Here is a 55,488-nt window from a genome sequence, read left to right as displayed (position 1 = left end):
GTCCGTGCAGCGCCGGGCGACCCAGCCGGTGCCCGCGGTCGCCAGCCACCACAGGCCGGCCGCTCGGGACGGCGCGGGCCGCTCGGGCACGAGGTCCGGGGCGGGTCCGCTGGCCACCCCGGCGGCGGCCAGCACGGTGTGCGCGCGGGCGGCGAACAGCCGGTGACCGCGCTCCCCCGGGTGCAGCCGGTCCGCGCTCCACAGGGCGCGGTCGGCGACCCACTCGGCGTCACAGGCATGCAGATGGAGCGCTCCGTGACGCTCGGAGAGGGCGTGGACCACGGAGTTCACCGCGTCCTGGCGGCGCGCCAGCGGGCGGGCCAGGGCGCCGGGGAGCCCCAGCAGGGCGCCGGGGTCGGGCAGGCAGGCGGTGAGCACGGTCGTGCCGCGCGCGCCGAAGGCCCCGTAGACCGCGTCGAGCCGGGCGGCCACGGCGTGGACGTCGAAGGTGCGGCGCAGGGTGTCGTTCACGCCGACGATCACGGAGGCGAGGTCGGGGGCGAGGGCCAGCGCGGCGGGCAGCTGCCGGGTGAGCACGTCGCCGGTCTGGGCGCCACTGGACGCGAAGTTGTGGAATTCCACGGGCTGTCCCCCGGGCGCGAGGCCCCCGGCGAGCAGCGCCGCCCAGCCCCGCCAGGCTCCGTCCACACAGTCGCCGATGCCTTCGGTGAGCGAGTCCCCGAGGGCCGTGTACCGCAGGGCCTTCACGCCGCCCTCCGCTCCGGGACGTCGGCCGGCCTCCGGGCGGGCCTGAGCACCTCGGGCACAGGTCCGGCGGCGGCCACCCGCAGCGGGGCGTCGTGCGCGGCCAGGAACGCGGCCACCGCGGCGTCCCAGCCGAAGGACTCCGCACGCGCGCGTGCCGCCGCCCTGCGCCCCCGCGCGGGGCGTCCCAGCACCTCCCGCACCGCCGCCGCGAACGCGGCCCCGTGATCGGCCGCGACGGCGCCCGCCGGGCCGACCACCTCCGGGAGGGCGGAAGAGGCGCTGACCACGACCGGGGTGCCGCAGGCGAGGGCCTCCAGGGCGGCGAGGCCGAAGGTCTCGGCGGGACCCGGCGCCAGGCAGACGTCGGCGCTCGCCTGGAGCGCGGCGAGGGCGGCCCGGTCGGCGAGGTGCCCGAGGAACGTGACGGGCAGGCGCCCGGCCGCGGCGCGCTGTTCGAGCCGGGCCCGCAGCGGACCGTCGCCCGCGACGACGAGCCGGGCGGGGACCCCGGCGCTCCGCAGGGCGGCCAGCGCGTCGAGCGCGACGCCGGGGCGTTTCTCGACGGAGAGCCGGGTGCACAGCACCAGGAGGGTCTCGTCCTCGCGCGCGTACCGGGCCCGGACCCCGGCGTCGTGCCGCTCGGGCCGGCAGTGGACGAGGTCGACGCCGAGGGGCGCCCGCACGACGTTGCGCGCGCCGATCCGGACGAACTCCCGCTCGGCCCACTCGGTCGTGCACACCACGCGCGCGTAGGCGTGCGCCGTACGGGAGTTGAGCGCGTCGGCGGCGCGGCGTGCGGCGGGTTCGGGCAGGCCCCAGGTGCGCAGCACGCCGTGCGCGGTCTCGTGGGAGACCATGACGGCGGGCACGCGCGCGCGGCGGGCCCACTCACCGGTCCAGCGCAGGGTCATGCGGTCGGACACCTCCAGACGGTCCGGGCGCAGGCCGGCGAGGAGGCGGGCGGTGCGCCGCCGGTCGGTCAGGACGCGGTAGCCGCCGGTGCCGGGCAGCGGGGCGCCGGGCAGGGTGATCACGCGGCCCTGTTCGGTGTCCCGGTCGGTGTGGCGCTCGCCGGGGACGACGAGGACGGGCTCGTGTCCGGCGGCCCGGTATCCGGCGCCCAGTTCCCGCAGCGCGGTGCGCAGGCCGCCCGACGTGGGGGCGACGAAGTTGGCGAGGCGGACGATCCGCAGGGCGCCGCTCATGCCGCCACCGCCGCACGGGCGTGGAGCACTTCGGCGTAGTGCTCGACGAGCTGGTCGCCTACTGCCTCCCAGGTGCGTCCGGCGACGGCGGCGCGGCCCGCGCTCCCGTAGGCGGCGCGCAGGGCGGGGTCGGCGGCGAGGGACCACACGGCGTCGCGCACGGCGTCGGCGTCCCCGGGCGGTACGAGGAGTCCGGTGCGGCCGTGCCGGACGAGGTCGAGGGGCCCGCCGGCGGCCGGGGCGACGACCGGGACGCCGGAGGCCATGGCCTCCTGGACGGTCTGGCAGAAGGTCTCGTAGGGGCCGGTGTGCACGAAGACGTCCAACGAGGCGAAGAGGCGGGCGAGTTCGTCGCCGGTGCGGCGGCCGAGGAAGACGGCGCCGGGCAGCGCGGCGCGCAGCGGGGTCTCGCTGGGTCCGTCGCCCACGACGACGACCCGTACGCCGTCGAGGGCGCAGGTGCGGGCGAGGAGTTCGACCTGCTTCTCGGGGGCGAGCCGGCCCACGTAGCCGACGAGCAGTTCCCCTCCGGGGGCGAGCGCGGCCCGTAGCGCCGGGTCGCGCCGTTCGGGCCGGAAGCGTACGGAGTCGACGCCGCGCGGCCACAGGCGCACGCGGGGCACGCCGTGCGCCTCCAGGTCGCGCCGGGCGGCGCTGGAGGGGGCCAGGGTGCGGTCGGCGGCGGCGTGCACACTGCGCAGGCGCCGCCAGGCGGTGCCCTCCCCCGCCCCCATGTACGTACGGGCGTAGCCGGCGAGGTCGGTCTGGTAGACGGCGACGGCGGGGACGCGGTGCCGGGCGGCGGCGGCCATGCCGCGCACGCCGAGCACGAACGGCCCGGCCAGGTGGACGAGTTCGGCCCGGTGCGCGACCAGGGCCTGGGCGATGCGGCGGCTGGGGAGGGCGACGCGGACCTGCGGGTAGCCGGGCAGCGGGAGGGACGGGACGCGGACGACGGGGCAGGGGGCTCCGGCGTCCGCCTCGGGCCCGGCGGCGGTGGCCGGGGCGACGACGAGGGGATCGTGTCCGCGGGCGGCGAGGTGCCGTGCGGTCTGCAGGGCGCAGTGCGCCACACCGTTGAGGTCGGGAGGGAAGGACTCGGTCACGATGACGACACGCATACGGGTGTTGTCGCCGGGCCGGACGTGGTCGCGTCGACGTGGATCTTTCCTGGCGGGGAACGTCCCGTGAGCGTTGCGCGGCCCGGGGAACGGCCCGGGAAACGCCGGGAGGCGGCCCCCCGACCGGCGGGCCACCTCCCGGGTCTCAGCGGCTCACAGAGCCGGTGCGTCGGGGCCGATGCGGCTGCGTACGGCGGTCTGCACCTCGGCCTCCTCGGCCGGGTCGGCGGCGAGGCGGCGCAGCTGGTCGACGACGCGGGCGTCGCCGGTCTCGGCGTGCCGTGCGGCGATCTCGCGGGTGGACTCCTCGCAGTCCCACAGGCATTCGACGGCGAAGCCGGCGGCGAAGGAGGGGTCGGTGGCGGCGAGGGCGCGGGCGGCGCGGCCGCGCAGATGGGAGGAGGCCGTCTCGCGGTAGACGTGGCGCAGCACGGGGGCGGCGCAGGCGATGCCGAGGCGGCCCGCCCCGTCGACGAGGGGCCAGAGGGTGGGGCCGTCGTAGCCGTCGCCGCGGACGGCCTCGCGCAGGGCCCACAGGACGAGCTCGCCGTCCTGGGCGGCGCCTCTGCAGGCGAGGACGCGGCCGGCGGCGGCGCCGAGGGCGTCGGGCCGGCGGGCCCACTGCCGGGCGCGCTCGACGGCGGCGACGCTGCGCATCCGCTCGAAGGCGTCGAGGGCGGCGTCCACCACCGTGTGGGAGGGGCTCTCCACGGCGGCGGCGACGAGATCGAGCACCTCGGGATCGTGCGCGTCGGCGAGGTAGCGCAGGGCGGTGCAGCGAGCGCCGTCGTGGCCGTGGAGCGCGGCCCGCACGATCTCGGGCCGGTCCTCGGGCCCGGCGACGGCGGTCAGGCAGCGGGCGGCGGGCACATGGAGCAGTGCGCCGCGCTCGAGGCCTTCCTGCGCCCAGTCGAAGACGGCCTGGACGCTCCACCCGGGGCGGGGTCCGGCGGGCCGCATCTGGCGCTGCCAGCGGTCGAAGGAGCCGGCCTCCTGGGCGGCCCGCACGCGGGCGCCCACCTCGGGGCGCGGGTCCTCGGCCCACAGCCGCCAGGGCCGTGGCTCGAAGGCGTCGCGCACGGCGGCCACGAGCTCGGCCTCGGCGTGCTCGGGGAAGCGCGCGAGGACGGGCAGGGCGAGGGCGCGCAGGCCCGCGTCGTCGTCCCGCAGGGCGAGCTCGTCGAGCGCCCACGTCCAGTTCCCGCCGAACGCCGCGTACCTGCGGAGCAGCTCGAGGGCGTCCCGCCTTCCGTACGAGGCGAGGTGGCCGAGGACGGCGAGGGCGAGCCCCGTGCGGGACTCCTCGGTGTCGACGAGGTCCTCGGGGTCGAAGAGGTGCCGCTCGATCTCCTCGAGCTCGCCGTGGAGGTCGAGGTAGAGACGGGCGTAGTACAGCGAGCGGTTCTCCACCTGCCAGTCGTGGCGGGGGTCGCTCAGTACACAGTGATTGAGAGCCGCGAGCGCCTCGTCCCGCGGCGCCGTCAGCGCGTGCAGGGTGCCGTCGCCGCGGCCCCTCTGCAGCAGGCCGAGCAGCGTACCGCTGGGCGCTATGACCGGTTCGAACATGGGAAACAGCCTCACATCAAGCGTCGACGCAACCGGGAACCTGCAACTACCTGGTCACGCGACAACACGTCGGAGCGCCCGCCGTCTCTTGCTTGCTGTAGACCATCTCTCTGCCTCTCGTCCAAGGCCCGGAACCGGGCCGGCTACGGGCCGCGCGGCACGTGGGCACCACCTGCCCCGCCGTCGCGTCCGTAAATCACGCCGTCATCATGACCCAGCGGTTCCACCCACCGCGACCACATTTCCTGCACCCCCGTAGTGCCTGGTCAAAGCCGGTGCGTCAGGACGCTCCGAACAGCTCCAGGAGCTCCGCCTTGCCGAACATCCGGGCCGTGTCGAGCGCCGAGGGAGTGCCCGCGGCGGGGTCGGCTCCGCCGTCCAGGAGAGCCCGGATCACGGCGTCGGCGCCCTTGAAGACGGCGCCCGCGAGCGGGGTCTGGCCCTTGTCGTTGGCGCGGTTCACATCGGCGCCGCGCGCGACGAGGGCCCGTACGGCGTCCTCGTGCCCGTGGTAGGCGGCGAGCATGACGAGCGTGTCGCCCCGGTCGTTCGTCAGGTTGGCCGGAACGCCCGCGTCCACGTACTTCGCGAGCGCGTCGGCGTCACCGCGGCGCGCGAGGTCGAAGATCTTGCCGGCCAGCTCCACGACCTCGGGGTCGGGGGCTTCGCTCATCTGCCGGACCGCCTTTCGTCATTCGTGCCTGGTACGGCCGTGCGGCCGTACGAGTGAATCGCCAGGGTACTGCCCCTCCGGGCACATGACCCGACCCCGTCGAGGCAAAGATCAACCAGTCCCCACACCCCGCCCCCGTCTCACCCCCGCGGGGCATCGAACGGGTGAAATGAATAAATTTCCACCCGTTTGCACCTTTTGTCGTATAGATACATACTGTGAGCCTGGAAGTACTCATGGTGACTGTCCCCACCAACCAGGAGATCCCTCATGATCCTGTCCATCTCGGGCGTCGTGCTGCTCGGCATCATCGTCTTCCTGTTCTTCCGCAAGGACGGACTGAAGGCCTCACACGCGTTCGTCTGCGCCCTCTTCGGCTTCTACCTGGCGGGCACGGCCATCGCCCCGAGCATCAAGGCGGGCGGGCAGAGCCTCGCCAGCCTGCTCGGCGGGATCAAGTTCTGACGGCCCACCCACCCGCACTCACCTTCAGGAGACCGACGTGGCCAGGCGTCCACTCCCCCGCATTCTGAGCACCGGCAGCGCATCCATCGCCCGGAGCCGGGAAATGGCCCGGACGGCCGCCGACGGCGCCACCGACGTCCTCCATCCCCTCATCACGGTCACCCGTGGACTGCGCCGGCTGGCTGCCGCCGGGCGGCGCAAGTGGGTCGAGACCCCCAAGGACAAGCGCGGACCGCTGCTGTTCCTGGTGGGGGCAGTGATCCTGGTCGTGGTGTTCATCCCGTACGGGCCGCTGCTCGCGCTCATCGCGCTCATGGCGGCCGCCGGCTGGAAGGGCCGCGATCCCAAGCCGCCGGTGCAGACCGGCCCCGACGCCTCACAGGTGCAGCGCCTGAGCGCGGTCTACGAGGCACTCGTCCCGTACTTCTCGGTCCCCGAGGACCCGAGCCCCCTGTACGCCCACGGCGGCGCCTGGGAGCAGGCCTTCGAGACGTACGACTTCGACGGGGACGGTCGCTTCGACCGGCTCTCGATCCGCTACCCCGCCTACTTCACCGACGGGGAGGCGGAGTCCCGTGCCCGGATCGAGCAGCTGCTCCACGCGAAGCTGGGCCGGGGCCGTGAGTACCACTTCCAGTGGGACGAGGAGGCCAACCACCTCACGGTGACCGTCCTCGCCCCGCTCACCACCACGATCGCCGCCCAGCGCTTCGTCACGTCCCCCGGCGAGACGGTGCTCGGCTTCACCGACGGGACCGCCGTGCAGCGCACGCTCCCCGTCCTGGACGGCGACGAGCAGCACGACGTGCCGCCCGTCGTCTGGCGCACCGGGCCGCGCTCCACCGAGCCGCACCTGCTGATCGCCGGCCGGCCCGGCAGCGGCACCACCTCCCTGATGCGCTCCGTGGCGCTCCAGGCACTGCGCCACGGCGACGTGCTGGTCGTCGAGGGCGGCGGCACCGGCGACTACGCGTGCCTGGTCGGGCGCTCCGGGGTGCTCGCGGTGGAGTGCGGGCTCGCGGGCGCGCTCGCCAGCCTCGAATGGGCCGCTCACGAGACGGAGCGCCGGCTCATCGCGGCGAACCGGGCGCGGCAGGCCGGGCACCCGGTGCCGGACGACGTGCGGCGCCCGCTGTGGATCCTCCTCGACCGCCCCGGCGCCCTCGGGCACCTCGCGGCCGCCGACGGGCGCACGGACCCGCAGACGCTGCTCCAGGTCCCGCTGCGGCACGGCCGGGCGGCCGGGGTCACGGTGGTCGTCGCGGAGCAGCTCGACAGCCTCGACGCCCTGAGCGAGCCCGTGCGGCAGCACACCCGCGCGCGCGTGCTGCTCGGCCCGGCCTGCGACGAGGAGATGCGCGACGTCCTCGGCACGCTGCCGCGGACCACTCCCGCGGACGACGTCCCGGCCGGCCGCGGGTACGCCCGCCTCGGCACGGGCCCGGTCCACCGCCTCCAGGTGCCGGCCACCTCGGACCCGTACGACGAGGCGACGAGCGAGACGCACCGGCAGGCGGTCCTCGCGCTGCTGCCCGAGCGGGTCACGCCCGGCGACAGCGCCGTCGAGGCGGTGCCGGAGCCGAGCACCGCGGACGAGGCCGAGGCGCTGGCCGAGCGCTAGAGAAAGCCGCTACGCGATCAGGGTGCGCGGCACGTCCCCGCCCGCACCCTGACCGTCGCGGACCAGCCGGGCGGCCGCCGCGAGCCGCAGCGCCGCCTCGTCGGCCACCGCACCGCCGACCGTGAACGGCAGCCGTACGTACCCCTCGAAGGCGCCGTCGACGCCGAACCGCGGCCCCGACGGCACCCGCACCCCGACCCGCTCTCCCAGCGCGGCCAGGCGCGAGCCCGACAGGCCGCCGGCCTTCACCCAGAGCGTGAGACCCCCGTCGGGCACGTCGAACTCCCAGTCGGGCAGCTCCCGGCGCACGGCTGTCACCAGCGCGTCCCGGTTCTCCCGGGCCTGGCCGCGGCGCAGCTCGACGGCCTCCTCCCAGCCCCCGGTGTGCATCAGCCAGTTCACGGCCAGCTGCTCCAGGACCGGGGTGCCCAGGTCCGCGTAGGCGCGCGCGGCGACCAGGCTGCGGATGACGTCCGGGGCGGCCCGCACCCAGCCGATGCGCATGCCCGCCCAGAACGCCTTGCTGGCGGAGCCGACCGTGATCACCGTGGAGCCCGCCGGATCGAAGGCGCACACCCGGCGCGGCATCTCCAGCTCCGGGTCGAAGTACAGCTCGGTCATGGTCTCGTCGACGACGAGCACCGTGCCGGCCGACCGGGCGGCGTCCACCAGGGAGCGGCGCTGCTCCTCGTCGGCGAGCGCTCCGGTGGGGTTGTGGAAGTCGGCCACCACGTAGGCGAGGCGCGGGGCGGCGTCGCGCAGGACCTGCCGCCACCGGTCGAGGTCCCAGCCGCCCAGCCCGTCCGCCATGGCGACGGGCACGAGCCGCAGGCCCGCCTCCTTCATGAGCTGCAGGATGTTCGCGTACGAGGGCGACTCGACGGCGACGCGTTCGCCGCGGCCCGCGAACAGGTGGCAGATCGCGTCCATGGCGCCCATCGCGCCGGTGGTGACCATGATCTGCTCGGGCATGGTCGGGACGCCGTGCGCCGTGTAGCGGTCGGCGATCATCGAGCGGAGCGCGGGCAGCCCGGCCGGGTAGTCGCCGTGCGTGTGCGCGTACGGGGGCAGCTCCTCCAGGGCGCCCTGGACGGCGCGGGTGAGCCACGGTTCGGGCGCCGGCAGGGCCGCGGTGCCCAGGTCGATCATCGAGCCGAGGGACTCGGGCGGCAGCGGCTCCAGGCCGCGCGCGGGCAGCGGGTTGCCCGCGGGCACGGCGGTCCAGCTGCCGGCTCCCCTGCGGGACTCCAGGAATCCTTCGCCGCGCAGCGCCTCGTAGGCGGCGGCCACGGTCGTGCGGCTCACGGAGAGCGCGACGGCGAGCTCGCGCTCGGCGGGCAGCCGGGTGGCCACGGTGACCCGGCCCTCCAGCAGGAGCAGGCGGATGCCGTCGGCGAGGGCGCGGTAGGCGGGCGGGCGCTTGGCGCCGGTGCCGGCCGGCCGCGGCTGTTGCGAGGTGAGCAGGCGGGCGAGCTGGGCCGACCCGATCGCCGAAGTCCACTGGGCCATGACGTCCAGTCCACCTTCCCGGAATTGGCCATGGTTGGCATCCACTTCCGAGCCACAGAGTGTCATGAGTCAGTCCACCACCACTACAGGGGGCACTTCTTGTCCGGCTCTCCCGGCTCTCCCGGCTCTCCCGCTTCTTCGGGCTCCTCCGGTTCTTCGGGTTCTTCGGGTTCTTCCGCGGCGTCCGGCGGCTCGCTGGTCCGCCGGCTCGTCCAGCTCTACGTGGGCCTGGTCCTGTACGGCGTCAGCTCGGCGCTGCTCGTGGAGGCCGGGCTCGGTCTGGAGCCGTGGGGCGTGCTGCACCAGGGGCTGACCGCACTGACCGGTATCTCCATCGGCGTCGTCTCCATCATCGTGGGAGCGATCGTGCTGCTGCTCTGGGTGCCGCTGCGCCAGCGGCCGGGCCTCGGCACGGTCTCGAACGTCTTCGTGGTGGGCCTGGCGATCGACGGCACGCTCACCCTGGTGCCCGACGTGCACGCCCTCGCGCTGCGGATCCCGCTCCTCGTGGCCGCGATCGTGCTGAACGGCGTGGCGACGGGCCTCTACATCGCGGCCCGGTTCGGCCCCGGCCCGCGCGACGGCCTGATGACGGGCCTGCACCACCGCACCGGCCGCTCCATCCGCCTGATGCGCACGGTGATCGAGCTCGCCGTCGTCGCCACCGGCTTCGCCCTGGGCGGCACGATCGGCGTCGGCACGGTCGCCTATGCCCTGGCGATCGGCCCGCTGGCCCAGTTCTTCCTGCGCGTCTTCGCCGGCCCCACGTCCCCGGGCGGTTCCGGAGTGGTCGCCGGCTCGTCATCCGTTCGGGCGATACTGCGCAAGTGACCGCGCCCGTACGCCATCCCTATCTCGACCATCCCGGCCCGCTCGCCCTCGCCCATCGCGGCGGGGCGGCGGACGGCCTGGAGAACACGGTCGCCGCATTCCGCCGCGCCGTCGGCCTCGGCTACCGCTACATCGAGACGGACGTGCACGCCACCGCCGACGGGCGGCTCGTCGCGTTCCACGACGCGACGCTGGACCGGGTGACCGACGGGCAGGGCCGGATCGCCGAGCTGCCGTGGGACGACGTGCGGCACGCGCGCGTGGCGGGCCGCGAGCCGGTGCCGCTCTTCGAGGAACTCCTGGAGACCTTCCCCGGCGTCCGCTGGAACGTGGACGTGAAGGCGGAGCCCGCGCTGGCCCCGCTCCTCGACCTGATCGCGCGCACGCACGCGTGGGACCGCGTCTGCGTCGGCTCCTTCTCCGAGTCCCGCGTCGCCCGCGCCCGCACCCTGGCGGGCCCCCGCCTGGCCACCTCGTACGGCACCGCGGGCATCGCGGGCCTGCGGCTGCGCTCCTACGGGATACCGGCCCCGCTGGACCGCTCGGCGGTGTGCGCGCAGGTGCCGGCCGCGCAGTACGGGGTGCGTCTGGTGGACCGGCGCTTCGTGCGCGCCGCCCACGCGCGCGGGCTTCAGGTGCACGTGTGGACGGTGAACGAGGAGAGCGAGATGCGACGCCTTCTCGCCCTCGGGGTCGATGGCATAGTTTCCGATCACATCGAGACGCTGCGCGACGTCCTCAAGGACCTGGGCACCTGGGCCTGACGCCGGCGGCGCTCCGGGAACACGGGGACTGCGAGGGGGGCACGGGTGGGGACCGAGACCGTGCGGGACATGGGGCCGGGCGTCGAGACGCTCGCCGCACGCCGGCGCGAACAGCGCGGCTGGTACTTCTACGACTGGGCCTGCTCGGTGTACTCCACCAGCGTCCTGACGGTGTTCCTGGGGCCGTACCTCACCGCGGTCGCCAAGTCCGCGGCGGACGCGGACGGCTATGTGCATCCGCTCGGGATCCCCGTCAGCGCGGGCTCGTTCTTCGCCTACTCCGTCTCGCTCTCGGTGCTCCTCTCGGTCTTCGTCATGCCGCTGGCGGGCGCGGCCGCCGACCGTTCGGGCCGCAAGAAGCCGCTGCTCGCGGTCTCCGCGTACACGGGAGCGGCGGCGACGACCGGGATGTTCTTCCTGGACGGCCACCGCTATCTGCTGGGCGGCGCCCTCCTGGTGGTGGCGAACGCCTCGCTCGCCGTCTCGATGGTGCTCTACAACGCCTACCTGCCGCAGATCGCGCCCCCGGAGGAGCGCGACGCGGTCTCCACGCGCGGGTGGGCCTTCGGCTACGCCTCGGGCGCGCTCGTGCTCGTGCTCGACCTGGTGCTGTACCTGAACCACGACGCCTTCGGTGTCTCGGAGTCGGCGGCGGTACGGATCTGTCTGGCCACGGCGGGACTGTGGTGGGGCGCGTTCACCCTGGTCCCGCTGCGCCGTCTGCGTGACCGGAGCGCCGCGGACGCGGCCGCGCGCACGACACCGGGGCTGCGCCAGTTGAAGGCCACCCTGAAGGACATGCGCCGCCATCCTCTGACGCTGTCCTTCCTGCTCGCCTATCTGGTCTACAACGACGGCGTGCAGACGGTGATCTCGCAGGCCTCCGTCTACGGCTCCGAGGAGCTGGAGCTGGAGCAGTCCACGCTCATCGTGGCGGTGCTGCTCGTGCAGGTCCTGGCGGTGGTGGGCGCCCTCGCCATGGGCCGGCTGGCCCGCAGGTACGGCGGCAAGCGCACGATCCTGGGGTCGCTCGTGGCGTGGACGGTGACGATCGGGGCGGGTTACTTCCTCCCGGCGGGCGCGCCCGTGTGGTTCTTCGCACTCGCGGTCGGGATCGGCCTGGTCCTGGGCGGCACGCAGGCCCTGTCGCGCTCCCTGTTCTCGCATCTGGTGCCGGCGGGCAAGGAGGCCGAGTACTTCTCCGCGTACGAGATGAGCGACCGGGGGATGTCCTGGTTGGGGCCCCTGGTGTTCGGGCTCGCCTACCAGCTGACGGGCAGCTACCGGGACGCGATCGTGTCGCTGGTGGCGTTCTTCGCGCTCGGTTTCGTGCTGCTCGCGCGGGTGCCGGTGCGGCAGGCGGTGCGCGACGCGGGCAATCCCGTACCCAGCAGGATTTAGCGCCGGGCGGCAAAGGCCGGTAGTGTACGCGGTTGGCCTGCCAGGCGTACCGTTACTGCACGTCAAGTCTGACAAACGCTAGGTGACATCTGGTGTCAGATGTGACAAACCGGGCGCAGGTGGGTACAACAAGGGGCGGCTACGACGGCGACGCATGACCCGGAACGGGAATCTTTACCGCCGACCGGACGTTGACCGGATGACGACGACAGCGACACCTGTCCTGTGGGCGACAAGCCCGGGAGGCACGATTCATGAGTGAGCGAGCTCTTCGCGGCACACGCCTCGTAGTGACCAGCTACGAGACGGACCGCGGCATCGACCTGGCCCCTCGCCAGGCCGTGGAGTACGCATGCGAGAAGGGGCATCGCTTTGAGATGCCCTTCTCGGTGGAGGCCGAAATTCCGGCGGAGTGGGAGTGCAAGGTCTGCGGGGCCCAGGCACTTCTGGTCGACGGTGACGGCCCTGAGGAGAAGAAGGCGAAGCCCGCCCGCACGCATTGGGACATGCTGATGGAGCGGCGCACCCGCGAGGAGCTCGAAGAGGTCCTCGAGGAGCGCCTGGCGGTGCTGCGCTCGGGCGCGATGAACATCGCGGTTCACCCGAGGGACAGCCGCAAGTCCGCGTGACCCTGCGGGATCCCGCAAGCAGTTCGTTCAACGGCCTGGGGCCGGACACACACCGTGTGTCCGGCCCCAGGCCGTTTCCGCCCCGTATTTCCGCCCTGTCCGGAGGGCGCGTCGTTTCCGCCCTGTCCGCAGGGCGCGTCGGTCGTCAGGACGGCATGATCGGCGGGCGCGGCCCCGAGTCGTCCCGGTGGGATCCCTGGCGCTCGTCCTCGCGGACCACCTCGCCCTGGATCACGGTCGTGCCCGGCTGACGCATCCGCGCCTGCTGGAAGGCGCTGCCCAGTGTGCCCTCGGTCGCCGTGCTCATCCGGCGCTCGACCGCCCGCTCCGTGTACCGGCTCAGGGCGCCGCGCACCGGGGGCACGAGGAGCAGCAGGCCGAGGGCGTCGGTGAGCAGGCCGGGGATCATCAGGAGGAGTCCGGCGAGCATCAGCAGCCCGTTGCCCTGTGAGCGCGGCTCGGCGGGCTCCGCCGCCGGGTTCGTCTGCGCGCGCTGGATCGTCTCGCTCAGGTTCTGGAACGCGCGGCGGCCCGCCGACTTGATCACGACGGCGCCGAGGACGAGACCGGCCACGAGGACCAGGAAGACGGTGAAACCGCCGGCCGCCCCGGCCACCAGCATGAGCAGCCAGACCTCGAGGACCGCCCAGGCGGCGACGCCGAGCGGGAGGAACCTGCGGACCCGGGAGCGCCGGGGCGGAGTGCCAGTGGTCATGTCCCCAGTGTGCCTGGGGCGGCGTCCAAGTGGCGTAAGCGGGGGATCAAGATCGACGAGCGCGAAAAAACACCCAGAAGGCGCTCAGCGGCTCTCCGGGCGCCGGCCGACGACCTTGCCCACACGCTCCCCCAGTCCCCACGCGGTGACCCGCCACAGGGCCTCCACGACGATGTCCTTGCTCATCTTGGAGTCGCCCAGTTCGCGCTCCACGAACGTGATGGGCACCTCGACCACGTGGTAGCCGGCCTTGACCGACCGTCGGGCCAGGTCGACCTGGAAGCAGTAGCCCTGCGAGGCCACGTCGTCGAGGCCGAGGCCTTCGAGGGTCTCGCGGCGGAAGGCGCGGAAGCCTCCGGTGACGTCCCGGATCGGCACGTCGAGCACCAGCCGGGAGTACGTGGAACCGCCACGCGAGAGGAACTCGCGGGACTTCGGCCAGTTCACGACCCGCCCGCCGGGCACCCAGCGCGAGCCGAGCACGAGGTCGGCGCCCTTGAGCGCGGTGAGCAGCCGGGGCAGTTCCTCGGGCTGGTGGGAGCCGTCGGCGTCCATTTCGACCAGGACGCCGTAGTCGTGCTCCATGCCCCAGGCGAAGCCCGCGAGATAGGCGGCGCCGAGGCCCTCCTTGCCGGCGCGGTGCAGGACGTGGACCTGGTCGTCGGCGGCCGCGAGTTCGTCGGCGAGCTTGCCGGTCCCGTCGGGGCTGTTGTCGTCGGCGACGAGCACGTGGGCCGCGGGCACGGCGGCCCTGACGCGGCCCACGACGGTCTTGATGTTCTCCGCCTCGTTGTAGGTCGGAATGATCACCAAGGCCGTGCCCAGAGGGCCGACCGTGCGCCCACCGCCGTCGTTCACAGATTCCCCTTCACTTCGTTCACAAGGGGACCACCATAGCGAGCGCGTCTCACTGCGGATCGGGGCCGGGCGTCCTTCGGGCCGACCTGGGACCCGCTGGCTGCGGATCGACCGAGAGCCGTTGTCTACTGAACGCCCGGGCCCCACCCGGGTCGCACCTGGCCGACCGGCCGGAACGTTCCGGCGCCCCGTGGCGCGGGCGCCGGTCCCGGACCTCGCCGGTGGTGCGCCGGTGGGCGCATCACCCCGTGGTCCAGCTGCGTTCGACGACTGCGCGGAATTCCCCGGTCGTACCTGGAGGTGGTGGACCCGGCAGAACCTACCGGCCGACCTCCGCGTCCTGTCAACAGCCGATTGACCTGCGACTCTTCGTGAACTCGCCTGGTCAGGGCCGAGGATGCGCAGGTCGTGCGGGACGGTGCCGATCCGGAGCGGGTCGCACACCGCCCGCGCACATCACTCTTCCGGCCGTACGAAGACGGTCTGGCCGGAGACCACCGTCCGCAGGCAGACCGGCAGTTGGGCGCCGGGCGTGAGGTCGGGCAGGCCGGGCGTGCCGGAGCGCGGGTCGGTGGACCAGCGGGCCACCCGGTCGTCGGGCGCCTGCACGATCAGCTCGTCGGTGCGCCAGACGGCGTAGTCGGCGGGGGCGCCGGGCACGAGCATGCCCGCGTCGTCGCGGCCGACGGCGCGCCAGCCGCCACGGGTGTGCGCGGTGAAGGCGGCGCGCACGGAGACCCGGTGCTCGGGCGTCCGGTGGAAGGCGGCGGCGCGGATGGTGCCCCACGGATCGAGCGGAGTGACGGGGCTGTCGGACCCGAAGGCGAGCGGCACGCCGGCCCGCAGCAGGGCCGCGTACGGGTTGAGGGCGCGGGCGCGCTCGGCGCCGAGCCGGTCGGCGTACATGCCGTCCGCGCCGCCCCACAGGGCGTCGAAGGCGGGCTGCACGGAGGCGGTGAGGCCGAACTCGGCGAAGGCGGCGACGCTTTCGGGGCTGAGCATCTCGGCGTGCTCGACGCGGTGCCGGGCGGCCCGTACGCGGGCGGGGCCCACCTTGTCGACGGCGGCGCGCACCCCGTCGACGACGGCGGTGACCGCGGCGTCGCCGATGGCGTGGAAGCCGGCCTGGAGTCCGGCCTCGGTGCAGGCGACGACGTGGGCGGCCACGTCCTCGGCGCTCAGGTAGGCGGTGCCGGTGTGCGCGGCGTCGGCATACGGCTCGTGCAGGCACGCGGTGTGCGAGCCGAGGGCGCCGTCCACGAAGAGGTCTCCGGCGGCGCCGAGCGCGCCGAGGCCGCGGGCGCGCTCGATGTCGCGGTCGGCCCAGTAGCCGACGACGCGCGGGCCCGGCTCGGAGCGGGCGAGGTCGAGGAGTCCGGTGAAGTCGTCCTCGGAGGAGATGTCGGGGCCGCCGCACTCGTGGACGGAGCCGATGCCGAGGGAGGCGGCCCGGCGCAGGGCGGCGCGCTGGGCCTCGGTGCGCTGCCGGGAGCCGACCGCGCCGAGAGCGGCGGCCCGGACGGCGTGGTGGGCGTCGCGGGTGAGCGGCCCGTCGGGGCTGAAGCCGGGGCGGTCCGCGACGCCGGGCACCAGGTCGAGCAGGGCGGTGGTGACGACGGCGGAGTGCACGTCGATGCGGGACAGGTACAGGGGGCGGCCGCCGGTGGCCTCGTCGAGCTCGCCGCGCGACGGCGGACGGTCCTCGGGCCAGCGCGCGGCGTCCCAGCCGTGACCGAGCAGCACCCGGTCCTCGGGGTGGTCGTCGGCGTGCCGCCGTACGAGGGCGAGGGCCTCGGCGCGGGAACGGGCGCCGGTCAGGTCGAGACCGGTCAGGGCCAGTCCGGTCGAGGTCATGTGCACATGGGCGTCGGTGAACGCCGGGGTGACGAGCGCCCCGTCGAGGTCGACCACCTCGTCGACCCCGTCCGCGAACGCGTCCGCCGCGCCTTCCGAGCCGACCCAGGCGACGTGCCCGGCCTCCACGACCATGGCGGTGGCGAAGGGGTCGGCGGGACTGTGGACCTCGCCGCGGCGCAGGAGGACGGTACGGGTGCTGGGGGGCGTGCTCATGGGGACAGTCTCCCGCGCGGGGTGTCCCGGTCCGGTGCCGGGGTCCCAAATGTCGCGCTGCGGGGGAGCCGCCGCGGGCGTCTCGGGGTCAGATGCGGGGCGGGCGGGCCTCGTAGGGGGTGGAGAGGACGACCGTGGTGCGGGTGGAGACGCCGGCGAGGGAGCGGACCCGGGTGAGCAGGTTCTCCAGCTCGAGGGGGGTCTCGACGCGGACCTTGAGGATGTAGTTCTCGTCTCCGGCGACGCTGTGGCAGGCCTCGATCTCGGGGACGCCGGCGAGGCGCTCCGCGATGTCGTCCGGGGCGCTCGGGTCGAACGGCTTCACCGAGATGAACGCGGTGAGCGGCAGCCCGACCGCCTCGGGGTCCACGACCGCCCCGTAGCCCCGGATCACGCCCCGCTGTTCGAGCCGGCGCACGCGCTGGTGCACCGCCGAGGTGGACAGGCCCGTGGCCTTGCCCAGGTCGGTGTAGCTCATCCGCCCGTCCTTGACGAGCAGCTGCACAATCTGTCGGTCGAGCTCCTCCATGGCGACGAACCTACCGGTCACTTGATCCCGCCGGATACCGGAGCGACGCGGCGGGACGCCCGGAAAGGGGTGAAGCGGGCCTCTCGCCTACCTCGCATCCGGCACACCCACACGGCATGTGACCAAGGCCACACGTCTGGAGCCGTGTCCGCGGGCGTGGCGCGATTACCACGGGTACCGGGCGGGAAGTGCTTGCTGTGGCCGAGGCCCGCGACTCAAGGACATCCGCGGCCGGCCCACCCGAGGGGGAGATTCCCATGCAGAGTGTGAAGCGTCCTGGACGCACTGCCGCACGCGGCCGCAAGCAGGCGGTCGTCGAGCCCCAGCCGGAGGGCGTCGAACCCGACGCCTTCGACGGGGACGACCTCGACGCGTACGACACCTTCGAGATGTACCGGGTCGTGTGCCCGGACTGCTCGCAGCCCATCGCCCTTCTGGCCGACGAGGACGTGCTGCCCGAGCACGCGCACGTGACCTCGGCGTGGAACCCGTTCGGGCTCACCGTGTGCGCGGGCACCGGTCGCTCGGCGGCGGACACGGCTCCGGCGGACGAGCTGACCGGCGCTCAGGAGCAGGACACCGCACTGCTGTTGACGCTCCCTCAGGGGCTCGACTGGCGCACGCAGCCGTTCTCGCACGTGGGCGGTCCCGGCTCGCGCCCGATCCAGGTACCCCGGCAGCGGGACCGCCGCGCGGCCTGACGCGCGCTCAGTCCCGCCCGTTCCAGTAACTGCCCTGCACCATGGCCCGCAGACTGTCGTGGTGCAGGATCAGTGTGTCCGGATCCGCGGGCACGGCGGCCTCGCCGAAGTGCACCTGCCGGTAGGCGACGCGGAGCATGACGACGGCGTGCCGCAGGGCCGCGTAGAGCGTGTAGAAGTCCATGTCGCGCGGCGTGTGCCCGGTCAGGCGCGCATAGCGGGCCTCGACGCGGTCGCGCCGCAGGAAGCCGGGCAGTCCGGGCTGGCCGAAGCTCTCGGTGAGGTCCTGGAAGAAGCGGTGCAGATAGACGGTCCAGCCGAGGTCGACCTCGCGCGGGGCGAGCGCCGCCATCTCCCAGTCGAGGACCGCGGCCGGGGTGAAGCCGTCGTAGATGACGTTGCCGATGCGGGCGTCGCCCCAGTTGAGCACCGCCTCGCCCTCCTCGTCCGGCCACAGTTCCGCGAGCCGGTCGAAGGCGCTCTCGATCAGCGGTGAGCGGGGCCGGCCGTCCACCACCCAGGCGTAGTAGGCCCGTTGGGCGTCGACGTGGCGGCGCAGCGGGCTGCCCTCTCCCGGCAGTTCGAGGAAGTCGGCCTCCTTGGCGGGGACGCCGTCGTGCAGCCGGGCGAGCAGCCGAACGCTGGCGTCCTCCAGTTCCTCGCGCTCGGCGTCGGTGGCGGCGTGCAGCCAGTTCCCCTCGTACGTGTAGGGCATGACGTCGGGCGGTACGCGGCCGGCGACGCGTTCCATGACGAAGAAGGGCGCGCCGAGCGGCTCGGGGTCCTCCTCCAGCCAGAGCACGCCGGGCACGGGCAGCCCTGTGCGGGCGGCGAGGCGCATGGTGCGGTACTGCCGCGGCATGTCGTACTCGGGGAAGATCGTGTACGCCGAGGGGTCCGCGGCGAGTCGGAGGGCGCAGGCCCGCACGGGCTCGCGCGGCTGCTCGATGTCGAAGAGGAGGGTCTCGCTCGACATGCCGTTGGACTCGGGGACGGCGACGTTCACCGGGCGGGCGCCGGGGAGCCGCCGGTCCAGCCAGGCGCCGAGCCTGCGGGCGAGCTCCTCGGGGTCGCGGGTGGAGGTGCGGGGGCGCGGTGCCGTGGCCATGGCCGGACTCCCTCTGTGTGTACCGGTGTTCAGATGTCGGTGCGGCCCGGTCCGGGGCTCAGGGACGGGCGGGGGCCGTCGAGTCGAAACCGGTGAAGCCGCTGGGGTCGTGCCGTCCGAAGCTGCCGTGCTCGAAGATGCCGTGGCCGACCTGGCCGTCGAGGGTGAAGCGGGCCGCGTGGTCGATGACGCCGTAGGCCGCGAGCGGGTGCGCGGCGGGGTCGGCGAGGTCGTAGGCGCGGCGGTCGGTCCAGTCGCGGCCCTGCCAGGTGCCGTGCTGCCAGTCGTCGGCCGGCGGGTAGCCCGCGCCGACGGCGAGCGGCGAGGAGGCGAGGATCTCGACGCCGAGCTCCAGGGGTTTGCGGCCATCGGGGTCGGTGAGGTGGACGACCGCGCGCTCGGGGTGGCGGGTGCCGGGGCGGTAGGTGATGTCGGCCTGGGGCCAGCCGAGTTGGCGGTCGCGATGGCCGGGACGCACGAGGGTGGCGTCGTTGAGGGTGCGGAAGCCGTCGGCGTCCTCCTGGAGGACGACCATGAGGAAGCGGTCGGCGAAGCGGACGGGGGCCCAGATCCAGTGGAAGCCCTCGGCGGGGTTCTCCTGCGCGAGCCGGCCGCCTTCCTCGCCGGGGATCGGCCGCACGCCCCAGCTGCGGTCGCGCGTTCCGGTCCAGCTCCGTACGTCGATGTCGCGGCCCCCGATGCGCAGCCGGCCGTCGCAGTGGCCGGCCTGTACGAAGCGCCGCCCCTCCAGGGTGAGGCGGCCGCCGCGGCGCTGGAGGTGGTGCGGTTCCCACAGGGCGGGGAAGTCGGCGCTCCAGTTGATCTCGTACGAGAGCCCGTCGGGGTCGTCCGGGTCGGCGGCGCAGGTCAGGACGAAGTCGTGGAGGGGCCGTTCGACGTGGATCCACAGCGGGCCGACGCCGAGCTCCATCCGGGTCCCGTCGCCGAGCGCGTCCGAGGCGCGGACGGCGTGCAGGGTGTCGCCGACCCGCAGGGTGGCGTAGGCGTCGATGACACCCAGGTTGGGGTAGACGCCGAGCCCGAGGATGAGCAGGAACTCGCCCGTGGGGTCCACGAGGTGGAAGATGCAGCGGTCGTAGGCGTTGCGGTCGCTCGTGGCGACGTGCTTCATCGACAGCGGCACCTGATGGATCGGGTACTCGTCGAGAGCCACGGGACGGTCGTCTTCGGCCACGGCAATTCTCCTCCGGCGCACGGCAGTTGACGTCGCCCGGAGGGGTACGGCCTGCCCGGCGGCGGAGTTGACGGTACGTCAGATTGGAGGTGGGCACCAGATGCGGACCGGCCGCACACCGGCGCGGCCCCGCGCCCCTGAAGGCGCGCACCGCGCGCATGCCCCCACCCTCGGGCCGGGCACGCGCACGGTTATGTCACGAACTCACGCTCGATTGATGTCGGAGGTGACTCCGGGGCCGCCCGGCCGTTGACCTGGCATGACCCCGACGCAGACCGTCGCCCCCGCGCCCACCGGACGCCGTAGGCGCACCCTCGTCCCGGCCCCCGCAGAATCGGTTCAGCAGCAGACCCCCCGGAAGGCGCGGACCGGGCCGCCCGAGCCGCAGGAGCCGCCGATCTACCGGCAGCTGCTCGCCGACTGGGCCGAGCGTGGGCGGACGCTGCCGGGGCGGCCGGACCCGGAGTGGGCGCGGCTGACCGCGCCCACCGTGCGCACCGGGGCGTTCAGCGAGGAGTTCAGCGGGTCTCCGGACCCGCGAGATGACGAGCGATGACCATCCGCTGGATCTGGTTGGTGCCCTCGACGATCTGCAGCACCTTCGCCTCGCGCATGTAGCGCTCGACCGGGAAGTCGGCCGTGAAGCCGTACCCGCCGAAGACCTGAACGGCGTCCGTGGTGACCTTCATCGCCGCGTCCGTGCACAGCAGCTTGGCCATGGCGGCCTGCTTGGAGAACGGCAGTCCGGCGTCGCGCAGCCGGGCAGCCGAGAGGTACAGCGCGCGGCCCGCCTCGATCTGCGTCGCCATGTCGGCGAGCATGAAGCGCAGGCCCTGGAAGTCGGCGATGGGCCGGCCGAACTGCGAGCGTCCCTTCGCGTACTCGACCGCGGCGTCCAGCGCGGCCTGAGCGACACCGATCGCGCAGGCGGCGATGCCGAGCCGGCCGGAGTCGAGCGCGGCCAGGGCGATCTGGAAGCCCTGCCCCTCGTCCCCGATGCGGCGGGCGTCGGGGATCCGCACCCCGTCGAAGTGGATCTGGGCCGTGGGCGAGCCCTTCATGCCCATCTTCTTCTCCGGCGCCGCGGCGCTCAGCCCCTCGGCGTCACCGGGCACCAGGTACGCGGTGATCCCCCGGGCGCCCTCGCCGCCGCTGCGGGCCAGGACCGTGTAGAAGTCGGCGACGCCGCCGTGGGTGATCCAGGCCTTGGTGCCGTCGAGCACCCAGTCGTCGCCCTCGCGGACCGCCTTGGTGCGCAGCGACGCCGCGTCGGAGCCGGAGGCCGGCTCGGACAGGCAGTACGCGCCGAGCAGGCCGCCGCCGAGCATGTCGGGCAGGTGCTCCGAGCGCTGCTCCTTGGTGCCGAAGTTCGCCAGGGCGTGGCAGGCCAGCGAGTGCACGCTGACACCGAGACCCACGGTGAGGCGGGCGGCCGCGAGCTCCTCGAGGACCTGGAGGTAGACCTCGTACGGCTGGTCGCCGCCCCCGAACTCGGACGCGTAGGGCAGGCCGAGCAGTCCGGACGAGGACAGGAGGGCGAAGGTGTCACGCGGGAACTGCCCCGCTTCCTCCTCCTCGGCGGCGCGCGGGGCGATCTCCCGCTGGGCGATGTCACGGACCAGCTGCAACAGGTCGCGGGCTTCGTCCGTCGGCAGCTGCCGCTCGACTCCTGACTCCGGCATAACGACGCTCTCCTCTGGGCGGGCGCTGCAGTGACGGCCGCTGGGTTGAGCGACGCCACCGGGGTGGTCACTACCGGAACCGATGCTGCCGTTCTGGGTCTCAGAAGCGGCTGACCAGCGGTTGCGGCGTGTTGAGTATTCCCGATCCGGAAGCCCGCGTCACTAGTTAACGACCGCTTACTGGAAGTTTTTCGCGCCCGCCTGAGCCGCGCAAGGCCACAGCGCGGCGAGCGAACGGAAACGGAGCGGATTGGTTCGGACCATTGACGCACTGGTCTAGTCCTTCTAGTGTCCTGCCCGCAGGTCCAGCACCACTTCCCCCACGCTCCCCTCCCCCACGAGGAGACACGATGCTCCGACCGCACCTCCCCCGCGCCTCGTTCAAGGCGCTCCTCTCCGCCGCGTGCTGCGCCGTCCTCGGCGCCGGACTGCTCGCCTCCGCGGGCACCGCCACCGCACGCGAGACCGCCGACTCCCCACGGGCGGCGGCCGGCTCGAAGGTCGTCGGCTACTTCACGGAGTGGGGTGTCTACGACCGGAACTACCACGTCAAGAACATCGAGACCTCCGGCTCGGCCGACAAGCTCACCCACATCAACTACGCCTTCGGCAACGTCCAGGGCGGCAAGTGCACGATGGGCGACGCCTACGCCGCGACCGACAAGGCGTACACCGCGGACCAGTCCGTGGACGGCACCGCCGACACCTGGGACCAGGAGCTGCGCGGCAACTTCAACCAGCTGCGCAAGCTCAAGAAGCTCCACCCGGACCTCAAGATCCTCTGGTCCTTCGGCGGCTGGACCTGGTCCGGCGGCTTCACCGAGGCGGCCAAGAACCCGGCCGCGTTCGCCCAGTCCTGCTACGACCTCGTCGAGAACTCCAAGTGGGCCGATGTCTTCGACGGCATCGACATCGACTGGGAGTACCCGAACGCCTGCGGCCTGACCTGCGACACCAGCGGGCGGGCGGCGTACAAGGACCTGATGGCGGGGCTGCGCGCCAAGTTCGGCGCGGACTACCTGATCACGTCCGCCATCCCGGCCGACGCCTCCGAGGGCGGCAAGCTCGACGCCGCCGACTACGCGGGCGCCGCCCAGTACGTCGACTGGTACAACCCGATGACGTACGACTTCTTCGGCGCCTGGGACGCGCAGGGCCCGACCGCCCCGCACTCCCCGCTCACCGCGTACGAGGGCATCCCCAAGGCGGCGTACAGCTCGGACGCCACCGTCACCAAGCTCAAGGCGATGGGGGTCCCGGCCTCCAAGCTGCTGCTCGGCATCGGGTTCTACGGGCGCGGCTGGACCGGCGTGACGCAGGAGAAGCCCGGCGGCACGGCGACCGGGCCCGCGCCGGGCAAGTACGAGCAGGGCATCGACGACTACAAGGAGCTCAAGACCAAGTGCCCGGCCACGGGCACCGTCGGCGGCACCGCGTACGCGTACTGCGGGAACAACTGGTGGTCCTACGACACCCCGGCGACCATCGCCGGGAAGATGGACTACAAGAACCAGCAGGGCCTCGGCGGTACCTTCTTCTGGGAGCTGTCCGGTGACACGGCGAACGGCGAGCTGATCAAGGCGATCAGCTGACAGGACGCACGAAGGGCGGGATCCGGGTGCGCCGGGTCCCGCCCCGCGTCAGGTCCGGCTCACTCTCAACGCTCACATCCAGCCGAGCTGGGTCACGAGCATCGCGAGCACGACCACGAAGGTCCAGCCGAGGACGTGCTCGAGGATCTTCGGGCCGTCCTCCCGCGGGCCACCCGTGCGGGTGCCTGCGGCGGCGGGGGCGGTGGCGGAGCTCGCGGTCATGGCAGTCTCGCTGTTCGTTTACGTGACGGTGCTTCCCCCGGAGCCGATCTCCCCAGCGGCTCCCCACCACCATGCCACCGCCTCGGCCGAGTGCGGCCGAGACGTTGGTCACGCGGCGGCGGGGCCGCCCGTCAGCGCACGCCCACCGCGGCCAGAGCACGCCTCTGAGCGGACGTCACGCGCGCCGGGAAGTACAGGTAGCAGACGCCGCCCGTGCCGGAGACGACCTTGCCGGTGGAGTTGTAGCGCTTGGTGCGCAGCCAGATGTTCTCCCACTCGCGCCGCTTGTAGACGTGGCGGACCGCCGGGTCGTTCGGCGAGGCCGGGTCGTTGGCGATCACGTCGCCGTCGGCGGTGAAGCCGATGACCGTCATCAGATGGCCCGACGTGCCGTAGCCGGCACCGGTGAGCTCCTCCTTGAGGAACGACTGTGACGTTATGGCCGGGATGCCCGCGGCGATCAGCGTCTCCAGCTCCGTGAGGGAGGAGAGCCGGGTGACGACACCCTGCATGTCCTTGTACGTGGCGGCGTAGGCGGCGTTGAACGGCCAGTTGCCGCAGCCCTCGTACTGGTAGTCGTACGTGAAACGCGCGGCGTGGCAGACCTGCGGGTCCGCGTAGTCCGGATTCACCCAGGACAGGTCGCCGGCGCTCGGCTCGCGGCCCCAGTACTCGATGATCATCTGCGAGGAGGTGGGGCTGCACCAGGCCTCTCCGCCGTTGTCGTACTCGGGGTACTGGCCCGCGTGGATGTTCTGCGAGTAGCGGGGGACCTTCAGCTCGGCGGCGAGGCCCGGGGCGGAGGCCGGGACGGTGAAGCGGTCCGGCACGTCGGAGCCCATCGCGCCGAGCCGCCACACGGTCGGCGCGGCGTCGGTGCCCGGCGTGCGCAGCAGGGTCAGCCGCAGCCGGTAGGAGACGAGGCGCAGCCCGGAGGCCGCGTCGTCGATCGAGAAGGTGTCCGTCCAGATGCTGGACTTCCCGTCGCTCTGGTCGTCGACGGAGGTGCGGCGGATGTCGGCGTCCTTGTCGTCCCCGGCGGTCCAGCGGCCCATCACGTACCAGGGGGTCTTCGCGCCGTCGCTGTACGTGCCCTGCAGCTCGACCTCGACCCAGGTGCCGGCCGGGGTGCGCGCGTTCCAGGAGGCGATGACCTCGGTGGCGGGGACGGAGAGGGTGTGGACCGGCGAGGTCCAGGTCGCGTACTCCCAGTCGGCCGTCCGGTTCAGATGCGGGTCGGTGTACGAGCGGGTGCCCGCGGGCTTGCCGAGGGTCAGGCCCGGGCGGGCGCCGGCGACGGTGCGGGTGCCGCGGCCGGAGCCGGAGAGCCAGTCGGCGAGGGTCGTCCACGCGTGGTTGTCCACGGCGCGGGGCGCCGCCTTCGCGCCGGCGGCGAGGGGCGCGGCGGTCGCGGTACCGGCCGCCGTGGCGGCGAGGGCGACGCCCGCGGCCGCCGCGAGCAGACCTCTGCGGGACAGCCGGGACGGGCGGGACTCGGGGTGCTCGACGGTGTCGGGATCGGGTCGGGTCATCAGGTGGTTCCCCCAGTCGACGGGTCGGACGGACGGTACGGACGGGGCAGAAGGCGCTGAAGGCGCAGACGCGGAGTGTGCTTCCTGGTGGAACAGTGCGCCAACTATGGCCGCCGGAGCGGGATTTCCACCAGCGTTTCGCCTCCGGTCACCCCATCAATATTGGTCTCCACCACTGGCATGACCTGCGGCGCCACCGGGCGGGGACCGGCGTACGCGGGCACGTACCCTGACCGCTGTGGACCACCTGCACGCACCCCTCGCCCCCTACGCCGACCGCCTGCGCCGACTGCCGCCCTCCTGCGGCCCCGTGCGCCTGATCGGCATCGACGGGCACGCGGGTTCCGGCAAGTCGACGTTCGCGACCCGGCTCGCGGCGGCGCTCGGCGGGGCGCCCGTGCTGCGCCTCGACGACATCGCGAGCCACGACGCGCTGTTCGCGTGGACCGAGCGGCTGCGCACCCAGGTGCTCGCGCCGCTCTCCCGGGGCGAGACGGCGCACTACGAGACATACGACTGGAACGCGCGCCGCTTCGGCGCCGTGCGCGCGCTTCCGGCCGCCGACGTCGTGCTGATCGAGGGCGTCGGCGCGGGACGGCGCGCGATCCGGCCGTTCCTCGCGCGGCTCCTGTGGCTGGATCTGCCGTCCGAGGCGTCCTGGGCGCGTGGGCGGGCCCGGGACGGTGAGCCCCAACGCGCCTTCTGGGACGGGTGGATCCCCGCGGAGCGCGCACACTTCGCCCTCGACCCGTCCTGGCCGTTCGCGGACGAATTGGTGCGCGAGTGCAAGGAGAAGCCGGAGGGGTACGCGATGCGCGAAGGGCCCTCCGTGACCCCGCCGGAGCACCGATCCGTCACTCACCGTGAGGAACCGCCAGCGGTGCGCTGACCCCCTGGAAAGCGCCTTCCATGAGTTTCCCGGAGTGCCTCAACTCCGCTTGACCGAGGGGCCGTACAGGACTTACGTTCTGAATGTGCGGCCTTCGGAGGCCGCCCCGCAGACGCGAAGCCCCCGGTTGTTCCCCCGTGATCGGGGGCTTCGTTCTGCCCTCAAAGCCGCAAACCGGTCTCGGCGCGGCGCCGCCCGTTCACCCAGGGTCACCATCGGGGACCGCCCCCACCTGCACCGGATCCTCGGCGATCGCCCCGATCCGACCCCTTCGCGCCCTACGGTCCACCCTGCCCGCGCGGGTACGATGCCTCTCGGTGCGGCCTGGGACGGCTCGCTGTCCGCATCGTGGCAACTCCCGTCCAAGACAGAGCGGTTCATCGGGGGCACGGCATGTGGGGGACGTGATGGACTTCGGCACCGGCACGCCGACGGGCCCGGCCGATCTCGCCTGGCTGCGAGGCGTCGACGCCTACACGATGGGCGCCTATCCGCAGGCGGAGGAAGAGTTCCAGGCCGCCGTCCGGATCGATCCGGGCATGGCCGACGGCTGGCTCGGGCTGCACGCGCTGCGGGTCGACACGACGACGGCGCTGCTGCGGATGTTCCGGCACCGGGACCGCTTCGGCGAGCAGCGCACCCGGCACCGCAGGACGCTCAACTCCTGGTACTGGCTGGGCTGGTGGGTGCAGCCGGTGCTCGAGCAGCCGCGTGATCTCTTACTCGCGCACGCCTCGCACTGGCTCGACGGCCGGCACGTGCCCGAGCTCGACCGGGCCCTGGCCACCCTGCCGCCGGTCGACGCGGACCGGCACGTCCGCTTCCTGCACGCCTGCCGGGCCTACCTGGTCAAGGACTGGGATCAGCTGGTCCGGCACACCGAGGCGCTCATCGACGACCCGCTCCTCGGCATCGAGGCCGGCCTGTTCGGCGGGATGGCCCGGGTGCGCCTGGAGATGTACGGGCAGGCGGAACCGCTGCTCTCCGCCGCGCTGATGCGCTGCCGCAGCGAGCAGCCCCAGCGCAAGGAACTGCGGTACTGGCTGGCGCGGGCGCACGAGGGCACGGGCCGTTCGGCGGCCGCGCTGCCGCTGTACCGGGCCGTCCACCGGGTCGACCCCGCGTTCATGGACACCTCCGCGCGGCTCGCCGCGATCTCCGAGGGCGACGGCCTGGCCGACCTCGCGGACGGCTCCGATCTCGCGCCGCTGCTCACCGGGTACCAGGACGGCCTCGACGGGTCGGAGTCGGTGGACCCCCTCTACGAGAGCGACGGCCGCGACCTGCTGGTCTCCGGCCCCGATCTGCCGCCGCCGGGCGCGAGCTCCGGTCCCCCGCCCGAGGAGACGGACATCGTGCGGGAGAAGGCCCTCGTACCGGTGCCGCCGCCGCTGCCCGCCGGGCCCGCGGACCCGGCCCTGCTGGAGGAGGCGCTCGCCGAACTGGAGCGGATGGTCGGCCTGGAGCCGGTCAAGCGCCAGGTCAAGGCGCTCTCCGCACAGTTGAACATGGCGCGGCTCCGGGCGGGTCAGGGCCTGCCCGTCCAGCCGCCGAAGCGGCACTTCGTCTTCTCCGGGCCCTCGGGCACCGGCAAGACGACCGTGGCCCGCATCCTCGGCCGGGTCTTCTACGCGCTCGGGCTGCTCGGCGGCGATCATCTCGTCGAGGCCCAGCGGGCCGACCTGGTGGGCGAGTACCTGGGCCAGACCGCCGTGAAGGCCAACGAGCTGATCGACTCGGCGCTCGGCGGTGTCCTCTTCGTCGACGAAGCGTACGCGCTGTCCAACTCGGGTTACGGGAAGGGCGACGCGTACGGGGACGAGGCGCTGCAGGTGCTCCTGAAGCGGGCCGAGGACAACCGGGACCATCTGGTGGTGATCCTCGCGGGGTATCCCGAGGGGATGGACCGGTTGCTCGCGGCCAATCCCGGGCTGTCGTCCCGGTTCACGACCCGGGTCGACTTCCCCTCGTACCGGCCGCTCGAGCTCACGTCCATCGGGGAGGTGCTCGCGGGGGAGAACGGGGACGTGTGGGACGAGGAGGCGCTGGAGGAGCTGCGGTCCATCGCCGGGCACGTGGTCGATCAGGGGTGGATCGACGAGCTCGGGAACGGGCGGTTCCTGCGGACGCTCTACGAGAAGTCCTGCGCGTACCGGGACCTTCGGTTGACCGGGTATCTCGTGGAGCCGAGTCGGGATGATCTGGCCACGCTTCGGTTGGCCGACCTCATGCAGGCGTACGGGGAGGTTCTGTCGGGGCGGGGGCCTCGGGGTGGGGCCGGGTTCTAGCGGGGGCGCGCCGCGGGTTCACCGGTTCGTCGCCGAGTGCGGGGCTCGTTGTGGCTGGTCGCGCAGTTCCCCGCGCCCCTGAAATGCAGACGCTTCGCGTCGCATTTCAGGGGCGCGGGAGCGCCCGATGAGATCGCGCACGAAGTGCGCATCTCAGGGGCGCGGGGAACTGCGCGACCAGCCACGACGAGAGCCGCGCCCGCTACGCCACCGCTTCGGACCTCGTGCGGGCCGGCGGGACCTGATGGGTCGGGTCGGTGACCTCGCCGACGAGGAGTTCCAGGACGTCTTCCAGGGCGACCAGGCCCAGCACACGGCCGGAGGCATCCGCGACCTGGGCCAGGTGGGTCGCCGCGCGGCGCATCACCGTCAGGGCGTCGTCCAGCGGCAGTTCCGAGCGCAGGGTCGTCATGGGGCGCCACAGGTGCTGCGGGACCGCGCGGTCCGTGTCGGGGCCGTCGATGAGGTCCAGGACGTCCTTCACGTGCAGGTAGCCCATGAAGGCGCCGCCGTCCGCGCAGACCGGGAACCGGGAGTAGCCGGTGCGGCCGGTCAGTTCGATGATCTGGGCGGGGGTCACGGACGGGCCGACGGTCACCAGGGAGGGGCGGGCCAGGAGCACGTCGGTCACCGGGCGCGAGCCCAGTTCCAGCGCGTCCTCGAGCCGCTCCTGCTCCTCGGGGCCGAGCAGGCCGGCCTGGCCCGCGTCCTCGACGAGGCGGTTGAGCTGCTCGCTGGTGAAGACGGCCTCGACCTCGTCCTTGGGCTCGACCCGGAAGAGCCGCAGGACCAGCCGGGCGCAGGCGCCCAGGGCGATCGTGACGGGCTTGCACAGGCGGGCGAAGGCGACGAGTCCGGGGCTGAACCACAGCGCCGTCTTCTCGGGCGCGGCCATCGCCAGGTTCTTCGGCACCATCTCGCCGATGACGAGGTGGAGGAAGACGACGGCGGCGAGCGCGATCACGTAGCCGAGGGGGTGGATCATGCCCTCGGGCAGGTGGACCGCCTCGAAGAGCGGCTCCAGGAGGTGCGCGACGGTCGGCTCGGCCACCGCGCCCAGCGTCAGCGAGCAGATCGTGATGCCGAACTGGGCCGCCGCCATCATCTGGGGCAGGTGCTCGAGTCCGTAGAGGACCTGGCGGGCGCGGTTGCCCGGGATGGGTTCGATCTGGCTGCGGCGCACGGAGACGAGGGCGAACTCGGCGCCGACGAAGAACCCGTTCGCCAGCACGAGCAGTGCGGCGAAGAACAGTTGCAGGGCGCTCATCGGGCCGCCTCCAGGACGGGCTGCGGGGCGTCCGCGAGCCGGACGATGCGGACCCGCTCGGCCCGGTAGTGCTCGACCTGGCGCACGGCGAGCCGCCAGCCGGGCAGCTCGGCCTTGTCCCCGGCGGCGGGGATGCGGCCGAGCAGGTCGGCGACGAGTCCGGCGACGGTCTCGTACGGGCCGTCGGGTACTTCGAGGCCGATGCGGCGCAGGACGTCGACACGGCAGCTGCCGTCGGCCTCCCAGGCGGGGCGGCCGTCCTCCGGGGGCAGCGGGGCGAGCTCGGGCAGGTCGTGGCGGTCGTGCTCGTCGCGGACCTCGCCGACGAGCTCCTCCACGATGTCCTCGAGGGTGACGACACCGGCGGTGCCGCCGTACTCGTCGACGACGACCGCGATGGGCTGTTCGCTGCGCAGGCGCGCGAGCAGCGGCTGGACGGGGAGCGTCTCGGGGACCAGCAGCGGCGCCTGGGCGATCCGGGCGACGGGGGTGCGCAGCCGCTCGTGCGCGGGGATCGCGAGGGCGTCCTTGAGGTGGACCATGCCGACGACCTCGTCGATCCGCTCCCGGTAGACGGGGAAGCGGGACAGACCGGTGGCGCGGGTCAGGTTGACCACGTCCTCGGCGGTCGCGGAGGACTGGAGGGCGCTGACCTTCACGCGCGGCGTCATGACGTGCTGCGCGGTGAGCCCGGCGAGCGACAGGGTGCGGACGAAAAGGTCCGCGGTGTCCTGCTCCAGGGCGCCGGCCTGCGCCGAGTGGCGGGCCAGCGAGACCAGTTCGCCCGGGGTGCGGGCGGAGGCCAGCTCGTCGGCCGGTTCGACGCCGAGGGCGCGCACCAGACGGTTCGCGACGGCGTTGAGGACGGCGATGACGGGGCGGAACAGGCGGGAGAAGACGTGCTGGGGGCCCGCGACGAAGCGGGCCACCTGCAGCGGCTTGGAGACCGCCCAGTTCTTCGGGACGAGTTCGCCGATCACCATCTGGACGGCGGCGGCCAGCAGCATGCCGACGACGACGCTGACGCCGCGCGCGGCGCCGTCCGGGATGCCGACGGCCGTGAACGGGCCGTGCAGCAGCTCGGCGAGGGCCGGCTCGGCGAGCATGCCGACGACCAGGGAGGTGATGGTGATGCCGAGCTGGGTGCCGGAGAGCTGGAAGGACAGCTCCTTGAGCGCGGCCACGACGGTGCGGGCCCGCTTGTCGCCGGCGGCCGCGGCCTGCTCGGCGTCGGGGCGCTCCACGGTGACGAGGCCGAACTCGGCGGCCACGAAGAAGCCGTTGGCGAGGATCAGGAGGAAGGCGGCCGCGAGAAGCAGCAACGGGATGGTCATGCCGCCGCCTCCGAGGATGTCAGCGCGCGGGGCGCGCTATGTCGGGAGGGGGCGGCGCAGGTACTACCGGACGATCCGTCCATCGCTGGAGGGAGTCACTCCTAAGTCAGTCGGAGCCCCCGGCAGCCCGTCCGGGCGCATCGGGGGCGGGGCGGCACTCGAGGCGTGCCCCGTCACCAGATTAATCACGACAAGGCTCGTGCGGCAGGCCCCACGGCCCTGAGCCTGCCCGGAGACCGCTCCGAGGGGCCCACGCTCAGCCCTGGACGGTGCTGCGGACCTCGGTCAGGGCGCGCAGCGCCTTGGCGTCACGGATGGCGCTCTCCTTGGCGATGCCGGGCTGAATGCCCATGGCGGCCAGGCTGGTGCCGTCGGTGAGGTTGAGGAACACCCAGGGGTCGCCGGGCCGCAGGTTGACCTGGACGATCTCGGCCCAGGCGAGCCGGCGGCTGCGCGCGACGTTGACCACGGTGACGCCGGTGTCGTCGGCGACGACCTTGGGCCGCGCGAGCAGCGCGAGGACGCCCCAGAACATGGCCGCGGTGAAGACGAAGCTGGTCCGCTCCCCCGGGTTCAGTCCGCCGAGCAGCAGCGCGACGGCGGTGATGGTCACGAAGCTGGCGGCGCCGAGCCCGTGCAGGATGGCGCGGGTGCGGCCCGGCCGGAAGGTGACGGGCAGCGTCGGCAGGTCAGTCATGGCGGGAAGTCCTCACGGTCCTCTAGGCGGTCCTCGAAGCGGTCCTCAGAGGCGGCAGGCGTGGATCGCCGTGGTGAGGATGGCCCGGGCGCCGAGGTCGTACAGGTCGTCCATGATGCGCTGGGCGTCGCGAGCGGGGACCATGGCGCGCACGGCGACCCAGCCCTCGTTGTGCAGCGGCGAGACGGTCGGCGACTCGAGGCCCGGGGTGAGGGCGACGGCCTTCTCCAGGTGCTCGGCGCGGCAGTCGTAGTCCATCATCACGTAGGTGCGGGCCACGAGGACGCCCTGGAGGCGGCGCAGGAACTGCTGGACCTTGGGGTCGTCGGCCTCGGCGCCCTTGCGGCGCACGACGCAGGCCTCGGAGCGCATGATGGGCTCGCCGAAGACCTCCAGGCCCGCGTTGCGCAGCGAGGTGCCGGTCTCGACGACGTCGGCGATGGCGTCGGCGACGCCGAGCTCGATGGCGGTCTCGACGGCGCCGTCGAGGTGGACGACGGAGGCCTTGACGCCGTGCTCTTCGAGGTACTTGCCGACGATGCCCTCGTAGGAGGTGGCGATCGTCCGGCCCTCGAGGTCGGCGAGGCTCTTGACGGCGCCGGGGCGGGAGGCGAAGCGGAAGGTGGAGCGGGCGAAGCCGAGCGGCAGGATCGCCTCGGCGTCGGCGCCCGAGTCGATCAGCAGGTCCTCGCCGGTGATGCCGATGTCGAGCTTGCCGGAGGACACGTAGATCGCGATGTCCTTGGGGCGGAGGTAGAAGAACTCCACCTCGTTGTCGGGGTCGACGGTGACGAGTTCCTTGGACTCCTTGCGCTGGCGGTATCCGGCCTCATGCAGCATCGCCGACGCAGGTCCGGACAGTGAACCCTTGTTGGGGACGGCGATGCGCAGCATGAGGTCGGATTCCTTTGCGTGAAGTCGTGCGGGCGGGAGGGGGCTGGCGGGATCGGCGTACGGCTCAGAGATGCGCGTACACGTCGTCGAGTGAGATGCCGCGGGCGACCATCATCACCTGGACGTGGTAGAGGAGCTGCGAGATCTCCTCGGCCGCGGCGTCCTTGCCCTCGTACTCGGCGGCCATCCAGACTTCGGCGGCCTCCTCGACGACCTTCTTGCCGATGGCATGGACGCCCTTGCCGACCAGCTCTGCGGTGCGGGACGTGGCGGGGTCGCCGGTGGCTGCCTTGTGCTGGAGCTCGGTGAAGAGCTCCTCGAACGTCTTATTGGACATGGTGGTGCCTACTTTACGCGGCTCTCCTCGCCCCTCTGACGCCAGGGCTCGGCGACGGTACGCAGCGTGGCCGCGGTGGCGACGGCGGCGGTGACCGCTTCGTGCCCCTTGTCCTCGTTGGAGCCCTCGAGGCCGGCCCGGTCGAGGGCCTGCTCCTCGGTGTCGCAGGTCAGTACGCCGAAGCCGACGGGCACGCCGGTCTCGATGGCGACCTGGGTCAGGCCCTGGGTGACGCCCTGGCACACGAAGTCGAAGTGCGGGGTGCCGCCGCGGATGACGACGCCGAGCGCGACGACGGCGTCGTAGCCCCGGTCGGCGAGGACCTTGGCGACGACCGGGAGCTCGAAGCTGCCGGGGACGCGCAGCACGGTGGGCTCGCTGATGCCCAGCTCGGTCAGGGCGCGCAGGGCGCCGTTCACGAGGCCGTCCATGACCTTCTCGTGCCACTGGGCGGCGACGACGGCGACGCGCAGGTCGCCGCAGTTCTTGACGCTCAGTTCGGGTGCACCCTTGCCGCTCACGCGCTTCTCCTCGTACTACGTACTACGTGTCTGGACGGTCGGTCGGAACTACTGGTTGCTGCAGGTGGACGTGCGGGGCGCGTCCAGCCAGGGCAGGTCGTGGCCCATGCGGTCGCGCTTGGTGCGCAGATAGCCGAGATTGTGCTCGCCGGCGGGGACGGGCATGGGTTCCCGGGCGGTGACCTTGAGGCCGTGCCGGGTGAGGGCGTCGGTCTTGTCCGGGTTGTTGGTCATCAGGCGCAGGCTGTGCACGCCGAGGTCCTGGAGGATCTGGGCGCCGGCCGCGTAGTCGCGGGCGTCGGCGGGCAGGCCGAGCTCCAGGTTGGCGTCGAGGGTGTCGCGGCCCTGCTCCTGGAGTTCGTAGGCGCGCAGCTTGGACACGAGGCCGATGCCGCGGCCCTCGTGGCCGCGCAGGTAGACGACGACGCCGCGGCCGTGCTCGACGATGCGCCGCATGGACTCCTCCAGCTGGGGGCCGCAGTCGCAGCGCAGCGAGTGGAAGACGTCGCCGGTGAGGCACTCGGAGTGGACGCGGGCGAGGACGTCCTCGCCGTCGCCGAGCTCTCCGTGGACGAGGGCGACGTGCTCGACGCCGTCGACGGTGGAGCGGTAGCCGTAGGCGGTGAACTCGCCGTGGGCGGTGGGCAGCTGGACGGTCGCCTCGCGCTTGACGGTGGGTTCGCTGCTGCGCCGGTAGGCGATCAGGTCCTCGATGGAGATGATCGTCAGGCCGTGCTTGCGGGCGAAGGGGACCAGTTCGGGCAGGCGCAGCATGACGCCGTCCTCGCCCGCGATCTCGACGATGGCGCCGGCCGGGCTGAGGCCCGCGAGGCGGGCGAGGTCGACGGCGGCCTCGGTGTGGCCGTTGCGGACCAGGACGCCGCCGGGCTTGGCGCGCAGCGGGAAGATGTGGCCGGGGCGCACGAAGTCGCCGGGCTCGGCGTCGCCGGAGGCGAGCAGCCGCAGGGTGGTGGCGCGGTCGGCGGCGGAGATGCCGGTGGTGACGCCGTGGGCGCCGGAGGCGTCGACGGAGACGGTGAAGGCGGTCTTCATCGACTCCGTGTTGTTGCCGACCATCTGGGGGAGGTCGAGCCGCTCCAGCTCGTCGCTCTCCATGGGGGCGCAGATCAGGCCGCGGCACTCGCTCATCATGAAGGCGACGATCTCGGGCGTGATCTTCTCTGCGGCGACGACGAGGTCGCCCTCGTTCTCCCGGTCCTCGTCGTCGACGACCACGACAGGGCGGCCCGCGGCGATGTCCCGGACGGCCTGCTCGACCGGGTCGAGCGCCAGGTCGGCCACTTCGTAGAGGTGGGGTGCCGTGCTCATGCGTGGGCTCCTTCGAGCGCAGGGGCGGTGGCGGCGCGGGACCGCAGCCACCAGTCGCGCATGCCCCACAGGACGAGCGCGCCGTAGATGACGTAGACGAAGCCGGAGAAGGCGAAGCCGTTGGCGAAGTTCAGCGGGACGCCGACGGCGTCGACGAGGAGCCAGGCGAACCAGAACTCGACCATGCCGCGGGCCTGGGCGTACATGGCGACGACGGTGCCGACGAAGATGTAGGCGTCGGGCCAGGGGTCCCAGGACAGGGTCGGGAAGGCGGTGAACAGGCCGCCGACGGCGAGGGTGCCGAGGGCGGCGCCGCCGATCAGGTATCCGCGCTCGCGCCAGGTGGCGAAGCGGACGGCGATGGAGCCGTCCTGCGCCTGGCCCTTGCCGCGGTTCCACTGCCACCAGCCGAAGAGGGCGACGACGATGACGACGAGCTGCTTGCCGGCGCTGCCCGAGAGGTGGGCGGTGGCGAAGGCGGTGAGCAGGATCACGCCGGAGACCAGCTGGGCGGGCCAGGTCCATATGGAGCGGCGCCAGCCGAGGGCCAGGGCGATCAGGCCGATCACGTTGCCGATCATGTCGGACCAGATGATGTGCTGGCCGAACAGCGTGAAGGCCTGTGAGTTGAGCCAGTTCACCGGTCGCCCTCCTGGGTTCCGAGCATGCGCTCGACGTACTTGGCGATGACGTCGACCTCGAGGTTGACAAGGGCGCCGCTCTGCTTGTGGCCGAGCGTGGTCAGGGCGAGGGTGGTGGGGATGAGGCTGATCGTGAAGTAGTCGGGGCCGGCCTCGACGACGGTGAGGCTGACGCCGTCGACCGTGATGGAGCCCTTCTCGACGACGTACCGGGACAGCTCGGCGGGCAGCGAGACCTTGACGATCTCCCAGTGCTCGGAGGGGGTGCGGTCGACGATCGCGCCGGTGCCGTCGACGTGGCCCTGCACGATGTGACCGCCGAAGCGGCCGTCGGCGACCATCGGGCGCTCCAGGTTGACCCGGGAGCCGGTGGTCAGGGCGCCGAGGCTGGACCGCTTGAGGGTCTCGGCCATGACGTCGGCGGTGAACTCGTCGCCCTCGTGCTCCACGACGGTGAGACACACGCCGTTGACCGCGATGGAGTCTCCGTGTTTGGCGCCGTCGGTGACGACGGGCCCGCGGACGCGGAAGCGGGAGGCGTCGTCGAGATTCTCGACGGCCGTGATCTCGCCCAGCTCTTCGACGATTCCGGTGAACACTTCCCCGGTCCTCCCTCTGAGGGTCTGGACTCCGGGGCACTGTCGCGATACGGCGACAGAACGTACGGACGACGACACCGGGAGCGACGACGCCACGTGCGGGGCATCACGACGGATGCCCTCAACAGCTCGGCGACGCGCACACGAGGTGCCCGCCCGCCGCGCACTGCCTCCCATCCGGACTTTAACCGTCGGTCCAGGAATTTCACCTGGTCAACCGGTCACTGGTGTGTGACCGGGTCGCGGACTGTAACCGCCGGTTCGGACTTTCACCGACCCCGGAGTGCGCTGCTTCTGGTACAGGGCCAGTGTGCCACGTCCGCCCGGCACGTCCACCGGTGATTCCTGTGGGCTGACTCACAGCCACGATCGGTGACTTTGGGTCCCCGGAGGGAATAAGGCGCCAACTCCCCCGGTGGGCGCGGGTGGTTGAGATTGGTACAGACCTATTGACGTCATGGTCTAGTCCTCTTAGGTTCCTCCCAGCCTCGAGGTCCACCCGCCCCACCCGCGCATCACCGATGCCCTCCCCGGGAGGAACCGCCGTGCCGTTCCCCAGACCGCCCAGACGCCGACCGGCCCTGCTCGCCGGCGCGGCCGCCGTGGCGGGGCTGCTGCTCGCCTCGCTGCCCGCGACCGTCTCGCACGCCGCCGACCAGGAGTCCTGCCGCCCCGACGGCCTCTACGAGACGCCCGGCGTCTCGGTCCCCTACTGCTCGGTCTACGACACCGAGGGCCGCGAGAAGATGGGCGCGGACCACCAGCGCCGCGTCATCGGCTACTTCACGGGCTGGCGCACCGGTCAGGACGGGACCCCCGCGTACCTGGCCTCGGACATCCCGTGGGACAAGGTCACGCACCTCAACTACGCCTTCGGCCACGTCGACGGGAACAACAAGCTCTCGGTCGGGGCCGACGGTCCGAAGAACGCGGCGACCGGGATGACCTGGCCGGGTGTCGCGGGCGCCGAGATGGACCCGGACCTGCCCTACAAGGGCCACTTCAACCTGCTCACCAAGTACAAGAAGCAGCACCCGAACGTGAAGACGCTGATCTCCGTCGGCGGCTGGGCCGAGACGGGCGGCTACTTCGGGGACGACGGCGGGCGCGTCGACTCCGGCGGCTTCTACGCGATGGCCACGAACGCGGACGGCAGCGTCAACCAGGCGGGCATCGACACCTTCGCCGACTCCGCCGTCGCGTTCGTCAAGAAGTACGGCTTCAACGGCGTCGACATCGACTACGAGTACCCCACGACGATGAAGGACGCGGGCAACCCGCTGGACTGGTCCCTCGCGAACGCCCGCAGGGCCGGAGTCGTCAAGGGATACGCCGCCCTGATGAAGACCCTGCGCGAGAAGCTGGACCGGGCCGGCGCGGCCGACGGGAAGCACTACCTGCTGTCCGTGGCGGCCCCCTCCTCCGGCTATCTGCTGCGCGGTATGGAGACCTTCCAGGTCCAGAAGTACCTGGACTACGTCAACATCATGTCCTACGACCTGCACGGTGCCTGGAACGAGTACGTCGGTCCGAACGCCTCGCTGTTCGACGACGGCAAGGACGCCGAACTCGCCGCGGCGGGCGTCTACTCGACCTCTCAGTACGGCGGCATCGGCTACCTCAACACCGACTGGGCCTACCACTACTTCCGCGGCTCGATGCCGGCCGGACGCATCAACATCGGGCTGCCGTACTACACGCGCGGCTTCAAGAACGTGCAGGGCGGCACCGACGGGCTGTGGGGGAAGGCGCCCTCGACGGACTGTCCGGCGGGCGCGGGCCTGACGAAGTGCGGTGACGGCGCCGTCGGCATCGACAACCTCTGGCACGACAAGGACACGAACGGCAAGGAGTCCCCGGCCGGTTCGAACCCGATGTGGCACGCCAAGAACCTGGAGAAGGGCGTCGTCGGGGACTACGTGACGAAGTACGGCTTCCCCGCCGACACCAAGCTGACGGGCACCTATCAGCGCAAGTACGACCCGATGCTCGTCGCGCCCTGGCTGTGGAACGCCGACAAGAAGGTGTTCCTGTCGACCGAGGACGAGCAGTCGGTCGCCGCGAAGGCCGCGTACGTGGCCGACCGGGGCATCGGCGGCACCATGATCTGGGAGCTCGCGGGCGACTACGGGTGGAACGCGGCCAAGGGCCAGTACGAGCCCGGCTCCACGCTCACCAGCACGCTCTACGACGCCTTCAAGTCCGCGAAGCCGTACGGCGCGAAGCGCTCCACGATCGACCTGCCGACCGAGGCGCTCGACATCGGCGTGGACTTCGGCGCCTTCCCCCTCGGTGACTCCAACTACCCGATCTCGCCCAAGGTGAAGATCACCAACAACACGGACGCGACGCTGCCGGGCGGCACCGAGTTCCAGTTCGACTACGGGACCTCCGCGCCGGGCAACGCCAAGGACCAGTCCGGGTTCGGGACCACGATCGTCCGCAGCGACCACACCGGCGACAACGTGGGCGGGCTCAAGGGCGACTACCACCGGGTCTCGCTGAAGCTGCCCGCCTGGCAGTCGCTCGCGCCCGGCGCCTCCGTCTCGCTCGACTTCGTCTACTACCAGCCGGTGTCGACGCCCTCGAACTGGACGGTGACCTTCGGCGGGAAGACGTACGCGCTGGCCGGTGACCTGGCGCGCGGCACGACCGTCGTGCAGCCCGGCTCGGGCACGCCGACGCCCGGCCCCACCCCCACGCCGACCCCGGATCCCACGGGCGGCGCCTGCACGGCCGCGGCGTGGAACACGGCCTCCGAGTACGGCGCCGGCGCGCTCGTCTCGTACGGCGGGCACACCTGGAAGGCCAAGTGGTGGACGAAGGGCGAGCAGCCGGGGAGCACCGGGGAGTGGGGTGTCTGGCAGGACCAGGGCGCCTGCTGAACTCCGGGCGTCCTCTGGCAGGCTGAGGGCGTGACGACCGCATCGGAGAGCGCCCGCGCCGAAGAGTTCGAGAGCCACCGCCCCCGGATGTTCGGGCTCGCCTACCGGATGCTCGGCTCCGCCGAGGAGGCGCAGGACGCCGTACAGGACGCGTACCTGCGCTTCCGTGCCACCGAGCCCGGTGCGGTCACGCATCCGGGGGCCTGGCTCGCCAAGGTCGTCACGAACCTCTGCCTCAACCGGCTCACCTCGGCCCGCGTACAGCGCGAGCGGTACGTGGGCCCCTGGCTGCCCGAGCCGGTCCTCACCTCGGACGGCGCGCTCGGCCCGCTGGACTCGGCGCAGAGCCGGGACTCGGTGTCCTGCGCGCTGCTGGTCCTGCTGGAGCGGCTGACGCCGACCGAGCGGGCCGTGTACGTGCTGCGCGAAGCGTTCGCGTACGGGTACCGGGAGATCGCCGGGGTGCTCGATCTGGAGGAGGCTCACTGCCGGCAGCTGTACCGGAGGGCGACGGGCCGGATCGCGGCGCCCGAGGCCCGCTTCGAGCCGTCGGAGCAGGTGCGGCGCGAGCTGGTGGAGGCGTTCGTGGCGGCGGCCCGGGAGGGTGATCTCGTGGGTCTGGAGAAGGTGCTCGCCGCCGATGTGACCTGGTGGGGCGACGGCGGCGGCAAGGTGTCCGCGGCGCGCCGGCCGGTCGACGGGCGGGACAAGGTGCTGCGGTTCCTGGTGGGCGTCGGGGAACGCTACATGGCCGGCGCGGAGCTCTCCGTCGCGGAGATCAACGGGGAGCCGGCGGTGGTCGCCCGGATGGCGGGCACGCTCGTCGGGACGGTCGCCTTCGAGGTGCGCGACGGTCTCGTGGTGGCCGCGCGCGCCGTCCTGAACCCCGACAAGCTGGCCTTCGTGGACGCTCAGCTGGCCGCCGCCTGAGGTTCCGGTCCGCGGGCTGTCACGTTTCCGCGGGCCCGCCGGTTCCCAGCTGACGACGGTGTCCCGCAGGGGGACGCCGAGGTCCGAAGGGACTGATGCGGCGATGGGACTGATGCGGCGATGACCACGATCCTGGTGACCGGCGGCACGGGCACGCTCGGCCGGCTGGTCGACGAGCGGCTCTCCGCGGCGGGGCACGAGGTGCGGGTGCTCAGCCGGCACGCGCGGCCGTACGCCGTGGACCTTCGCGAGGGCGGGCCCGCGCTGGACCGTGCGGTGGACGGCGCGGACGTGATCGTGCACTGCGCCTCGTCGCCGCGCGGCGGGGACGAGAAGGCGGCCGCGCGGCTGATCGAGGCGGCGCGACGGGCGGGCGTCCCGCACCTCCTCTACATCTCGATCGTCGGCGTGGACCGGGTCCCGCTGCGCTACTACCGCGAGAAGCGGTCGGTGGAGCGGATGATCGAGGAGTCGGGGCTCGGGTGGACGGTGCTGCGGGCCACGCAGTTCCACGAGCTGGTGCGGGACGTTCTGGCGGGGGCGGCGCGGTTGCCGGTGATGCTGTTGCCGGCGGGGGTCGGGGATCAGCCGGTCGCGGTGGCGGAGGTCGCGGAGCGGTTGGCCGAGCTGGCGGTTGCGGGGCCGGCGGGGCGGGTGCCGGACATGGGCGGGCCCGAGGTCAGGTCGCTCGCGGAGTGGGGGCGGGCGTATCTGGCGGCGGTGGGGAAGCGGCGCGTCATCTTGTCCGTGCCTCTGTTCGGGCGCACGTATCGGGAGTTCCGGGCGGGTGGCCATCTGGCGCCGGAACGGGCCGTCGGCCACGGCACGTTCGAGGACTTCCTGGCCAAGGGATAGGGAAAAGCGCGGTGTGAGAAGCGCCCCTGAGATGGCGCACGAAGTGCGCATCTCAGGGGCGCGGGGAACTGCGCGACCAGCCACGACGAAAGCCGCACCCGGCAACGATCCGCTCAGCCCTACGGCGAGTACACCGCCTCCTGCGCAGCCTCCCGCGCCATCACCAACGCCCCGCTCAGGACGGCCCCGCCGCCGAGTACCCCGGCCCGGACCTCCGTCACCAGCGGCGACATCGCGGCGAGCCGCACCCCGACCCGCCGAGCCAACTCCTCACCCCCCGCGAGCCCGACCTCCCCGGCAAGGACGACGCACCCGGGATCCAGCACGGCCACCACCGCGGCGACCCCGATCGCGAGCCGCTCGGCCAGCGCGTCCAAAAACTCCTCCGCCCCACCGCCGGAGGCCACCGCCGCCTCCCGCACGACGTCGAACGCCCGCTCCATCGGCTCCGCCCCGCCGGCCCGCCCGTACTCCCCCGCCAGAGCGAGAACCGCCCCGGCCCCGGCCAGATCGTGGAACCCCCCGTCGCACCCGGTCGCGGACGGCAGTCCCCCCGTCCCCGGCACGGGCAGGAAGCCGACCTCCCCGGTCCCGCCGGAGGCCCCGCGGCGCAGCACTCCGTCCAGGACGACGGCCGCGCCGATGCCGAGCCCGAGCCACAGCAACACGAACGTGTCCCGGTCCCGGGCCACCCCGTCGCGCCGCTCGGCGAGCGCCGCGAGGTTCGTCTCGTTCTCCACGAGCACGCGCGCGCCGAGCCGTTCCTGAAGGGCCGGGACGAGGCGGCGGTGCCATTCGGGGAGTTGCGTGGTGTCGCGCAGGGCGCCCGTCACCGGGTCGACGAGGCCGGGCGCGCCGACGCCGATGGTGTGCAGCCGCTCGGCGCCGGCCTCCTTCGCGGTCCGTTCGAGGAGGGCAATGGTGCGCTCGACGGCGGCGCCGGTCGCCTCCCGGGTGTCGACGGACAGGGCGGCCTCGGCGAGCACGGTGCCGAGCAGGTCGGCGACGACGAGCCGGACGCCTTCGGTGCGGACGTCGAGGGCCGCGAGGTGGGCGCGGTCGGCGACGAGCCCGTACAGGCGGGCGTTGGGGCCGCGTCGCTGAGCGCCCGCCTCGCCGACCACCTGGACGAAGCCGGCGGTGGTGAGGCGCTCGACGAGGTCCGCGACGGTGGGCCGGGACAGGCCCGTGCGCTCCTTCAACTGCCCGGCGGTCAGCGGGCCTTCCTCCTGCAGCAGGTGCAGGGCGAGCCGGTCGTTGATGGCTCGGGCGGTGCTCGGTGATGCGGGCATGCCGGGATCCTACGGGGAAACGGGCTAACTATCAGGCAGGGTTCCTGATAGTTTACGGCGGCACCACGCTTGAAGGCACGCTTGGGAGCGACTCGGGAGGGGCCGGGCAGGATGAGCGGAACAGCGTCTGCGGCACAGCAACGGACGTACGGGCTCGGGGAGTTGAAGCGCGCCCGCTACGCCGTGGCGACCGTCTTCTGCGTCCACGGCGCGGTGACCGGTTCGTTCGCGACCCGGGTGCCGTGGATCCAGGACCACGCGGGGGTCGGCGCGGGCCAGCTCGGACTGGCGCTCGCCTTCCCGGCGATCGGCGCCTCCGTGGCGATGCCGCTGGCCGGGAGCGTGAGCCACCGGTTCGGGGCGCGCACCGCGCTGCGCGGGCTGCTCGCCCTGTGGACCCTGGCCCTGGTCCTGCCGTCCCTCGCGCCGAACCTGCTCACGCTCTGCGTGGCACTCTTCGTCTACGGGGCGACGGCGGGCATGTCCGACGTGGCGATGAACGCGCTCGGTGTCGAGATCGAGACCCGCCTCGACAAGTCGATCATGTCGGGGCTGCACGGGATGTGGAGCGCGGGCGCGCTGCTGGGTTCGGCGGGCGGCACGCTCGCCGCGCACGTCGGCGCGGACGCGCGGCTGCACCATCTGCTCGCGGCGGCGGTGCTGACCGTGGCCGGGTTCGCGGCCTGCCGGTGGGTGCTCGACCTGCGGCCGGCCGAGGACGAGGAGGCGCCGCCACGCTTCACGCTGCCGCCGAAGTCGGCGCTGCTGATCGGTGCGGTCGGGTTCTGCGCGGTGTTCGCGGAGGGCGCGAGTCTGGACTGGTCGGCGGTCTATCTGCGGGACGTGCTCGGCACCTCGGCCGGGCTCGCGGCGGCCTGCACCACGGCGTTCACGCTCACCATGGCGATCGCGCGGATCGCGGGCGACGCGGTGGTGGACCGCTTCGGGGCGGTGCGCACGGTCCGGATCAGCGGCGTCGGCGCGACGGTGGGCGCCCTGCTCGTGGTGGCCGCGCCGAACGCGGCGGTCGCGATGGCCGGATTCGGTCTCCTCGGACTCGGCATCGCGGTGGTCGTGCCGCTCGCCTTCGCGGCGGCCGGACGCAGCGGGCCGAACCCGAGCCAGGCCATCGCCGGCGTCGCCACCATCACGTACACCTCGGGTCTCGTCGCGCCCTCCGCGATCGGCACGATCGCCGACGCGACGAGCCTCGTGGTGTCGTTCGGCGTGGTGACCGTGCTGGCCTGCGGGCTCGTGGTGTTCGCGGGGGTGCTGCGCGGCGCCGACCGCACACCGTCCGGCGCCGCCGGCCTGCTCAGTCCTGAGGGCGCAGCAGATCCTGCCCCAAGGCCCTGAAGCGCTCGCTCCACGGCGCGGGGCGCAGCGTCGCCGGGTCGAGCCGGACCAGGACGCGCGTCCCGTGCGCGTAGGTGACCGAGCCGTCGGCGGAGCAGAAGCGGAAGCCGTAGGTCAGCCCGGTGCGGCCGAGCCGCTCCAGCCAGAGGCTCACGGCGAAGGCGCCGGGCCGCTTGACCGGGGCGTCGTAGGTGATCGTGAACTCCTTGACCGCGTTGCAGAAGTCGCCGGCCGCCTCCCAGTCCCCCTCGAAGACGAGTCCGCGCTCGTGCCACAGCGCACTCCAGGCCCGCTCGACCATCACGGGGTAGCGGGCGTTGTGCAGCAGCCCGAGCGCGTCGAGGTCGTCGAAGTGGACGGTGACGGGGACGAGCCGGCCGAAGGAGGGGGCGGGTTCGGCGGGGACGGCGAGGGCTTCGGCGGTCACGGGTGGTGCTCCTGGTACGAGATGGTGCGACATGGTGCGACATCGTGCGGGCCGGCGCCACGCACCGGGACCGCCCATCGTACGGCGCCCGGCTAAGCAACCGCTCAGCCGGTCCCGCGCGCGCACCGACGGGCGGCGCGGTCCTCGCATTTATGTCGCACTAACATAAGGCGATTGATTCAGGCCACATCAGCACCACAGAAAGCAGACCCACCATGGACCTCGGCGTGCGCTGGAAACTGCACGGCGACGGGCGCACCCCGGCCCCCGGTGCCGTCGTCCGCCCCGACGAGCGGCTCTCCTGGCCGCGGACCATCGGACTCGGCGCCCAGCACGTCGTCGCGATGTTCGGCGCCTCGTTCGTCGCCCCGGTCCTGATGGGCCTCGACCCCAACCTCGCGATCATGATGTCCGGCGTCGCGACGGTCATCTTCCTGCTCGCGACGCGCGGCCGGGTCCCCAGCTACCTCGGCTGCTCCCTCTCCTTCGTCGGCGTCGCCGCCGTCATCCGCGCGCAGGGCGGCTCCAGCGCCACGGTCACCGGCGCGGTCTTCGCCGTCGGCGTGGTCCTCTTCCTGGCCGGTCTCGCCGTGCAGAAGTTCGGCGCCCGGATCATCCACGCCGCGATGCCGCCCATCGTGACCGGCGCGGTCGTCATGCTGATCGGCTTCAACCTGGCCCCGGTCACCGCCTCCACCTACTGGCCGACCGACCAGTGGACGGCGCTCCTGGTCATGCTGTTCACCGGTTTGGCCGTGGTCTGCCTGCGCGGTTTCTGGTCCCGCATCGCGATCTTCCTGGGCCTGATCTTCGGCTACGGCATCTCCTGGCTGTTCGACCGGATCTTCGGCCGCATCCACTCCGTGAACGGCGGGGGCCCGGCCGTCGACCACTGGCGCCTCGACCTCTCCGGCGTCGGCAAGGCCGACTGGATCGGTCTGCCCTCCTTCCACGCCCCGTCCTTCGAGTGGTCCGCGATCCTGGTGGCCCTGCCCGTCGTCATCGCGCTGATCGCGGAGAACGCCGGACACGTCAAGGCCGTCGGCGAGATGACCGGCGACGACCTCGACGACAAGCTCGGCACGGCCATCTCCGCGGACGGCGCCGCGTCCATGCTCTCCACGGCCGTCGGCGGCCCGCCGAACACCACGTACTCCGAGAACATCGGCGTCATGGCCGCCACCCGCGTCTACTCCACGGCCGCCTACTGGGCCGCCGCCGGCTTCGCCCTCCTCTTCGGCCTGTGCCCCAAGTTCGGCGCGATCGTCGCCGCGATCCCGGGCGGCGTCCTCGGCGGCATCACCGTCATCCTCTACGGCATGATCGGCCTGCTCGGCGCCCAGATCTGGATCAACGCCGGGGTCGACCTGCGCAACCCGCTGAACCTGGTCCCCGCCGCGGCGGGCATCATCATCGGCGTCGGCAACGTCTCCCTGAAGTTCACCGACAACTTCTCCCTGAGCGGTATCGCCCTCGGCACGATCGTCGTCATCACCGGCTACCACGCCCTGCGCGCGATGGCCCCCGCCCACCTCAAGACCCAGGAACCCCTCCTGGACGCGGGCACCTCGACGTACGACGAGGACAGCGACACCCCACACACCGGCAAGGACTCCGGCCAGAAGGACTGACGCCTCGCACGTCCATTGCGCCACCCCTGCCCCGACCGCATCATGAGGCGTCACGTTCATGATCAGGCGGCCTCTGGGGAGGGGCCGCGGGGATGGGGAGGGGGGCGCAGCCATGCGTTCCGTCCAGGAGAAGGCACCGGCGTGCCCGGACTGCGGCGCCGGGCTCGACGGGGACGACCGGTTCGTCGTCTGGTGCCAGGAGTGCGAGTGGAACATCGACCCGGCGCCGCCCGGCGAGGACGGCGGCCGGATCGACCGGGCCCGCCGTGCCCTGGCCGCCCGTCACGGTGAGCGGCTGCTCGCCGAACTGACGGACGGGAGCGAGCTCAGGGCCCGGCGCGATCCGTCGTCCGTGGCCGCCTTCGCGCTCGCCCTCGTGGTCCACGGCGCCACGCTCGCCCTGGTCGCCGGCGGCCTCTGGCTGCTCCTCGCGGACCTGGGCGTTCCACTGAAGGTGGTGGGCATGCTGCTGCTCGCGTCGGCCTGGCCGCTCAGCCCGCGCCCGGCCAGGATGCCGCAGAACGTGCCGGTCCTGCGGCGCGCGCAGGCACCCGCCCTGTTCGCTCTGGTCGACGAGGTCGCGGCGGTGGTCGGCACCCGGGGTGTGGACCTGATCGCCGTGGACGCCGAGCCCAACGCGAGCGTCATGCCGGTGGGGTGGCGCGGTCGGCGCCTGCTGACCCTCGGACTGCCCCTGTGGGAGATCCTCACCCCGCGCGAGCGCGTGGCGCTGCTGGGCCATGAACTCGCGCACTTCAGCAACGGCGACCTCCGTCACGGCGTCGTCGTCGCGACCGGTTTCCGCTCGCTCACCACCTGGCACTACTACTTCCTGCCGACCGCCAACCCGACCGTGGCCGAGATGCTCGTCAACGCCCTGTACGTGATCCCGCGCGGCATCCTGCGCGGGCTGCTCCGGCTCATGGACCAGCTCACGCTGCGGGCCACCCAGCGCGCCGAGTACCTGGCCGACCGGGGCGCCGCCCGCGCCGGGTCCACCGAATCGGCGCTCGGCCTCCTGGACCGGCTGCTGGTCGCCGACTCGACGACGATCGCCCTGCGCCGGGAGCTCAACCGCACCGCGGCCGCCGCCTCCCGCGCCACCCGCACCTCCCGGCGCGACGAGGCCGGCGCGGGCCTGTGGGAGCGCGTGCGGGAGCATGTCGCGTCCGTTCCCGCGCTGGAGTACGAGCGGCTGCGCCGGGTCGGCGTCCGGCGCGGGAACAGCGTCGACGCCACCCATCCCCCGACCCATCTGCGCCGTACCTGTCTGAGCATCGGCGCGCCCGTGCCGGCCGCCGTGGAGACGGGCGCGGAGCGGGAGCGCGCCGTCGACGCGGAGCTGGAGCCCGCCCGGGGCACCTGGGCCCGCCGCATCGCCCAGGGCGGCGTCGGCTGACGGTGAGACTCCGGCTCAGTCCGCGAACTTCAGTCCGCCAGCTCGTACGCGTAGTCCGGGGTGAACCTGCCCGGTTCCCCCTTGCAGCCGTCGGACTCGCCCGGGAGTTTGACCCACAGGTAGGCGTCGACGCGGGGCAGGCCCGTGGTCAGGGTGGGGGCCTCGCCGATCCTGCGGCCGTCGGGGTCGCACCACGTGCCGTCGGTGGGGGCGCCGTTGCCGTTGCGGCTGGTGTCGATGACGGCTCCGAGTCCCGCGGGGGCGCCCATCGCGGCCAGGACCCGGCGGTCGTAGGCGGCCTCGTCGGCGGTGCGCTGGAAGTTCGAGACGTTGCTGAAGACGCCGTCGGACGAGGCGGGGGACGCCGCGCCCGCCGCTCTCAGCCGGGCGGCCTGGGTGGCCGGGGCGTTCCAGCCGGAGTGGCCCGCGTCGTAGTAGACGCGGGCGCGCGGGTTCGCGGACTTCATGACCCGGCCCGCGCGGGCCAGCGCCGCGTAGCGGTCGGCGCGCTGCCCGGCGCCGAGGCACTCCGTCTGGGAGAGCGCGTCCGGCTCCAGGATCACGATGACCTCCCGGCCGCCGAGGCCCGCCGCGAACCGGTCGATCCAGTGGTCGTACGCGGCCCGGTCCGGGGCCCCGCCGTCGGAGGCACCGCCGCAGTCCCGCTCGGGTATCGCGTACGGCACGAGGACCGGCACCCGTCCTTCGGCCGCCGCCGCGGAGGTGACGGCGCGCACCCGGGACGTGATGGTGTCCGGGGTGAAGTCGGCGAACCAGACGGCGGTCGGCCGGTCGGCTATCCGGGACTCGATGAGGGGGCGGCGCGGGTCCGAGCGGTTGGCCCGCACCCATTCCAGGACCTGTGAGTCGCCGTACCGGTAGAGGCGGGTGGCGGCGGGCGGGACACTCGACCGACGGTGCGGGGTCTTCTTCGCGGGCTTCGCCGTCGGTGTCGGCTTCGGTGTCCGCTTCGGACTGGGCTTCGCCGAGGGCTTCGTCGCGGACGGGGTCGGGCTCGGGCTCGGCAGGGCGGGCAGGGGCTGGAGGCTCGGCGACGCGCTGACGACGGGGCGTGCCTCGTCGTCGCCGTCCGGTCCGTGGTCCAGCGCGGACACCAGGCCCGCGACCGTCCCGACGGCCACCACGGCCGAGGCCGCCACGAGCATCGCCGAGCGGCCCGCCGCACGCCGTCGCGCCGACCGCCGCCGCGCGAGTCGTCGCGCACGTAACCCTGACACCGCGCTCTCCCCCCTCGTGTCGTCCGCCGTTCCCCCGTTCTGGGGAAGCCCACGGCCTGCCGACACCCGCGTCACCCTACGACTGGGACCCTTCGTGCATGGCGCAGTTGGAACAGATCGGACAGCCCCGGGCGCTCGCCGGCGGGGTCGACACGGTGCTCGCGCGGATGCGCGGGCTCGCCGCGGTGCTGCCGCCCACGGACGGTGTGGCCGTGTTCAACCGGGTCTATCTCACGGTCACGGACACCGTCGACCGGGCGATCGACGCGGGCCCCGGCGGCGGTTTCACCGACGAGGCGGCCGCGACCACGCTGGACGTCCGCTTCGCGGAGCGCTATCTCGCCGCGGTCGACGCGGCGGCGCACGGGCTGCGTCCGCCCGCCTGCTGGCGCCCGCTCCTGATGTTCCGCCGCCATCCCGGCGTACGCCCGCTGCAGTTCGCGCTGGCGGGCATCAACGCGCACATCGGCCACGATCTGGCGCTGGCCGTCGTGGACACCTGTCGTACGCTCGGCTGCGAACCGGAGTGTCTGGAGGACGAGTTCGACCGCGTGGGCGAACTCCTCGTGACGCTGGAGGAGCGCATCCGCGAAGAGCTGATGCCGGGCCCCGATCTGCTCCAGATCGCCGATCCGCTGACCCATCTGCTCGGCTCCTGGAGCATCGAGCGGGCCCGCGACGCGGCGTGGGCCGCCGCCCGCGCCCTGTGGGCCCTGCGCGGACTCCCGCCGCTGGCCGCCGAGTTCACCCAGCGCCTGGACACCTCGGTGGGCCTCGTGGGACGCATGCTGCTCACCCCACTCCCGGACTGACGGTTCGTCATATCAGGAACACCCGTGTGATCGCCGTGCGTTGAGTCCCTGGTACCCGTACTTGCACCTGCATCCGGACGACCGATCACGGACGACGAAGGAGCACGGTATGACGACGCGACTCGGCCTGAGCCTGCCCCAGATGAGGCAGTACGCCATCGGGCGGGACATCCCCGAGGTGGCCCGCGCCGCGGAGGCCACGGGTTACGAGAGCCTGTGGGTCTTCGAGCGGATCCTCTTCCCGGAGCCGGCCACGCAGGGGCTCTACGGGATACCGGGCCTGCCGTGGCCGGACCAGTACCGCTCGGTCGCCGACCCGCTGATCTCGCTGACCCTCGCCGCCTCCGCCACCTCCCGGGCCCGGCTCGGCACCAGCGTCCTGGTCGCCCCGCTGCACGTGCCGTTCCAGCTGGCCCGCTCCCTCGCCTCGCTGGACGCGGCGAGCGGCGGCCGCGTCGTGGCGGGGCTCGGCACGGGCTGGTCGCACGACGAGTACGCGGCGGCCTCCGTGGCCCCGTTCGAGCGGCGCGGCCAGGTCCTCGACGAGCTGATCGACGTGTGCCGCGCGGTGTGGGGCCCGGACCCGGTGGCGCACGAGGGCACGCTGACCACGATCGCCCCGTCCGAGGTCGGCCCGAAGCCGGCCGGCCCCCTGCCGATCCTGCTCCCGGCGAACAGCCCGAGGGCGAGGCGCCGGCTCGTGGACCGGGCGGACGGCTGGATGCCGGTGTCGATGGGCACCGAGGCCCTCGCCCGGGAGTTCGCCGGGCTGCGCGCGCTGGCCGAGGAGCGCGGTCGTACGGCCCCGCTCCAGTCGGTGCTGCGGGCGAACACGCAGTACACGCGGGAGGCGTACACGGGCGAGAACCGCGCCCCCTTCCAGGGCAGCGTCGACCAGATCGTGGAGGACCTCGCGGCGCACGCGGAGGTCGGCGTGGAGGAGATCCTGATCGACCTCCAGGGCGCGGCCCGGGACGCCCGGGAGCTCACGGACCTGGCGACGGAGGTCTACGAGAAGGCGCGGGCCGCCGGAGTGTGACGGGCCCGCGCCTGCTGCTTCGCGATCCGGGTCAGTCCTCCGGCAGCTCGACCGGGGCGATCGACTCGTAGAGGTCACCGGGGCCCGGGTTGGTCGGGTCGGTGGTGCCGCCCAGGTGGTGCATGACGCCCCACACGGCGTTGAGCGCGGTCTGGACGGCGCCCTCGGCCCAGCCGGCCGTCCAGGAGATGTCGTCACCGGCGAGGAAGATGCCGCGCCGGTCCTCGGGCAGCGACTCCTGCATGAAGTGGGTGAACAGGCGCCGCTGGTAGCGGTAGTGGCCCGGCAGGTTCGCCTTGAAGGCGCCCATGAAGTAGGGCTCGTTCTCCCAGGACACGGTCACCGGGTTGCCGATGATGTGCTTGCGGATGTCGACGTTCGGATAGATCTCGCCGAGCGACTTCAGCATGACCTCGAGCCGCTCGTTCGCGGACAGCGGCAGCCACTTCAGGCTGTCGTCGCACCACGTGTAGGAGAGGCAGATGACGGCGGGCTTGTCCGGGCCGTCGTCGAGCAGGTAGGTGCCGCGGGTCATGCGGTCGGTGAGCGTCATCGACATGACGTCCCGGCCGGTGACCTCGTCCTTGTCCAGCCAGAACGGCCGGTCGACGGGGACGAACAGCTTGCTGGACTCCATGTAGTGGGTCCGCTCGATGGCCGTCCAGTGGTCGATCGGGAACAGCTCGTCGTCGCAGGCCACCTTGGAGAGCAGCATCCAGGACTGCGCGGTGAAGATCGCGGCCTTGTACGTGCGGATGTCGCCGTCGGCGTCCGTGACGGTGATGTGGTTGCCGGCCGTGCGCGCGAGGCGGGTCACGGCGGGGCGGGGCTTGCTCTCGTGCAGGGAGGACAGCGAGGTGCCGGGCGCCCAGTGCACGATCTTCTGCGGCTCGCGCTCCCACAGGCGCAGCGGCAGCTGCTGCGAGCCGCCGACGATGCCGCGGTGGTGGTCGTCGGCCTCGGTGTAGACGACGCGCAGGATCTCGAGGATCGAGTTCGGGAAGTCGGTGTCCCAGCCGCCGGTGCCGAAGCCGACCTGGCCGAAGATCTCGCGGTGCCGGAAGGACTTGAAGGCCTCGGACTCGCACAGGAAGCCGTAGAAGGTCTGGTTGTCGAGCTTCTCGACGAGCTTCGCCCAGATCTCGCGGATGCGCGGCACGTCGCGCTCGCGCATCGCCTGGTTCATGTCGGAGAAGTCGGCGCCCTCGTCGAGGCACTTGTTCCAGGCCGCGGCGACGTCGCGGTAGACCTGCGGCAGGTCGTCGATCGTCTGCGCGTAGTGCGACTCGCCCTTGAGGTCGACGACGGTCGAGGGGGTCGCGGGCGACAGCGGGTTGGGGAAGTCCTGCGTCTTCAGGCCCACCAGGTCGATGTAGTGCTGGAGCGCCGTCGAGGACGGCGGGAAGCGCATGGCGCCCATCTCGGCGGTCAGCCCGGCGGCGTCCGGCGGGGTCCCTTCGAAGCCGACGGTGCGCAGCCGGCCGCCGATCTCGTCGGCCTCGTAGACGACGGGCTTGAGGCCCATCTTCATCAGCTCGTACGCGGCGATGATGCCGGAGAGCCCGCCGCCGATGACGGCGATCTCGGTGCCGAGCTCGGTCGCGGGTATCTGGCCGAGGCCCGCCGGGTGCGCGAGGAAGTCGTCGTACGCGTACGGGAAGTCCGGACCGAACATGGTGATCGGCGGCTGGCCGTCGCTGTGCGGAACGGCGGTCGTGGGCACCGTGGACGTCATGGGGTACGGACTCCTTGCGGGAACAGGCATGCCGGGTGGAACAGGGCGCGCCTGTCCCCCGCGCGGTGCGGAAGAGGTGTGAGGGACCTCAACGACGGTACGTTTCCGCCGGTCGGCCGGACAAGACGGGACCGTTGCGTCTGCGGATGCGATCCGTTGCGCGCGGCGGACCCGGACCGGCGATTCGTTGCGCACCCGTGTGAGCTCCCGGTAGCGGAGCGTACGGCTGCGTCTCCCCCGCACGGCGGAGACGGGACCCGACCGTGGCCCGACGCCCCCGGCCCCGCTCCCGGGAGATCGTTCTCACACCCGGAAGGACCGGGCGAGCAGGTGAACACAGGGGGTTCTCCCATGGCACGCACGCGGATCCTGGTGGCCACGGCGCTGACCTTGCTGGTGGCGGCGACCGGCACTGCCGCGGCCACCGTCGACCTCGACGGCCCGCAGGCGGCGCGGCATCAGGCGGCCTCCCGCGAGGCGGCGGCGCTGACCGGGACGGCGAAGCTGTGGCGGCCGGCGCCGGACGAGGACATCACGTTCACGTTCGACGCGCATCTGGCGGCGAAGGACAACATGGCGCCGGAGAAGGCCTACGGCACGTTCTCCTTCAGCCACTACCGGGGCGGCAAGGGCGGCTGGGCGAAGGGCCGGATCGACTGCCTGATGACGGGCGGGAAGACGGCGGTGATGACGGGGATCGTCACGGAGTCCGACACCCCGTTCAAGGGCAAGCGGGTCGGCATCTCCGTCACCGACGACGGCCGCAGGGACCGGCTCGGCTACACCTGGTCGAATCCGGACCAGGACCGGCTCGAAGTGCCGCGCTGCATGAGCGCGCCCCCGTTCGAGGTGGCGAAGAAGGGCACGGGCGACTTCAAGGTGCTGCCGTGGAAGCCGGAGTACCCCACCGGCTGAGCTACGCGGGCGAGCCCGACGTGAAGCGGCGCAGGAGCGGGGAGAGCACCAGGACGGACTTGGTCCGCTCGACGAACGGCTCCCCCGCGATCCGCTCCAGGACCCGCTCGAAGTGGCGCATGTCGGAGGCGAAGACCTGGACGAGGGCGTCCGCCTCACCGGTGACGGTGGAGGCGGCCGCGACCTCGGGATACCGCTCCAGACCTCGCCGGATCGACTCCGGCGAGGTGTTGCGGCGGCAGTAGATCTCGATGAACCCCTCGGTCTCCCAGCCGAGCGCGGCCGGGTCGACCCGCACGGTGAAACCGGTGATCGCGCCCGTCGCCCGCAGCCGGTCCACGCGCCGCTTCACGGCGGGCGCGGACAGGCCCACGAGCTGGCCGATGTCGGCGTAGGAGCGGCGGGCGTCCTCGGCGAGGGCGTGCACGATGCGTTCGTCGAGATCGTTCAGCAAGGCAGGAGGTTCACTTTTCTGCGGCTACTTTTCTGCGGTGACGAGGGCGTCTGCGTCATTCAGGCGGGAGCGACGCATTCCGTAGCAGAAGTAGAACACGAGACCGACGGCCATCCAGACACCGAAGACGATCCAGGTGATCGTGGACAGACTGCCCATCATCCACACACAGAAGGCGAAACCGAGGATCGGCAGCACCGGCGAGAGCGGCACGCGGAAGGTGCGCTTCATGTCGGGCCGGGTCCGGCGCAGCAGGACGACGGCGATGTTGACCAGGGCGAACGCGAAGAGCGTGCCGATGCTGGTGGCGTCGGCGAGCTGGCCGAGCGGGATCGCCGCGGCGAGGACACCGCAGAACAGGGAGACGATGACCGTGTTGGCGCGGGGCGTGCCGGTCTTCGGGTGGACCTTGGAGAACACCTTGGGCACGAGGCCGTCGCGGGACATGGCGAACAGGACGCGGGTCTGGCCGTAGAGCACGGTCAGGACGACGGACGCGATGGCGATGACGGCGCCGGCGGCGAGCAGCGTGGCCCAGAAGGTCTGGCCGGTGACGTCCTTCATGATCCCGGCGAGGGCGGCCTCGGAGTCGCTGAACTGCTTCCAGGGCTTGGCGCCGACGGCGACGGCCGCGACGAGGACGTACAGCGCGGTGACGATGATCAGCGAGAGCATGATCGCGCGGGGCAGGTCGCGCTGCGCGTTCTTGGCCTCCTCGCCGGCCGTGGAGGCGGCGTCGAAGCCGATGTACGAGAAGAAGAGCGTGGCACCGGCGGCGCTGACGCCCGCCATGCCGAGCGGCATGAAGTGCTCGTAGTTGCCGGACTGGAAGCCCTTGATGCCTATCGCGCAGAACAGCAGCAGGGCCGCGATCTTCACGCAGACCATGATCGTGTTGGCGCGGGCGGACTCACGGGCGCCGCCGAGCAGGAAGGCCATGGCGAGCAGCACGACGATGAGGGCCGGCAGGTTGAAGATGCCGCCGTCGCCGGGCGGCGCGGAGAGCGCGTCCGGGATCGTGACGCCGATGGTGCCGTCGAGCAGCTCGTTGAGGTACTCGCCCCAGCCGACGGCGACGGCCGCGACCGAGACGCCGTACTCCAGGACCAGGCACCAGCCGCAGATCCAGGCGACGAACTCGCCCATCGTTGCGTATGCGTACGAGTAGGAGGAGCCGGCGACGGGGATGGTGCCGGCGAGCTCGGCGTAGGACAGCGCCGAGAAGAGGGCGGTGAGTCCGGCGATCACGAAGGACAGCGTGACCGCGGGTCCGGCCTTGGGGACGGCCTCGCCGAGGACGACGAAGATGCCGGTGCCGAGGGTGGCACCGATGCTGATCATGGTGAGCTGCCACAGGCCGAGCGAGCGCCGCAGCGAGCCTCCCTCACCCTGGCCGCCCTCCGCGACCAGGCGTTCCACCGGCTTGCGCCGCAGGAGACGGGTGCCGAGACCGGTGGGGGCGGGCTCGGTCTGGGGGGTGCGCGGGGGTGCGCCTTGATCCAGCACGGACTGGGCTCCTTCATCGCTGCCTGTTGGGCTGCGGGGACGGGACGGCCCACTTCCCTGACAGGGGACCGCCGAGCAGGCCGTCCTCCGCCACGCCACGTACAGCGGATGACTCTAGATGACTCGGCTTCCCAGCTGTAATGCAGCAACCTTGCGCACCCCCGCAAGATCGTTGCGCAAGCACCCCCGAGGCGGGTGTTCGTTGCGTGGTCCGTTACGTCCGTTGCGTACCGCTGACCGTGGCGACCCCGGCGGGAAACGGCGAACCCCGCGTCCCGAAGGGCGGGACGCGGGGTTCGCGGGTGGTGCTGCGGTGCTGGGACCAGCTCCGACCAGCTCTGACTAGCTCCAGCTGGCGTGCAGCGGCTTGCCCTCGGCGTAGCCGGCGGCGGACTGGATGCCGACCGTTGCCTTCTCCTCGAACTCGGCGAGCGAGTTGGCTCCCGCGTAGGTGCAGGAGGAGCGGACGCCCGCGATGATCGAGTCGACCAGGTCCTCGACACCGGGACGCTGCGGGTCGAGGAACATCCGCGAGGTGGAGATGCCCTCCTCGAACAGCGCCTTGCGGGCCCGGTCGTACGCGGACTCGTCGCTCGTGCGGTTCTTCACGGCGCGGGCCGAGGCCATGCCGAAGGACTCCTTGTAGGCGCGGCCCTGGGCGTCGTGCTGGAGGTCGCCCGGGGACTCGTAGGTGCCCGCGAACCAGGAGCCGATCATCACGTTCGACGCGCCGGCGGCGAGCGCCATGGCGACGTCGCGCGGGTGCCGGACGCCACCGTCGGCCCAGACGTGCTTGCCGTACTTCTTCGCCTCGGCGGCGCACTCCAGGACGGCGGAGAACTGCGGCCGGCCGACGCCGGTCATCATGCGGGTGGTGCACATGGCGCCGGGGCCGACACCGACCTTGATGATGTCCGCGCCCGCCTCGATGAGGTCCTTGACGCCCTCGGCGGCGACGATGTTGCCCGCGACGATCGGCACGTGCGGGTCGAGCGCGCGGACCTTGCGGATGGCCTCGATCATCGACTCCTGGTGGCCGTGCGCGGTGTCGATGACGAGCGTGTCCACGCCCGCGTCGAGCAGCTGCTGGGCCTTGCCCGCCACGTCGCCGTTGATGCCGACGGCGGCGGCGACGCGCAGCTTGCCGTTCGCGTCCGTGGCCGGGGTGTAGAGGGTGGCGCGCAGGGCGCCGGTGCGGGTCAGGATGCCCGCGAGGCGGCCTTCCTTGTCGACGGCCGGGGCGTAGCGGCGGTTGGCGCCGTCCAGCTTGTTGAACGCGTCGCGCGGGTCGATGTCCGCGTCGAGCAGCAGCAGGTCCCGGGACATGACCTCGGACAGCTGCGTGAAGCGGTCCACGCCGCTCAGGTCCTGGTCGGTGACGACGCCGACGGGGCGCTGCTCGTCGTCGACCACGACGCCCGCGTTGTGCGCGCGCTTGGGCAGCAGCGCGAGCGCGTCGGCGACGGTCTGGTGCGGGGCCAGCACGATGGGGGTGTCGAGGACGAGGTGGCGGGTCTTGAC

51 protein-coding genes and 1 riboswitch (2 of these 52 cut by a window edge) are annotated in these 55,488 nt (G+C 72.6%); of the genes, 20 read left to right on the top strand and 31 right to left on the bottom strand.

The window, feature by feature from the left end; all coding sequences use genetic code 11:
* From ACIBTU_RS25065 to ACIBTU_RS25045, 5 genes are all read right to left on the bottom strand, one after another.
* Positions 1-708 carry the 5' portion of an SGNH/GDSL hydrolase family protein gene (locus tag ACIBTU_RS25065; RefSeq protein ID WP_399128637.1) on the bottom strand. Its footprint begins 162 nt before the window's first position, so the window shows 708 of its 870 coding nt (coding positions 1-708); the start codon lies at positions 706-708; the stop codon falls past the left edge of the window.
* A complete protein-coding gene (locus ACIBTU_RS25060) occupies positions 705-1,913 on the bottom strand; it encodes a glycosyltransferase (RefSeq protein ID WP_399128636.1) in 1,209 nt (402 codons plus the stop codon). The genes ACIBTU_RS25065 and ACIBTU_RS25060 overlap by 4 nt, the downstream gene beginning before the upstream one ends.
* On the bottom strand, positions 1,910-3,034 hold the full coding sequence (locus ACIBTU_RS25055; RefSeq protein WP_399128635.1) for a glycosyltransferase family 4 protein: 1,125 nt from the start codon (positions 3,032-3,034) through the stop codon (positions 1,910-1,912). The genes ACIBTU_RS25060 and ACIBTU_RS25055 overlap by 4 nt, the downstream gene beginning before the upstream one ends.
* 153 nt (positions 3,035-3,187) lie before the next feature.
* A complete protein-coding gene (locus ACIBTU_RS25050; protein WP_399128634.1) occupies positions 3,188-4,600 on the bottom strand; it encodes a HEAT repeat domain-containing protein in 1,413 nt (470 codons plus the stop codon).
* Positions 4,601-4,880: 280 nt separating this feature from the next.
* Entirely contained in the window at positions 4,881-5,273 is a 393-nt protein-coding gene (locus ACIBTU_RS25045; protein ID WP_188340085.1) for an ankyrin repeat domain-containing protein, read from the bottom strand.
* A gap of 270 nt (positions 5,274-5,543) precedes the next feature.
* On the opposite strand from ACIBTU_RS25045, the gene ACIBTU_RS25040 reads away from it, so the two are divergent.
* Complete coding sequence (locus ACIBTU_RS25040) at positions 5,544-5,738, top strand: hypothetical protein (RefSeq protein ID WP_188340084.1); 195 nt, start codon at positions 5,544-5,546, stop codon at positions 5,736-5,738.
* A 37-nt stretch (positions 5,739-5,775) separates the two neighbouring features.
* Positions 5,776-7,359 carry a hypothetical protein gene (locus ACIBTU_RS25035; RefSeq protein ID WP_399128633.1) on the top strand — a complete coding sequence of 528 codons (1,584 nt, stop codon included), beginning with the start codon at positions 5,776-5,778 and terminating at the stop codon, positions 7,357-7,359.
* 9 nt (positions 7,360-7,368) lie between these two features.
* On the opposite strand, the gene ACIBTU_RS25030 is transcribed toward ACIBTU_RS25035, so the two are convergent.
* Positions 7,369-8,868 carry a PLP-dependent aminotransferase family protein gene (locus ACIBTU_RS25030; protein ID WP_399128632.1) on the bottom strand — a complete coding sequence of 500 codons (1,500 nt, stop codon included), beginning with the start codon at positions 8,866-8,868 and terminating at the stop codon, positions 7,369-7,371.
* Between the two features lie 99 nt (positions 8,869-8,967).
* Here ACIBTU_RS25030 and ACIBTU_RS25025 point away from each other — a divergent pair, with 99 nt between their 5' ends.
* The 4 genes from ACIBTU_RS25025 (at position 8,968) to ACIBTU_RS25010 (ending at position 12,493) form a co-directional block, all read left to right on the top strand.
* The gene (locus tag ACIBTU_RS25025) at positions 8,968-9,699 is read left to right on the top strand and encodes a YitT family protein (RefSeq protein WP_399128631.1); all 732 of its coding nucleotides are present in this window, start codon (positions 8,968-8,970) and stop codon (positions 9,697-9,699) included.
* Positions 9,696-10,463, top strand: a complete 768-nt coding sequence (locus ACIBTU_RS25020) for a glycerophosphodiester phosphodiesterase (RefSeq protein WP_399128630.1) — start codon at positions 9,696-9,698, stop codon at positions 10,461-10,463. The genes ACIBTU_RS25025 and ACIBTU_RS25020 overlap by 4 nt, the downstream gene beginning before the upstream one ends.
* Positions 10,464-10,508: 45 nt before the next feature.
* Positions 10,509-11,864 (top strand): MFS transporter, encoded by a 1,356-nt coding sequence (locus ACIBTU_RS25015; RefSeq protein WP_399128629.1) that lies wholly within the window; start codon positions 10,509-10,511, stop codon positions 11,862-11,864.
* Between the two features lie 254 nt (positions 11,865-12,118).
* Entirely contained in the window at positions 12,119-12,493 is a 375-nt protein-coding gene (locus ACIBTU_RS25010) for an RNA polymerase-binding protein RbpA (protein WP_081223278.1), read from the top strand.
* Between the two features lie 145 nt (positions 12,494-12,638).
* Here the strand turns inward: ACIBTU_RS25010 and fxsA are convergent, their stop codons facing one another.
* From fxsA to ACIBTU_RS24990, 4 genes are all read right to left on the bottom strand, one after another.
* Positions 12,639-13,208, bottom strand: coding sequence for an FxsA family membrane protein (fxsA, locus tag ACIBTU_RS25005; RefSeq protein WP_399128627.1), 570 nt, complete (start codon positions 13,206-13,208; stop codon positions 12,639-12,641).
* An 84-nt stretch (positions 13,209-13,292) separates the two neighbouring features.
* The gene (locus ACIBTU_RS25000; RefSeq protein WP_399128626.1) at positions 13,293-14,066 is read right to left on the bottom strand and encodes a polyprenol monophosphomannose synthase; all 774 of its coding nucleotides are present in this window, start codon (positions 14,064-14,066) and stop codon (positions 13,293-13,295) included.
* 456 nt (positions 14,067-14,522) lie between these two features.
* The gene (locus tag ACIBTU_RS24995) at positions 14,523-16,136 is read right to left on the bottom strand and encodes an amidohydrolase (RefSeq protein WP_399128624.1); all 1,614 of its coding nucleotides are present in this window, start codon (positions 16,134-16,136) and stop codon (positions 14,523-14,525) included.
* An 88-nt stretch (positions 16,137-16,224) separates the two neighbouring features.
* Entirely contained in the window at positions 16,225-16,665 is a 441-nt protein-coding gene (locus ACIBTU_RS24990; protein WP_399128623.1) for an Lrp/AsnC family transcriptional regulator, read from the bottom strand.
* Positions 16,666-16,922: 257 nt separating this feature from the next.
* Between ACIBTU_RS24990 and ACIBTU_RS24985 the strand changes: the two genes are divergently transcribed.
* Positions 16,923-17,366 (top strand): hypothetical protein, encoded by a 444-nt coding sequence (locus tag ACIBTU_RS24985; RefSeq protein WP_399128622.1) that lies wholly within the window; start codon positions 16,923-16,925, stop codon positions 17,364-17,366.
* 7 nt (positions 17,367-17,373) lie between these two features.
* Here ACIBTU_RS24985 and ACIBTU_RS24980 read toward each other — a convergent pair whose 3' ends face one another.
* Both ACIBTU_RS24980 and ACIBTU_RS24975 read right to left on the bottom strand, forming a co-directional pair.
* Positions 17,374-18,474 carry a phosphotransferase family protein gene (locus ACIBTU_RS24980; RefSeq protein ID WP_399128621.1) on the bottom strand — a complete coding sequence of 367 codons (1,101 nt, stop codon included), beginning with the start codon at positions 18,472-18,474 and terminating at the stop codon, positions 17,374-17,376.
* A gap of 58 nt (positions 18,475-18,532) precedes the next feature.
* Entirely contained in the window at positions 18,533-19,606 is a 1,074-nt protein-coding gene (locus ACIBTU_RS24975) for a hypothetical protein (RefSeq protein WP_399128673.1), read from the bottom strand.
* A 322-nt stretch (positions 19,607-19,928) separates the two neighbouring features.
* Between ACIBTU_RS24975 and ACIBTU_RS24970 the strand changes: the two genes are divergently transcribed.
* Positions 19,929-20,225 carry a hypothetical protein gene (locus ACIBTU_RS24970; RefSeq protein WP_399128620.1) on the top strand — a complete coding sequence of 99 codons (297 nt, stop codon included), beginning with the start codon at positions 19,929-19,931 and terminating at the stop codon, positions 20,223-20,225.
* Here ACIBTU_RS24970 and ACIBTU_RS24965 read toward each other — a convergent pair.
* The gene (locus tag ACIBTU_RS24965; protein WP_399128619.1) at positions 20,188-21,351 is read right to left on the bottom strand and encodes an acyl-CoA dehydrogenase family protein; all 1,164 of its coding nucleotides are present in this window, start codon (positions 21,349-21,351) and stop codon (positions 20,188-20,190) included. The genes ACIBTU_RS24970 and ACIBTU_RS24965 overlap by 38 nt on opposite strands.
* 350 nt (positions 21,352-21,701) lie before the next feature.
* Between ACIBTU_RS24965 and ACIBTU_RS24960 the strand changes: the two genes are divergently transcribed.
* Positions 21,702-22,943, top strand: a complete 1,242-nt coding sequence (locus ACIBTU_RS24960) for a glycoside hydrolase family 18 protein (RefSeq protein ID WP_399128618.1) — start codon at positions 21,702-21,704, stop codon at positions 22,941-22,943.
* Positions 22,944-23,015: 72 nt separating this feature from the next.
* Here ACIBTU_RS24960 and ACIBTU_RS24955 read toward each other — a convergent pair whose 3' ends face one another.
* Together ACIBTU_RS24955 and ACIBTU_RS24950 are read right to left on the bottom strand one after the other, a co-directional pair.
* Positions 23,016-23,165: an SCO1431 family membrane protein gene (locus ACIBTU_RS24955; RefSeq protein ID WP_399128617.1), complete on the bottom strand. Its 150-nt coding sequence runs from the start codon at positions 23,163-23,165 to the stop codon at positions 23,016-23,018.
* A 131-nt stretch (positions 23,166-23,296) separates the two neighbouring features.
* Complete coding sequence (locus ACIBTU_RS24950) at positions 23,297-24,697, bottom strand: peptidase C39 family protein (protein WP_399128616.1); 1,401 nt, start codon at positions 24,695-24,697, stop codon at positions 23,297-23,299.
* Positions 24,698-24,944: 247 nt separating this feature from the next.
* Here ACIBTU_RS24950 and ACIBTU_RS24945 point away from each other — a divergent pair, with 247 nt between their 5' ends.
* Together ACIBTU_RS24945 and ACIBTU_RS24940 are read left to right on the top strand one after the other, a co-directional pair.
* The gene (locus tag ACIBTU_RS24945; RefSeq protein ID WP_399128672.1) at positions 24,945-25,586 is read left to right on the top strand and encodes a uridine kinase; all 642 of its coding nucleotides are present in this window, start codon (positions 24,945-24,947) and stop codon (positions 25,584-25,586) included.
* A gap of 407 nt (positions 25,587-25,993) precedes the next feature.
* Complete coding sequence (locus tag ACIBTU_RS24940; protein ID WP_399128615.1) at positions 25,994-27,874, top strand: AAA family ATPase; 1,881 nt, start codon at positions 25,994-25,996, stop codon at positions 27,872-27,874.
* Positions 27,875-28,076: 202 nt separating this feature from the next.
* On the opposite strand, the gene ACIBTU_RS24935 is transcribed toward ACIBTU_RS24940, so the two are convergent.
* The 9 genes from ACIBTU_RS24935 to ACIBTU_RS24895 all read right to left on the bottom strand — a co-directional run bounded on the left by ACIBTU_RS24935 (position 28,077) and on the right by ACIBTU_RS24895 (position 35,493).
* Positions 28,077-29,141: a hemolysin family protein gene (locus tag ACIBTU_RS24935; RefSeq protein ID WP_399128614.1), complete on the bottom strand. Its 1,065-nt coding sequence runs from the start codon at positions 29,139-29,141 to the stop codon at positions 28,077-28,079.
* Positions 29,138-30,475, bottom strand: a complete 1,338-nt coding sequence (locus ACIBTU_RS24930) for a hemolysin family protein (RefSeq protein WP_399128613.1) — start codon at positions 30,473-30,475, stop codon at positions 29,138-29,140. The genes ACIBTU_RS24935 and ACIBTU_RS24930 overlap by 4 nt, the downstream gene beginning before the upstream one ends.
* A 256-nt stretch (positions 30,476-30,731) precedes the next feature.
* Positions 30,732-31,172, bottom strand: a complete 441-nt coding sequence (locus ACIBTU_RS24925) for a PH domain-containing protein (protein ID WP_399128611.1) — start codon at positions 31,170-31,172, stop codon at positions 30,732-30,734.
* 45 nt (positions 31,173-31,217) lie between these two features.
* Positions 31,218-32,066 carry an ATP phosphoribosyltransferase gene (hisG, locus tag ACIBTU_RS24920; protein ID WP_399128610.1) on the bottom strand — a complete coding sequence of 283 codons (849 nt, stop codon included), beginning with the start codon at positions 32,064-32,066 and terminating at the stop codon, positions 31,218-31,220.
* A 64-nt stretch (positions 32,067-32,130) separates the two neighbouring features.
* Complete coding sequence (locus tag ACIBTU_RS24915; protein WP_030038616.1) at positions 32,131-32,403, bottom strand: phosphoribosyl-ATP diphosphatase; 273 nt, start codon at positions 32,401-32,403, stop codon at positions 32,131-32,133.
* A gap of 8 nt (positions 32,404-32,411) precedes the next feature.
* Entirely contained in the window at positions 32,412-32,924 is a 513-nt protein-coding gene (gene ribH, locus ACIBTU_RS24910; RefSeq protein ID WP_399128609.1) for a 6,7-dimethyl-8-ribityllumazine synthase, read from the bottom strand.
* A 48-nt stretch (positions 32,925-32,972) separates the two neighbouring features.
* Positions 32,973-34,253 (bottom strand): bifunctional 3,4-dihydroxy-2-butanone-4-phosphate synthase/GTP cyclohydrolase II, encoded by a 1,281-nt coding sequence (locus ACIBTU_RS24905; protein ID WP_399128608.1) that lies wholly within the window; start codon positions 34,251-34,253, stop codon positions 32,973-32,975.
* Positions 34,250-34,894, bottom strand: coding sequence for a nicotinamide riboside transporter PnuC (locus tag ACIBTU_RS24900; RefSeq protein ID WP_399128607.1), 645 nt, complete (start codon positions 34,892-34,894; stop codon positions 34,250-34,252). The genes ACIBTU_RS24905 and ACIBTU_RS24900 overlap by 4 nt, the downstream gene beginning before the upstream one ends.
* Entirely contained in the window at positions 34,891-35,493 is a 603-nt protein-coding gene (locus tag ACIBTU_RS24895; RefSeq protein ID WP_399128606.1) for a riboflavin synthase, read from the bottom strand. The genes ACIBTU_RS24900 and ACIBTU_RS24895 overlap by 4 nt, the downstream gene beginning before the upstream one ends.
* Positions 35,494-35,652: 159 nt before the next feature.
* Positions 35,653-35,784: riboswitch (FMN riboswitch) on the bottom strand.
* Between the two features lie 254 nt (positions 35,785-36,038).
* On the opposite strand from ACIBTU_RS24895, the gene ACIBTU_RS24890 reads away from it, so the two are divergent.
* The 3 genes from ACIBTU_RS24890 to ACIBTU_RS24880 all read left to right on the top strand — a co-directional run bounded on the left by ACIBTU_RS24890 (position 36,039) and on the right by ACIBTU_RS24880 (position 40,163).
* Positions 36,039-38,378 (top strand): chitinase C-terminal domain-containing protein, encoded by a 2,340-nt coding sequence (locus ACIBTU_RS24890; protein ID WP_399128605.1) that lies wholly within the window; start codon positions 36,039-36,041, stop codon positions 38,376-38,378.
* Between the two features lie 30 nt (positions 38,379-38,408).
* Positions 38,409-39,308 carry an RNA polymerase sigma-70 factor gene (locus tag ACIBTU_RS24885; RefSeq protein WP_399128604.1) on the top strand — a complete coding sequence of 300 codons (900 nt, stop codon included), beginning with the start codon at positions 38,409-38,411 and terminating at the stop codon, positions 39,306-39,308.
* A gap of 120 nt (positions 39,309-39,428) precedes the next feature.
* Positions 39,429-40,163 (top strand): SDR family oxidoreductase, encoded by a 735-nt coding sequence (locus ACIBTU_RS24880; protein WP_399128602.1) that lies wholly within the window; start codon positions 39,429-39,431, stop codon positions 40,161-40,163.
* A gap of 119 nt (positions 40,164-40,282) precedes the next feature.
* On the opposite strand, the gene ACIBTU_RS24875 is transcribed toward ACIBTU_RS24880, so the two are convergent.
* Complete coding sequence (locus ACIBTU_RS24875; protein ID WP_399128601.1) at positions 40,283-41,455, bottom strand: ROK family transcriptional regulator; 1,173 nt, start codon at positions 41,453-41,455, stop codon at positions 40,283-40,285.
* 111 nt (positions 41,456-41,566) lie between these two features.
* On the opposite strand from ACIBTU_RS24875, the gene ACIBTU_RS24870 reads away from it, so the two are divergent.
* Positions 41,567-42,811: an MFS transporter gene (locus ACIBTU_RS24870; protein ID WP_399128600.1), complete on the top strand. Its 1,245-nt coding sequence runs from the start codon at positions 41,567-41,569 to the stop codon at positions 42,809-42,811.
* Here the strand turns inward: ACIBTU_RS24870 and ACIBTU_RS24865 are convergent.
* The gene (locus ACIBTU_RS24865) at positions 42,771-43,238 is read right to left on the bottom strand and encodes an acyl-CoA thioesterase (protein WP_399128599.1); all 468 of its coding nucleotides are present in this window, start codon (positions 43,236-43,238) and stop codon (positions 42,771-42,773) included. The two genes, ACIBTU_RS24870 and ACIBTU_RS24865, sit on opposite strands and share 41 nt — an antisense overlap.
* 215 nt (positions 43,239-43,453) lie before the next feature.
* Between ACIBTU_RS24865 and ACIBTU_RS24860 the strand changes: the two genes are divergently transcribed.
* Both ACIBTU_RS24860 and ACIBTU_RS24855 read left to right on the top strand, forming a co-directional pair.
* On the top strand, positions 43,454-44,869 hold the full coding sequence (locus ACIBTU_RS24860; RefSeq protein WP_399128598.1) for a uracil-xanthine permease family protein: 1,416 nt from the start codon (positions 43,454-43,456) through the stop codon (positions 44,867-44,869).
* A gap of 112 nt (positions 44,870-44,981) precedes the next feature.
* Positions 44,982-46,268 (top strand): M48 family metallopeptidase, encoded by a 1,287-nt coding sequence (locus ACIBTU_RS24855; RefSeq protein WP_399128597.1) that lies wholly within the window; start codon positions 44,982-44,984, stop codon positions 46,266-46,268.
* 29 nt (positions 46,269-46,297) lie between these two features.
* On the opposite strand, the gene ACIBTU_RS24850 is transcribed toward ACIBTU_RS24855, so the two are convergent.
* A complete protein-coding gene (locus ACIBTU_RS24850; protein WP_399128671.1) occupies positions 46,298-47,434 on the bottom strand; it encodes a glycoside hydrolase family 6 protein in 1,137 nt (378 codons plus the stop codon).
* Positions 47,435-47,604: 170 nt separating this feature from the next.
* Here ACIBTU_RS24850 and ACIBTU_RS24845 point away from each other — a divergent pair, with 170 nt between their 5' ends.
* Together ACIBTU_RS24845 and ACIBTU_RS24840 are read left to right on the top strand one after the other, a co-directional pair.
* A complete protein-coding gene (locus tag ACIBTU_RS24845; protein ID WP_399128596.1) occupies positions 47,605-48,318 on the top strand; it encodes a DUF5995 family protein in 714 nt (237 codons plus the stop codon).
* Positions 48,319-48,427: 109 nt separating this feature from the next.
* Positions 48,428-49,357 carry an LLM class F420-dependent oxidoreductase gene (locus ACIBTU_RS24840; protein ID WP_399128594.1) on the top strand — a complete coding sequence of 310 codons (930 nt, stop codon included), beginning with the start codon at positions 48,428-48,430 and terminating at the stop codon, positions 49,355-49,357.
* 31 nt (positions 49,358-49,388) lie between these two features.
* On the opposite strand, the gene ACIBTU_RS24835 is transcribed toward ACIBTU_RS24840, so the two are convergent.
* A complete protein-coding gene (locus tag ACIBTU_RS24835) occupies positions 49,389-51,092 on the bottom strand; it encodes a flavin monoamine oxidase family protein (protein WP_399128593.1) in 1,704 nt (567 codons plus the stop codon).
* Positions 51,093-51,443: 351 nt separating this feature from the next.
* Here ACIBTU_RS24835 and ACIBTU_RS24830 point away from each other — a divergent pair, with 351 nt between their 5' ends.
* Positions 51,444-52,007, top strand: a complete 564-nt coding sequence (locus tag ACIBTU_RS24830; protein ID WP_399128591.1) for a Repetin — start codon at positions 51,444-51,446, stop codon at positions 52,005-52,007.
* A 1-nt stretch (position 52,008) separates the two neighbouring features.
* On the opposite strand, the gene ACIBTU_RS24825 is transcribed toward ACIBTU_RS24830, so the two are convergent.
* The 3 genes from ACIBTU_RS24825 to ACIBTU_RS24815 all read right to left on the bottom strand — a co-directional run.
* Positions 52,009-52,461, bottom strand: a complete 453-nt coding sequence (locus tag ACIBTU_RS24825) for an Lrp/AsnC family transcriptional regulator (RefSeq protein WP_384627690.1) — start codon at positions 52,459-52,461, stop codon at positions 52,009-52,011.
* Positions 52,462-52,485: 24 nt separating this feature from the next.
* Complete coding sequence (locus tag ACIBTU_RS24820) at positions 52,486-53,967, bottom strand: amino acid permease (protein WP_399128590.1); 1,482 nt, start codon at positions 53,965-53,967, stop codon at positions 52,486-52,488.
* A gap of 342 nt (positions 53,968-54,309) precedes the next feature.
* Positions 54,310-55,488 carry the 3' portion of a GuaB1 family IMP dehydrogenase-related protein gene (locus tag ACIBTU_RS24815; protein WP_399128588.1) on the bottom strand. It continues 264 nt past the right edge of the window, so only the last 1,179 of its 1,443 coding nucleotides appear in the window; its start codon lies beyond the right edge, outside the window — the gene reads right to left on this strand; it ends in the stop codon at positions 54,310-54,312.

The organism is Streptomyces sp. NPDC050145 (genome assembly GCF_044460245.1).
Taxonomy (GTDB): Bacteria; Actinomycetota; Actinomycetes; order Streptomycetales; family Streptomycetaceae; genus Streptomyces.
The sequence above is the reverse complement of the archived record's forward strand: the minus strand, read 5'-3'. Positions and strand labels throughout refer to the sequence as shown.

What these genes read in the sequence shown, in the direction of transcription:
- ACIBTU_RS25060 (WP_399128636.1), bottom strand. Translation starts at nt 1,913, where the DNA reads ATGAGCGGCGCCCTGCGGATCGTCCGCCTCGCCAACTTCGTCGCCCCC.
- ACIBTU_RS25055 (WP_399128635.1), bottom strand. Translation starts at nt 3,034, where the DNA reads ATGCGTGTCGTCATCGTGACCGAGTCCTTCCCTCCCGACCTCAACGGT.
- ACIBTU_RS25050 (WP_399128634.1), bottom strand. Translation starts at nt 4,600, where the DNA reads ATGTTCGAACCGGTCATAGCGCCCAGCGGTACGCTGCTCGGCCTGCTG.
- ACIBTU_RS25045 (WP_188340085.1), bottom strand. Translation starts at nt 5,273, where the DNA reads ATGAGCGAAGCCCCCGACCCCGAGGTCGTGGAGCTGGCCGGCAAGATC.
- ACIBTU_RS25040 (WP_188340084.1), top strand. Translation starts at nt 5,544, where the DNA reads ATGATCCTGTCCATCTCGGGCGTCGTGCTGCTCGGCATCATCGTCTTC.
- ACIBTU_RS25030 (WP_399128632.1), bottom strand. Translation starts at nt 8,868, where the DNA reads ATGGCCCAGTGGACTTCGGCGATCGGGTCGGCCCAGCTCGCCCGCCTG.
- ACIBTU_RS25010 (WP_081223278.1), top strand. Translation starts at nt 12,119, where the DNA reads ATGAGTGAGCGAGCTCTTCGCGGCACACGCCTCGTAGTGACCAGCTAC.
- fxsA (WP_399128627.1), bottom strand. Translation starts at nt 13,208, where the DNA reads ATGACCACTGGCACTCCGCCCCGGCGCTCCCGGGTCCGCAGGTTCCTC.
- ACIBTU_RS24995 (WP_399128624.1), bottom strand. Translation starts at nt 16,136, where the DNA reads ATGAGCACGCCCCCCAGCACCCGTACCGTCCTCCTGCGCCGCGGCGAG.
- ACIBTU_RS24990 (WP_399128623.1), bottom strand. Translation starts at nt 16,665, where the DNA reads ATGGAGGAGCTCGACCGACAGATTGTGCAGCTGCTCGTCAAGGACGGG.
- ACIBTU_RS24985 (WP_399128622.1), top strand. Translation starts at nt 16,923, where the DNA reads ATGCAGAGTGTGAAGCGTCCTGGACGCACTGCCGCACGCGGCCGCAAG.
- ACIBTU_RS24980 (WP_399128621.1), bottom strand. Translation starts at nt 18,474, where the DNA reads ATGGCCACGGCACCGCGCCCCCGCACCTCCACCCGCGACCCCGAGGAG.
- ACIBTU_RS24975 (WP_399128673.1), bottom strand. Translation starts at nt 19,606, where the DNA reads ATGAAGCACGTCGCCACGAGCGACCGCAACGCCTACGACCGCTGCATC.
- ACIBTU_RS24970 (WP_399128620.1), top strand. Translation starts at nt 19,929, where the DNA reads ATGACCCCGACGCAGACCGTCGCCCCCGCGCCCACCGGACGCCGTAGG.
- ACIBTU_RS24965 (WP_399128619.1), bottom strand. Translation starts at nt 21,351, where the DNA reads ATGCCGGAGTCAGGAGTCGAGCGGCAGCTGCCGACGGACGAAGCCCGC.
- ACIBTU_RS24960 (WP_399128618.1), top strand. Translation starts at nt 21,702, where the DNA reads ATGCTCCGACCGCACCTCCCCCGCGCCTCGTTCAAGGCGCTCCTCTCC.
- ACIBTU_RS24955 (WP_399128617.1), bottom strand. Translation starts at nt 23,165, where the DNA reads ATGACCGCGAGCTCCGCCACCGCCCCCGCCGCCGCAGGCACCCGCACG.
- ACIBTU_RS24950 (WP_399128616.1), bottom strand. Translation starts at nt 24,697, where the DNA reads ATGACCCGACCCGATCCCGACACCGTCGAGCACCCCGAGTCCCGCCCG.
- ACIBTU_RS24940 (WP_399128615.1), top strand. Translation starts at nt 25,994, where the DNA reads ATGGACTTCGGCACCGGCACGCCGACGGGCCCGGCCGATCTCGCCTGG.
- ACIBTU_RS24935 (WP_399128614.1), bottom strand. Translation starts at nt 29,141, where the DNA reads ATGAGCGCCCTGCAACTGTTCTTCGCCGCACTGCTCGTGCTGGCGAAC.
- ACIBTU_RS24930 (WP_399128613.1), bottom strand. Translation starts at nt 30,475, where the DNA reads ATGACCATCCCGTTGCTGCTTCTCGCGGCCGCCTTCCTCCTGATCCTC.
- ACIBTU_RS24925 (WP_399128611.1), bottom strand. Translation starts at nt 31,172, where the DNA reads ATGACTGACCTGCCGACGCTGCCCGTCACCTTCCGGCCGGGCCGCACC.
- hisG (WP_399128610.1), bottom strand. Translation starts at nt 32,066, where the DNA reads ATGCTGCGCATCGCCGTCCCCAACAAGGGTTCACTGTCCGGACCTGCG.
- ACIBTU_RS24915 (WP_030038616.1), bottom strand. Translation starts at nt 32,403, where the DNA reads ATGTCCAATAAGACGTTCGAGGAGCTCTTCACCGAGCTCCAGCACAAG.
- ACIBTU_RS24905 (WP_399128608.1), bottom strand. Translation starts at nt 34,253, where the DNA reads ATGAGCACGGCACCCCACCTCTACGAAGTGGCCGACCTGGCGCTCGAC.
- ACIBTU_RS24880 (WP_399128602.1), top strand. Translation starts at nt 39,429, where the DNA reads ATGACCACGATCCTGGTGACCGGCGGCACGGGCACGCTCGGCCGGCTG.
- ACIBTU_RS24875 (WP_399128601.1), bottom strand. Translation starts at nt 41,455, where the DNA reads ATGCCCGCATCACCGAGCACCGCCCGAGCCATCAACGACCGGCTCGCC.
- ACIBTU_RS24870 (WP_399128600.1), top strand. Translation starts at nt 41,567, where the DNA reads ATGAGCGGAACAGCGTCTGCGGCACAGCAACGGACGTACGGGCTCGGG.
- ACIBTU_RS24860 (WP_399128598.1), top strand. Translation starts at nt 43,454, where the DNA reads ATGGACCTCGGCGTGCGCTGGAAACTGCACGGCGACGGGCGCACCCCG.
- ACIBTU_RS24855 (WP_399128597.1), top strand. Translation starts at nt 44,982, where the DNA reads ATGCGTTCCGTCCAGGAGAAGGCACCGGCGTGCCCGGACTGCGGCGCC.
- ACIBTU_RS24850 (WP_399128671.1), bottom strand. Translation starts at nt 47,434, where the DNA reads ATGCTCGTGGCGGCCTCGGCCGTGGTGGCCGTCGGGACGGTCGCGGGC.
- ACIBTU_RS24845 (WP_399128596.1), top strand. Translation starts at nt 47,605, where the DNA reads ATGGCGCAGTTGGAACAGATCGGACAGCCCCGGGCGCTCGCCGGCGGG.
- ACIBTU_RS24840 (WP_399128594.1), top strand. Translation starts at nt 48,428, where the DNA reads ATGACGACGCGACTCGGCCTGAGCCTGCCCCAGATGAGGCAGTACGCC.
- ACIBTU_RS24835 (WP_399128593.1), bottom strand. Translation starts at nt 51,092, where the DNA reads ATGACGTCCACGGTGCCCACGACCGCCGTTCCGCACAGCGACGGCCAG.
- ACIBTU_RS24830 (WP_399128591.1), top strand. Translation starts at nt 51,444, where the DNA reads ATGGCACGCACGCGGATCCTGGTGGCCACGGCGCTGACCTTGCTGGTG.